The organism is Streptomyces sp. B6B3 (genome assembly GCF_039871525.1).
Lineage (GTDB): Bacteria > Actinomycetota > Actinomycetes > Streptomycetales > Streptomycetaceae > Streptomyces.
Window position 1 is genome coordinate 401336 of sequence record NZ_JBDPLU010000005.1, and the last position, 56788, is coordinate 458123.

The following is a 56788-nucleotide window of genomic DNA, read 5'->3' on the forward strand; positions in this document are numbered from 1 at the left end:
CGGCATCGAGTTCGACCCCGTGGAGCACGCGCTGCGGATCCAGGCCGTGGACTTCCTCCGCTTCACCCACCAGCTTCCGCTCCTGGCCAGGGAGCGCGGCATCCGGCTGCTGGAGGTCTCCCCCTCCGACGAGTCCCTCGAAAGCGTCTTCTCCTACCTGGTGGCTGCCTGATGAGCGCGCTCTACAACCACACCGTCGCCCGCCTCACCTACCGGGCCCTGCTGGGCCGCCGGCGCGCCCTGATCATGCTGCTGATGCCGGCGTTGCTGCTGGTCATCGCCTTCGCGGTGCGCGCCCAGACCGGCGCCGACGACCGCGCCGCCGTCGAGATCCTGGGCGGCTTCGCACTGGCCGCGATGGTGCCGCTGGTCGGCGTCGTCGCCGGCACCGGCGCCATCGCCCCGGAGATCGACGACGGCTCCATCGTCTACCTGCTCTCCAAGCCGCTGCCGCGCCGCACCATCATCCTCACCAAGCTGCTGATCGCGATCGGCGTCACCGTCGCCTTCACCTCGCTGCCGATCCTGGTGGCCGGAGTCATCCTGAACGGCAACGGCCAGCGCATCGCCCTGGCCTTCGCGGTGGCCGCGGCCGTCGCCGCCGTCGCCTACAGCGCGGTCTTCCTGCTGCTCGGCACGGTGTCGCGGAACGCGGTGGTCTTCGGCCTCATCTACGCGCTGGTCTGGGAGGCGCTGTTCGGCAACGTGGTGCCGGGCGCGCGGACGCTCAGCATCCAGCAGTGGTCGCTGTCGCTGGCCGAGCGGATCGCCCTGCCCGGCGCCGACATCAACTCCGACGTGGCGCTGCCGGCCGCGGTGATCCTGCTGGCCGCGGCGACCGTCGCGGGCACCTGGTACGCGATCCGCCGGCTGCGCGCCCTCACCCTCGCCAGCGGCGAGTGACCCCAGGGCCCGATGGTGCCGCCGGGAGTCCCGGCGGCACCATCGGGTCGTCGTCCTACGGACGGAGCCGCTTCAGGTCGGACGGTCTTCTTGCTCACCCCGAAGTAGTTCGTCAGCAGCTCGGTGGTGAGGTGCAGGCCGTCGGGCAGTAACCCCAGGGCCTTCACCTTGTCGAGGGCGTCGGTCACGCGTTCGTGTGGGCGGCAACTGAACCGGGGGCTCACGGAAGCACACCGGGGTGTTCCGGGAGTGTCGCAGGTTTGCCACGTCCGTCCGTGGTTTGACGGGGGCGGGGTCGCCATCTCATAGGGTTTGCGGCATGCAGGAAGCGATTCTGGACGTCGTCGAGGGCTTCGTCGCCACACCCTGGGTCTACCTGGCCCTGTTGCTCGTGACCAAGCTCGACGGCTTCTTCCCCGTGGTGCCGAGCGAGACACTCGTCATCACGCTCGGGGTCTTCGCCGCGGCGAACGCCGAGCCGAATCTCTTCCTGGTCATCCTCGTGGCCTCGGTCGGTGCCTTCGTCGGGGACCACATCTCGTACCTCATCGGCCGGCGGGCCGGCCCCCGGCTGATGGCGAAGGCGAAGCCGGGCAGCCGCACCCAGCGGGCGTACGACAACGTCGGCCGGATGCTGGAGAAGCGCGGCGGCCTGGTGCTGATCACCGCGCGGTACGTGCCGGGCGGGCGGACGGCCGCCACGCTCACCACCGGCGCCACCCGGTACCCGTTGCGCTCCTTCTCGCGCTACGCGGCGATCGCCGCGGTCAGCTGGGCGACCTACTCGGCGCTCATCGGCTACATCGGCGGCGCCGCCTTCGAACACAATCCGGTGCTCGGCCTGGTCATGGGCGTCGGCCTGGCGCTGGTCATCACCGCGCTGCACGAGGTCGTCAGGATCGTCCTCGAACGCCGGAAGGGCCGTCGCGCGGTGGCCGCCGGCTGACCCTCCTGGTCGAGCCTGGTCGAGCCTGGTCGAGCCTGGTCGAGCCCGGTCGAGCCCGGTCGAGCCCGGTCGAGCCCGGTCGGAGTCCGGTCGCCGACGGTCGCCACCCCGCGCCCCGTTGTGCACAGGCTGTGGATAACTCGTGGCGGTCGCCCGTGAAGCGCGCGCCGTCGCTACCCGGAGGCCGAAGGGCCGGGCCGCAGCGGGCGGTGGACGGAGATCCGGAAGGACAGGGTGACCCGCAGTCCCCGCCCCAGACGGGCGGTCAGGGCGGCGGGGTCGCCGACATGGTGGGCGCTGGGCCCCATCGCCACGAGCCGGGCGAGGTCGGGGGCGTCGAGATCCCGATCGTACTCGTGGACTTCCCTGGTGGCGGGCTCGAAATGCCGCGCCAGGGCGTCGCGCAGCCGCCGCTCCTTGGCGTCGTCGACCGACAGCAACGGCAGCGCCGCGCGCAGCTGCGCCAGATGCCGCGGGGTCGGGGTGACCACCAGGAGCGCTCCGTGGGGCGCGAGCACCCGGTGGAACTCGGGGGCGTTGCGCGGCGCGAAGACGTTGGTCAGCACGTCGACGGCCCCGCCGCGGACCGGCAGCGGCCGCCAGACGTCCCAGACCGCCGCCCCGAGGCGGGGGTGCGCCCGGGCGGCGCGGCGGGCGGCGAACTTCGAGGCGTCCAGACCGAGGCCGTGGGCTCCGGGAAGCGCGTCCAGCACGTGGCCCAGGTAGTAGCCGGTGCCGGCCCCGGCGTCCAGCACCACGCTCCCGTGGCCGGCCGGGGCGAGCCGCGCCACATGCCGGGCGAGCGCGGTGGCGAGCGGCGCGAAGTGGCCGGCGGCGAGCACGTCCGCGCGGGCGGTCACCATGGACGCGGTGTCGGCGCTGGGCACGCGCATCGCGCCGGTCAGCAGACTGACGTAGCCCTGCCGGGCGCGGTCGAAGGCGTGGCCCGCGGAGCAGCACAGCGCCGATCCGGCGAGCGTGACGGACCCGCCGCACACCGGGCAGGTCACGACGGAGGCCAGCCGGTGCCACGGTCCTGACTCGGCGGGGGCGGGGTGCGGGGGCATCGGCATGTTTCGTTCCTCGGCGGCGCGGGGCCGCGCGGCCGTCAGTTCTGGTCCTGGCCGGCCAGCAGGCGCTCCAGCACCAGGGCGATGCCGTCCTCCTCGTTGCCCGCGGTGACCTCGTCGGCCACGGCGAGCACCTCCGGATGGGCGCTGCCCATCGCCACGCCGTGCCGGGCCCAGCGCAGCATCGGGAGATCGTTGGGCATGTCCCCGAAGGCGATGGTCTGTTCCGCGGTCACGCCCAGCCGGCGGGCGGCCATCGACAGTCCGGTGGCCTTGGTCAGGCCGAGCGGCAGCAGCTCGACCAGCAGTCGTCCGGCGACCACGATCTGCGCGGCCTGGCCCACCAGTTCGCGGGCGGCCACGGCCAACTCGTCGTCCGTCATCGCCGGGTGGTACAGATACATCTTGATCACCGGCTCGGACCACAGGGCCGCGCGGTCGGTCGCGTGCAGCGGGCGCTTCGGCGACGTGTTGCCGGTGGAGCGCCACTCCTCGGACGCCTGCGACCAGAAGACGTCGTCCATCACCACGTCGCCGTCCAGGCCGTCGCGGTTCACGGCGATGCCCATCGCGCCGAGACTGCCCTCCAACAGCTCGACCGCGCGTCTGGCCAGCGCGCGGTCGAGGGTGACGGTGGTCAACAGCCGGTGCTCACCCGCGTGGTAGAGCTGGGCGCCCTGCCCGCAGATGGCCAGGCCGTGGTAGTCGAGGTCGTCGAGTATGTGCCGGGTCCAGGCCACGCTGCGTCCCGTCGCCACGATATGGGCCGCGCCCGCGGCGGTGGCGGCGACGAGCGCGGCGCGGGTCCGGGGGGACACCGCCCCGTCGTGCCGCAGCAGGGTGCCGTCGAGGTCGGTGGCGACCAGCCGGTAGGGGAACGTCGCGGGGGTGCGCTCCGCCGCGGCCTCCGCCGGCTGCTCCCGACCCGCCGCCCGGGAGGAGGCGGACGGCGAGGTCACGCGGTCACCGGCGTCAGCACCTCGCGTCCGCCGAGGTACGGGCGCAGCGCCTCGGGCACCCGCACCGAGCCGTCGGCGAGCTGGTGGTTCTCCAGGAGCGCGACGATGGTGCGCGGCACCGCGCACAGCGTGCCGTTGAGCGTGGCCAGCGGCCGGGTGCGGGAGCCGCCGCCGTCGCCGCGCTCGCGGACCCGGATGTTCAGCCGGCGGGCCTGGAACTCCGTGCAGTTGGAGGTGGAGGTCAGCTCCCGGTACTTGCCCTGGGTCGGGATCCACGCCTCGCAGTCGTACTTGCGGGAGGCCGAGGAGCCGAGGTCGCCGCTGGCCACGTCGATGACCCGGAAGGGCAGTTCGAGCGCGGTCAGCCACTCCTTCTCCCAGACCAGCAGCCGCTCCAGCTCCGCCTCCGCCTCCTCGGGCGCGACGTAGGAGAACATCTCGACCTTGTCGAACTGGTGCACCCGGAAGATGCCGCGGGTGTCCTTGCCGTAGGACCCGGCCTCGCGCCGGAAGCACGGGGAGAGGCCGGCGTAGCGCAGCGGGAGCTGGTCGGCCTCGATGATCTCGTCCATGTGGTACGCGGCCAGCGGCACCTCCGAGGTGCCGACCAGGTAGACGTCGTCCTTCTCCAGGTAGTAGACGTCCGTCGCCGCCTGGCCGAGGAAGCCGGTGCCCTCCATGGCGCGCGGCTTGACCAGCGCCGGGGTCAGCATGGGGGTGAATCCGGCCGCGGTGGCCCGCGCGACGGCGGCGTTGACCAGGGCCAGCTCCAGCAGCGCGCCGACGCCGGTAAGGTAGTAGAAGCGGGATCCCGACACCTTGGCGCCGCGCTCGGTGTCGATGGCTCCGAGCGTGTGGCCGAGTGTCAGGTGGTCCTGGGGCTCGAAGCCCTCGGCCGCGAAGTCCCGGATGGCGCCGTGCGTCTCACGCACCGTGAAGTCGTCCTCGCCGCCGACCGGGACGTCGGGGTGCACCAGGTTGCCGAGCTGGAGCAGCAGGCGCTGGGCCTCGGCCGCGGCCTCGTCGCGTTCGGCGTCGGCCGCCTTCACGCCGGTGGACAGCTCGCCCGCCCGCTCCAGCAGCGTCGCCTTCTCCGCGCCCTCCGCCCTCGGGATCCGCTTGCCGAGCAGCTTCTGCTCGGCCCGCAGCTCGTCGAAGCGGGCGCCGGAGGACCGGCGCCGCTCGTCGGCGGAGAGCAGCGCGTCGACGAGGTCGACGTCCTCACCACGGGCGCGCTGCGAGGCGCGCACTCGGTCGGGGTCCTCACGAAGCAGGCGAAGGTCAATCACGGGCCCTAGGCTACCGAAAAGTCCGGCCGCCTAATTTGCCTGTTTTGGGCGGAAAGAGCGGATCGATGAGGGTCCGCTATCCACAGGTCAACGACCTCGCCCCCGCGTTTTCCACAGGTAGGTGGGCGGGCCTGTGGAAAACATTCCCGAGCGCAGGTCGGCCGGGGTGTAGGACGCAGAATTCCCCGCTGAAACCGCGTCTACACTCCCTTCCGAGCGAATCCGGGGGTAACTCCGAGAGAAATGGCTCACACTCTTGGGTGAGATCGCCGAATTGAGGTGACGTCAACCAGCTCGTCCGGCTGGGGCGGTCCTGGGTGATGCGTACGCATTTGTCGATATTGACCGACTTGCCAATGTCGACTCATCCACAGCCCGCGCCCGGCGCCTGTGGATAACTTTCCGTCAGCTCGCACACCTTCAGTGCGGGCGGCCGTCCAGGCAGCGGGTGAGCCAGTCCCCCGCGGTCAGGAAGTCGGAGTCCGCCGTGCCCGCCCGGACCGTCGCCCGCACCTGGTCGGCGCGCGGATACGAGCCGAGGTACCGGACGTCCGAGCACAGCCGCTTCAGACCCATCAGCGCCTCGCCCACCCTGCGGTCCGCGATATGCCCCTCGCAGTCCACCGAGAAGCTGTACTGCCCGATGCCCGCGCCCGTGGGGCGGGACTCGATGCGCACCAGGTTCACCCCGCAGGTCGCGTACTCCTGGAGCACCTCCAGCAGCGCGCCCGGGTGGTCCGCGCGCAGCCACAGCACCACCGACGTCTTGTCCGCGCCGGTCGAGGCGGCCGGCCGGGCCGGCCGGCCGACCAGCACGAAGCGGGTGGCGGCGTCCTCCGCGTCGTGGATGTCGGTGACCAGCGGCTCCAACTCGTACGTCGAGGCCGCGAACTCGCCCGCGAAGGCCCCGTCGAAACGGCCCTCCTGCACCAGCCGCGCGCCGTCCGCGTTGGACGCGGCGGACTCCCACTGCGCCTCCGGCAGGTTCCGCTCCAGCCAGACCCGGACCTGGGGCTGCGCCACCGGATGCCCGGTGACCGTCTTGATGCCGTCCATCCTGGTGCCCGGGCGGACCAGCAGCGCGAAGGCGATGGGCAGCAGCACCTCGCGATAGATCATCAGCGGCTCGCCGGACGCCAACTCGTCCACGGTGGCCGAGACGCCGCCCTCCACCGAGTTCTCGATCGGCACCAGCGCGCCCGCCGCCTCCCCCGACCGCACGGCGTCCAGGGCCGCCGGCACCGAGATCATCGGTACCAGCTCGCGCGTGGCCGCCTCCGGCAGGGTGCGAAGCGCGGCCTCCGTGAACGTGCCCTCGGGGCCCAGATAGGTGAAGCGGCTGGCAGACGTCATGGATCCAACGGTATCCCCGCCGGGCCCCGAGCGCGCCGCGGTCTCAGCTGCCGAACGCTGGGTGACGGGCCGCCGCGAACCGTGACGGGCGGGGCTCAGCCGCCCTCGAACAGCCGCTGCCCCACGTACTCCCCCTCGGCCGCGCCGCCCGGCACGGCGAAGAGCCCGCTGGCCTCGTGCCGCACGAAGGCGGACAGCGCGTCCCCCCGGTCCAGCTTCCGCTGCACCGGCACGAAGGCGCGCAGCGGGTCGGCCTGCCAGCACACGAACAGCAGGCCGGCGTCCGGGGCGCCGTCGGCGCGGACGCCGTCGTGGTAGGAGAAGGGACGCCGCAGCATGGCCGCGCCGCCGTTGGTCTCCGGGGCGGTCACCCGCACGTGGGCGTCGGCCGGGATGACCGGCGCGCCGCTCGCGTCGGTGGCGTCGAGGTCGACGGCAGTGGCCTCACCGCCGCCGGTGAGCGGCGCGCCGTCGGCCTTCCGGCGGCCGATGACCCGCTCCTGGGCGGCCAGCGGCTGGCGCTCCCAGTCGTCGAGCAGCATCCGGATGCGGCGCACCACCACGTAGGAGCCGCCGGCCATCCAGCCGGGATCCGCGGCGGGGGAGTCGGGCACGAACACCCGCTCGTCGAAGTCGGCGTCGCCGGGCCGGGGGTTGTTGGTGCCGTCCAGCTGGCCCATGAGGTTGCGCGTGGTCATCGGGCGCTTGGTGGCGCCCGGGGTGCGGTTGAAGCCGGTCATCTGCCAGCGCGGCCTGGCGGCGCCGGTGTCCTCGGCCACCCGCTGGAGCGTGCGCAGGGCGTGGAACGCGACCAGGGCGTCGTCGGCGCCGATCTGCACCCACAGGTCGCCGTCCGAACGCTCCGGATCGAGGGCGTCGGCGGTGAACCGGGGCAGCGGTTCGAGCGCGGCCGGCCGGCGGGCGGCGAGCCCGGTGGCGTCGAAGAAGGAGTACCCGAAGCCGATGGTGACGGTGAGCCCGGAGGGCCCGGCATCCAGCGCGACGCCCGTGTGGTCGCCCTCGGGCACCCGCCCGGCCATCAGCGCGGCGGCCGCCTCGGACCAGCGGCGCAGCAGCGCGGCGGCCCGGTCGCGGTCGGCGCCCCGCGGGGTGAGGTCGAACGCGGCGAGGTGGCCGTGCGCCTGCTGCGCGGTGGTGATGCCGGGCTGGTGGCTGCCGTGGAACGCGCGGGCCGTGGAGCCGACGCTGCTCAGCGGCGTCGGGGCGGCCTCGTGGGTGGCGCCGCCGAGGTTGGCGTGGGCGACCGCGCCGCCGGCACCGCCGGCGGCGAGCCCGGCCGCCCCGGCGCCGGCGCTGGTGAGCAGCCGGCGGCGGGAGACGGGATGGTGCTCGTTCATGGTGAATCGCTCGCGTGTTTCGTGGTGCGGCCGGATGCCGGCGTCAACGGATCGGGACGGTGGTGGTCTCGGTCACCTGGTCGATGTCCGAGGTGCGGATGGTGAGGGCCAGCTCCCAGTCTCCGGGGCGGGGCAGCTGGATGTCGGTGACGGCCCAGTGGTCGTCGGACAGCGGCTGGGCGGTGTGGCTGAGCGGGCCGATGCTCTCGGCGGGCAGGGTCAGCGCGACGCCGATCTCCACGGCGGTGGCGGACCGCCCCTCGGGGTCGAGCAGGGTGATGTGCAGGGTGTTCGCGCCGGTGCTCGCCGGACTGAGCTGGACCTCGGCGACGCCCTGGCCCGAGGAGCCCCCGGTGTCGTAGGGCACCTCCGCGGTGAACGGGCCCGTCTCGCCGGCGGCGTCGTCCGCGCCGGGCTGGCCCGGCTGCTCGGCGACGGCGTCCTCCAGGGCGGCGGCCTCGGTGCGGGCCGGCGTGGTGGTGGTGAGGACGGTGGTGACGCCCAGCACGACGGCGGCGACGGCGGCCTCGGCGAGCACGGAACGGCGCAGCGCGCGGCGGGTCGGGTCCGCGTCCCGAGCCCTGCGCTGCCGGGCCTGCCGCACGGCGTCCCGCTGCCGCGCCAACTGCGCGGCCCGCGCCGGACTCACCGCCGCATCCCTCACCGAGGCGACCCCGCCCGCCGCCTCGTCCGCCGCCTCGCCCGCCGCGGCGGACGAGGACGCCGGACCGGCGGCGGGCGCCGAACCGGTCGCGGTCAGCGCCGCCGTGGCGGCGGCCGGTGCCGGTGTCGCCGCGCCCTCACCCGGTGCGGCGTCCGCCAGGCGGGCCGTGAAGCGGCGGGAGAAGGACGCCACGCCGAGCAGCGCGGCGACGAGGGCGACCTTCAGCAGGAGCAGCCGCCCGAAGTCCGTGTCGGTGAGGCCGGAGACGGTGCGCACCTGACGCCAGGACTGGTAGACGCCGGTCGCGGCCAGCGTGACGACGCTGGCCAGCGCGAGCCCCGAGAACCGGCGCACCGCCGACGCGGGCACGGCGAGCGGCGCGTTGCGCAGCAGCACGAGCAGCATGGCGAGGCCGCCGATCCAGGCCGCGGCGGCCATCAGGTGCAGCGCGTCGGCCGGGACGGCCAGGGAGGTCTGTGGACCGGTGGAGGCGTGTTCGGCCATCGCCCAGGTGGCGGCGATGCCGGCCGCCACGATGGCGCCGCCGGTGCCGAGGCCGAAGCTCAGGTCGCGCACCCGCGCCTGGTCCTCCCCCGCGGCGCGAAGCCGCGCGTAGGGCCCGGTGAGCACCGCGACGAACGCGCCGGCCGCGGCGAGCAGCAGCAGCCGGGTGAGCAGGGAGGTGCCGGTCGTGGTCTCGACGACGTCGCGCAGCCCGGTCAGGTCGAGGGCGTCGGCGAGCCGCCCTGAGCCGGTGTACGGGGTGCGCAGCAGCAGCTGGCACAGCGTGGCCGCAGTGAGGGTGGTCCAGCCGGCGAGCAGCACCCGCTGCGCGGTGCGCAGCCCCGCGGCCGGCGGCCAGCAGCGCAGCACGAACGCGCCGCCGCCGGCGAGCACCAGGAACCCGGCGTAGGAGGCGTAGCGGGTGATGTCGTGGAGCAGGCCGACGAGGCCGTCGTCGCCGCTGACGTCGGGGACCTCGGCGCTGGTGGCGGAGGGCGCGCCGACGGAGAAGGTGAAGGCGCCGGAGATGGGGTGGCTGTCGGCGGAGACGACGTGCCAGGCGACGGTGTAGGTGCCTCGCGCGAGGCCGTCGCGGAGCGCGATCGCGTGGCGGACGGCGTCGCCGGTGCTGACGTCGGTGGGCTCGCCCGTGGTGACGGGCCGCCCCTCCGGGTCGAGCACGCGGATGGCGTCGTCGGCGAGGGCGACCTGCTCGGAGAAGCTGAGGGTGACGCGTTCTGGCGCGGTGGCCACCACCTCGCCGTCCGCCGGGCTGCTGCCGGTCAGCGTGGCGTGTGCGGCGGCGGATGGTGCGGCGATCAACAGGGAGGCGAGCGCGGCGGCCGCGGCCAGCAGCAGCGCGGCTGCCCGGGAGCGCGGGGGACGGGAGGCGGTGACGGGGGTCATGACGGGTGGTTCACTCCTCTCCGGTGTACGTGGGCGCTTCGACCGGCACGTCGAGGGTGAGGGGCTCGGCCTCCGCGAAGTGGAGTTCGAGGGAGATGGTGTCGCCCTCGGTCAGCTCGCGGTCGAGATCGAGCAGCATCAGGTGGTTACCGCCCCGGTTGAGGCGGAGCGTGCCGCCGGCCGGGACGGGGAGGGAGTCGACGGGCCGCATGGCGTTGTCGACGGTCTCGTGCATCTCGACGGTGCCGGCGGCGTCGCTGGTGACCGAGGTGAGGCGGTCGTCGGCGTCGCCGGTGTTCTCGATGGTGAGGAAGCCGGCGGCGACGTCCCGGGAGACGGGCTCCGGGACGTACGCGCCGCTGGTGTGGAGCTCGGGGGTGCCCTGGTCGTCGCCCGAGCAGCCGACGAGCCCGGCCACCAGCGTGCCGGCGGCGACGGCGGCGACGGCGACGAGGATCGCGGTCCTCGCCGGTCTCCGGCGGTTCACGGCAGCTCCCCGCGGAGCAGCTTCGGGATGTCCCGCTCGAACGTCTCCACGGTGACGCCCTCGGTGTAGATGACGTGCGCCTTGTCGTCGTCGGGCAGGAAGGCGACCACCTGGGTGCCGTGGGTGGAGATGATGTCGCCGTTCTCGTCCTCGTAGGACGGCTCGATGCTGACGCCGAGGGAGCGGGCCGCGGCCTGGATGTCCTCGAAGTCGCCGGTCAGGCCGGTGAAGTCGGGGTCCTGCATGCGGAGCCACTCGCCGAGCGACTCGGGGGTGTCGCGTTCCGGGTCGGTGGTGACGAAGACGACGCGCAGGTCCCGGCGCTGCTCCTCGGAGAGGCCGGCGGCGGCGACCGCGATGTTGCTCATGGTGAGCGGGCAGATGTCGGGGCAGTGGGTGTAGCCGAAGTAGAGCAGGGTGGCGTGCCCGTCCGTCTCGGCGGCGAGGTCGTACGGCTCGCCGTTGGTGTCGGTGAGCACGAGGTCCGGCTTGTCGAAGGGCTGGTCGAGGACCGTGCCCGTGGACGGGTCGTGACCGCCGGAGACCTCGGCGGCGGGGTCTCCGCCGTCGTCGGCCGACGTCTCGCCGCCGCAGGCGGCGAGGGTCAGGGCGGTGGCGGCGGCGAGCGCCGCGGCGGTGATGCTGCGCAGGTGCATGAACGTTCCTGGTAGTGGTCGCGCTGGGGCCCGCACGGGCGGACGGCGTTGGTCCGCCCGCCCGTGCGGGCGGGCCCGAGGTCGGTGGGGGATCGAGGGCCGGGGTGGCCGGCCCGGTGGCGTTACGCGTCGGTCGAGGCGCGGCGCCGGCCGGCGAGCACGCCGAAGACGACCCCGGCGGCGCCCACCGCGATGCCCACGCCGCCGAGCACCCGGGCGGTGGTGTCCGCGGCGTCGCTGTCGTCGGCCGCCTCCTCGGTGGTGTCCCCGGCCTGCTCCGCGGAGCCCTCGTCGGCGTCCGCGTCCTCGGTGTCCTCGGTGGCTGCCTCCGACTCGGATCCGGCCGCCCCGGCCGCCTCCTCGTCCGCGGCCGCCGTGAGCTCCAGCACGGGGGAGGGGTGCTCCGGCTCCTCCTCGCCCTCCACGGGCTCCTCGATCCAGCGCACGACCTCGTCGTTGTCGTACGTCTGGATGGCGTCGAACACCAGCCGGTCGGCGTCCTCCGGAAGCGGGCCGACGGAGAGCGGGAACTGCTGGAACTGGCCGGGCTGGATCTCGCCGCCGGTCCAGGTGATGACGCTCGGCGCCTCGGTGATCTCGCTGCCGTGCACCTCCATCGGCTCCTCGAGTTCGGCGGTCTCGACGCTGACCTCCCAGCCGGGGACCGGTTCGGGCATGACGGAGGACACCGGGTGCTCGGGGTCGAGGTGGAGCTCCAGGCGGATGGTGGAGGCGTTGTCCCGCTCGTTCGGGACCTTGACGTTGAGGACGCTGTAGGAGCCCTGCTCGGCCTCTCCGGGGTCGATGGAGACGTGGGCCGCGGCGGGGCCGGCCAGCAGCAGGACGGAGCCGGTCGCGGTGGCGGCGACGACGGCGGCGGACAGGGCGATACGCGGACGGTTCATGGGACCACTCCACTGAGGTTCGACGAACGTGATGGTTCGTGACGGAATGTGGTGTACGAGATGCGCGACCGCCGCGTACCCCTTCCCCAGGAGCGCGTCAGGCCGCGAGAACGAGCTGCACGTGCGACCGCGGCGGTCCGCGGCGGATCACGGCGTGCGGCAGCACGGTGCCGCGGGTGGCCGGTGTCGGGTGATGCCCGGGTGGGCGCGGCGGGCCCGGGACGGTGTACGGGCGCGGGCCGCGCAGCAGCGCGCGGAGCAGCCGCCGCAGGTACGGCAGGAAGGGCAGGGTGGCCAGCGCCACCCTGGCCTCCACCGACCACCGGGCGGAGAGCCGGACGAGCCGCCACAGCGCGGCCTCGCCGCGGCGCAGCAGCCAGCCGGCGGCGAGCGCGGCCAGCAGGTGCCCGAGCAGCATCGGCCACGAGGCCAGGGACGCAACGGCGTCGGCGAGACCGCCGCCGGCGGGGTGGGCCGCGGCGCCGGCGGTACCGGCGCCACCGCCCGGGCCGCCGGTCGGGTCGAGGCCGGCGGCGGCGACAACGCGGGTCGCCTCGGCCTCGGTCAGGCCGGCCGCGTGGTCGTTGCAGAGCAGCCGGCTGGCCAGCTCCAGCACCGTGCCGTGCTGCCCGTGGCCCGCCGGGCCGCCGGCCATGGCGCCGCCGACGGTGGCGGTGTCATGGCCGGAGGAGTGCTGGCCGAGGCAGTACAGGAGGTGGAGGGCCAGCTGTCCGACGGCGAGGACGGCGGCCAGGGCCGGGGCGGAGCGGCGTTCCCTGCCGGCCAGCGGCGCGGCGACGGCGAAGACGGCGAACCAGCCGAGGGCCAGGGCCCACAGCGCGATGCCGGGGCCCCCGGTGGTGAGGTGGCCGGCGGCGGCAAGGGTGGCGCACGCCGCGGCGAACACCGCGGCGCGCAGCAGTCTGAGGCCGGCTCCGGCAGTCATGGCGGCGCCATCATCTCACCGCACCCCCACCGACCGACCCACCGGGGGACGAGATCGAACCTGCGTTCTCGTGTTCACCCTGGTCGGCGAGTGTCCATATCGATGCCTTCACGCGCCCACATCCGCCGAACGAGGGGTGTTCGGTCAATCGCACGCTTACGCTTCACGCCCCTTGGCAATACCTACACATATGTCGAGCCGCGGCCAGGAGGCTGGAGCATGAGCATCTGGTGGTCTCTCCAACTTCGGCGCGAAGCAGCCAGCGTCCCGCTCGCCCGCCGGCTGCTGGTCGGTGCGATGGAGGCGGCGGGGGTGGACGGGGACGTCTCGCACGAGTTGTCGGTCGCGCTCTCCGAGGCGTGCTCGAACGCGGTGCGGCACGGCGGCGGACGCACCGGCGTCTACCGGGTGACGGCGTCCATCGACGGCGACGTGTGCCGGATCGAGGTGGCGGACGGCGGCCCCGGCTTCTCCGGCGGCGTCGCGGAGCTGCTGGCGCGCTCGGAGCCGCTCGAGCTGGCGTCCGGCGGGCGCGGGCTGCATCTGATCGAGGCGCTCTGCGACCGGGTGCGGTTCGGCAACGAGCCGGGCAGCGGGGCGGTGGTCACCTTCGACCGGGCGCTGAAGTGGCGCGAGGGGTCCCTGCTGAAGGCGGGGTGACCGGGGGTTCCCAGGCCCTCGGGACCCGGGCGGTGCCGCCGGAGTCCGCCGGGTCTGTTCCGAACCGGTGGGTGGGGGTTACAGTCATCGGTGATACGGGACATTCAGCATGTTCTTCTATCTTCTGTTGTGTTCCTCTACGGCCCTTCTAGGTGAGTAGGCGGCAGTCATGGGTCAGATCGGACCGAAAGAACTCCTTGTCCTCCTCGTCGTCGTGCTCCTCGTCTTCGGCGCGAAGCGGATGCCGGACATCGCCCGTTCGCTGGGCAAGTCCGCGCGCATCCTGAAGAGCGAGACGCGGGCCATGAAGGCGGAGAACGCGGCCGCGTCGGCGCCGCAGTCGGGTCCCGAGCCGGCGTCGAAGACGATCCAGGCGGCGCCGGGCGACGTGGCCACCGCGCGTTCCGTGGACGAGCCGAAGGTCTCGCCCCAGGCCTCCACCGCGCAGACCTCGCCCCAGACCTCCTGAGGCCCGCGGCCGGCGGCCCGGCCGCCGGCCCGCCCGCGTTACCCGCCCGTGTGTTCCCCGCCCCCGTCGAGGCGGATCCGGACCCGGCTCGTTTCGTCAGCCTTCATCAGCCTTCATCAGCTTTCGTCCGCGCGATCCGTCAGCGCTTGGCGTGCCGCCCCCGGCCGGAGGCGTTGCCCTCGTCCGCCCGACCCTGCCCGGCGCCCGGCCCGGCGGACCCCTGGTCCTCGCCCCGGCCGGCCTCCCGCTGCCCCGCCCTGCGGGCGCGCAGGTACTCGACGACGATCGGCACCACCGACAGCAGCACGATCCCGACCAGGATCAACTCGATGTTCTCGTGGACGAAGTCGACCTGCCCGAGCGCCGCGCCGAGCAACGTCACGCCCGCGCCCCACAGCACGCCGCCGAGCACGTTGAAGATCACGAACGTGCGGTAGTTCATGTGGCTGACGCCGGCGATGATCGGCGTGAACGTCCGCACGATCGGCACGAACCGCGCCAGCACCAGGGACTTCGCCCCGTGCTTCTCGAAGAAGGCGTGCGCCTTCTCGACGTTCTCCTGCTTGAACAGCCGCGAGTCGGGCCGCCGGAAGAGCGAGGGGCCGACCTTGCGACCGAAGAGGTACCCGACCTGGTCCCCGAGCACGGCCGCCACCACGACCAGCGTGCACACCAACCACAGCGGCGTGTGCAGGTACTTGTCGCTGGAGACCAGCAGCCCGGTGGTGAACAGCAGGGAGTCACCCGGCAGGAAGAAGCCGATCAACAGGCCCGACTCGGCGAAGACGATGACCAGGATGCCGATCAGGCCGAAGGACTCGATGAGATGTTCCGGATCCAACCAGCTGGGACCGAGAGCAAGAGAATCCATGAAGCGTGAATCCATGAAGCGGGAACCCGTCAGCCGCGGCCCGTGACCCGCTGTCCGGGCGGTACGACCAGGCTACCAACCCCGTGGCACCCCGGCCGCACGACGCCCGTCCCCCCTGGTCACACGGGAGTTGACGCTCCCCACGCCACCCGGAGGAGACCGAAGGGCCCTCCCGCCTGCCCGCCACGTGGGACGCCGCGAGAGGAGTGCCGGTGCGGTGGAGCCCCGCCCCCCGCCCGCCTGCCACGCGGGCGGGGGGCGGGAGTCAGCGTCCGGAACGCCCGCACCACCGCCGGCTACGCGCTCGCCGGCTGCGGCACCATCAGCCGTACCAGCAGGTCGTCGAGGCTGATGAGGCCGGTCAGCTGACCGTCGGCGCCGCACCCCGTCGCCGGCTACGCGCTCGCCGGCTGCGGCACCATAAGCCGTACCAGCAGGTCGTCGAGGCTGATGAGGCCGGTCAACTGACCGTCGGCGCCGCGCACCACCGCGAGCGAGGCCCGCTGCTGGCGCAGCTGCTCGACCGCGTGTGCCACGGTGTCGTCCGCCGTCAGCTCGGGCACCGGCTGGGCCAGCTCACCGGCGGTGACCGCCTGGCCCCGGGAACGCGCCACGACCGCGTCGCGGGCGTGCACCGAGCCCACCACGCTCGGGCCCTCCCGCACCAGCAGCCGGGTGTGGTCGCTGGCCGCCGCGGCGGCCAGGATCGCCACCGCGTCCGCCACCGCCGGGACCTGCGCGATCCGCGCGGCCGGCACCTGGATGGCGCCCACCGGGGACTGCGGCTCGGTCAGCGAGCGGGTGATCAGCCCGTAGTCCTCCTCGCTGATCAGGCCGAGCCGCTGCGACTCGGCCACCAGATGAGTCAGCTGCTCCCGGTCGTGCACCGAGGCCAGATCCTCCCGCGGGACGACCCGGCACAGCCGCACCAGCCCGTTGGCCGTCTTGTTCAGCAGCCAGATCAGCGGGCGGACCGCCCGCACCATCGCCCGGAACGGCGGCGCCAGCAGCATCGCGGACTGCTCGGGGTGGGAGATCGACCAGGACTTCGGCGCCATCTCGCCCAGCACCATGTGCAGGAACACCACCAGGCTCAGCGCGAGCAGGAACGCGACGCCGTGCGACAGGCCGAGCGGCAGCCCGGCCCGCTCCAGCCACGGGTCGATCTGGTGCGCTATGGCGGGCTCGGAGATGCTGCCGAGCCCCAGCGTGCAGGCCGTGATGCCGAGCTGCGCGCCGGCCAGCATCAGCGAGAGCTCGTGCGTGCCGGCCAGCGCGGCCCGGGCGCCGCGGCGCCCCTCGGCCTGCGCCTGCTCCAGGCGGTGCCGCTTGGCGGCGACCAGGGCGAACTCGGCGGCGACGAAGAAACCGCTGGCGACGAGCAGCCCGAAGGTGATGAGGATCGCGGTGGTCACGCTCACGAGGGTTGCCCCTCCCGCTGCCACGCCTTCCGCCGCATCGAGGCGGCCGCCGCGTCCGAGGACCGCCGGGCGCCCGAGGCACGCGGGAGGCCGCCGGCGCCGGGACCACCCGGCGCGTGCCCGTCACCCGAGCCCTGCCCCTGCCGTCCCGAGCCCGGCCGTTCCGACGGTGCCTCGGGCTCACCGCCGGCCAGCCGCTCCAGGCGGATGCGGGCCGGCACGCGCCGGTCCAGCGCCACCACCTCGATGGCCGCCCGGCCGCCGTCGGTCAGCTCCACCAGGATCCGCTCGCCGACCTCGGGGAAATGCCCGCAGTGGTCGATGACCAGGCCGGCGACGGTCTCGAAGTCCTCGTTCTCCGGCAACGGGACGCCCGTCGCCTCCGAGGCCTCGTCGACCCGGCGGCTGGCGTCCACCAGCCAGCCCGCACCGTCCACCACCGCCGGCAGGACGATCCGGTCGCTCTCGTCCGCGATCTCGCCCACCAACTCCTCGGCGATGTCCTCCAGGGTGACGATTCCGGCCAGGCCGCCGTACTCGTCGAGCACCACCGCGAACTCCTCGTCGGCGACGCGCAGCTGCTCCACCGCACCGGGCAGCGGCAGCGTGTCGGGCAGCAGCACCGCCTGGCGGGCCAACGCGCCCGCCGTCAGCCGGCTCAGCCGCTCGGGCGTCACCCGCATCAGCTCGCGCACCCCGACCACGCCGACGATGTCGTCGATCCGGTCGCCGATCACCAGGTAGTGGGAGTGACCGTGCTCGCCGATCAGGCCCACCACGTCGGCCGCCGGCGAGGCGGCGCGCACCGACAGCACGTCCACCCGGGGCACCATGACCTCGGCCAGCGTCCGCTCGGAGAACTCCAGCGCGTGGTCGAGCAGCGCGGCCGTCGCGTGCGGGAGCTGCCCGTGCTCGTGCGACTCGTCGATCAGGTGACCCAGCTCCTCCAGCGTCGCCCCGTGGTGCAGCTCCTCCACCGGCTGGATGCCGACGCGGCGCAGCAGCCGGTTGGCCGCGGTGTCGAAGACCCGGATCAGCGGGCCGGCCACCTTCAGGTAGCCGAGGGTGGACGAGGACAGGCTCTTGGCCAGCGATTCCGGGACGGCCAGAGCCAGGTTCTTCGGGCCCAGCTCGCCGAGCACCATCTGGATGCCCGTGGCCAGGGCGAACGCGGCGACCAGCGCCACGCCGTGCACCACGGCCTCGGGGACGCCGAGCGCCTCGAACGCCGGGTCGAGGAGTCGGGCCAGGGACGGCTCGGCCAGGAAGCCGACGACCAGGCCGGTGACGGTGATGCCGAGCTGGGCGCCCGAGAGCATGAAGGACAGGCGCTCCTGCACCTTCATGGCCCGGGCGGCCCGCCGGTCACCGGCGGCGGCCTGGGTGGAGAGCGCCAGCCGGTCGGCGGCGACGAAGGCAAACTCCTGGGCGACGAAGTAGCCGGTGCCGGCGGTGAGCACGAGCACGGCCAGCAGCCCAAGAAGAGCGGCACTCACTGGACACCACCTCGCCATGTGCCGCGGGCTGCCAAATGCTGGCGAGGTGGTCCGGGACTATGCCCGGGGGAGTCCGACGATCGGGCGGACACGAGCTCTCCCTTCAGAGAAATCGACTTCTGCAACGCCTGTGCGCGCGTCCGTGTTCCCAGGCTGTACCCGGAAATGCCCTCTTGACACCTGGTTCTTCCCGCGCTGTGCAAGCCCGTGAGGAGCCCCGGTCCCCCTGGGCCCCAGGGCCTGTGGCCCCGAGGGCGCGTCGCCTCGCATGCCCGCCGGGGCGGCGCTCCCCGGCATGCGCCCGCGGCCCGCGCGCCGGGCGCGCGAGGCGCTCCGGCGGGCGGGCCGCGGTGTCGTCGTGGATACGGGTGTCGTCGGTGTCGTCGGTGCCGTCGCTAGTCGTCGGTGTCGTCCGGGACGCCGGTGTCGTCGTGGATACGGTGGTCGGACGTCTCATCCGCGGAGCTCGGCCATCCACGCCTCGACGTCGGAGGAGCGGCGCGGCAGGGCGGCGGAGAGGTTGCGGTTGCCGTCCTCGGTGACCAGCAGGTCGTCCTCGATCCGCACGCCGATGCCGCGGTACTCCTCGGGCACCGACAGGTCGTCGGGCTGGAAGTAGAGGCCGGGCTCGACGGTCAGGCACATGCCGGGCTCCAGCGTGCCCTCCGCGTAGCTCTCGCGACGCGCCGCGGAGCAGTCGTGCACGTCCATGCCGAGCATGTGGCCGGTGCCGTGCAGGGTCCAGCGGCGCTGCAGGCCGAGCTCCAGCACCCGCTCGACCGGCCCCTCCACCAGGCCCCACTCGACGAGCTTCTCGGTGAGCACCCGCTGAGCGGCCTCGTGGAAGTCGCGGAACTTCGCGCCGGGGCGCACCGCGGCGATGCCCGCCTCCTGGGCCTCGTAGACGGCGTCGTAGATCCGGCGCTGCAGCTCGGTGAACCGGCCGTCGACGGGCAGCGTCCTGGTGACGTCGGCGGTGTAGAGCTCGGTGGTCTCCACGCCCGCGTCCAGCAGCAACAGATCGCCCGGCCGGACCGGGCCGTCGTTGCGCACCCAGTGCAGCGTGGTGGCGTGCGGTCCCGCGGCGCAGATCGAGCCGTATCCGACGTCGTTGCCCTCGACCCGGGCGCGCAGGAAGAAGGTGCCCTCGATGTACCGCTCGGAGGTGGCCTGGGCCCGGTCCAGCACCCGCACCACGTCCTCGAAGCCGCGGACCGTGGAGTCGCAGGCGCGGGTCATCTCGGCGATCTCGAAGTCGTCCTTGACCAGTCGCATCTCGGAGAGGAAGGTGCGCAGCTCGGCGTCCCGCTCCGCGGTGACCTTGTCGGTCAGCGCCGCCTCGATCTCGGCGTCGTGCGAGCGGACGACCCGGACCGGCCCCGTGGCCTCGCGCAGCGTGTCGGCTACGGTGCGGACGTCCTTGACGGGGATGCCGTAGAGCCGCTCGGCCTCGGTGAGGCTGTTCCGCCGGCCGACCCACAGCTCGCCCTGCCCGCTGAGCCAGAACTCGCCGTTCTCCCGGTTCGAGCGGGGCAGCAGGTAGAGGGTGGACGCGTGACCCGAGGCGCCGGTCGGCTCCATCACGAGTACGCCGTCCTCGGTCTGGTTGCCCGTGAGGTAGGCGTACTCGACGCCGGAGCGGAACGGGTAGTCGGTGTCGTTGGACCGGGTCTTCAGCCGTCCGGCCGGGATGACCAGGCGCTCGCCGGGGAAGCGCGCCGAGAGCGCGGCGCGGCGGCGCGCCGTGTGCTCCGCCTGCGGGACGGGCTCGAGATCCCGCCGCTCGGTGTCGGCCCAGCCCTGCTTCATGTTGGCGGCGAGCTCCTCCGACACCCGCGGGGTGACGGCGTTCTTCCGCTCCTCGGTCGGCTTCTCGCCGGACTCCGGCGCCTCGGACTGCTGGGCCTCGGACTCCTGGGACGCGGATTCGGGCTGGGTCTGCTCCGTGGCCACCTGGTGCCTCCTCGCATGCTGGTCGGCCCGGTGGGGACCGGATTCCATCGTAGGCATGACCGAACGCCGCTGGGCAGGGCTGGTGTCCGGGGGTGGCGGGGGTCGTGGGGGTGCCGCTGGGCAGGGCTGTGTCCGGAGGTCAGGAGCGGGGGCGCTGGGCAGGGCTGGTGTCCGGGGGTGGCGGGGGTCGTGGGGGTGCCGCTGGGCAGGCCCGTGTCCGGAGGTCAGAAGCGGGCGGCGAGGAGCACGACCTCCTCGGCGGGTTCGAGGTCGGACGGCAGCACGGTGCGGACGATGTGGTCGGCGAGGGCGTCGGGGTCGGCGCGAACGGCGGGCGGCGCGCGATGGGCGGCGGCCTCCAGCCGGGCGAAGGCGCCGTCCAACGGTTCGCCGGTGCCGCGGAGCAGCCCGACGGTGTAGAGCAGGACCGTTTCTCCCTGGGCGATGTCGAGTTGCACGCTGGGCGCCTCCCAGCAGGCGAGCATGCCGAGCGGGGCGGAGAGCGCGGTCTCGGCGAACTCCACCCGCGTCGCGCCGACCACCAGCGGCGGTGGATGCCCGGCCGAGGCGATCACCAGTCGCCGCGTCCCGCCGCGACCGGAGGCGGGCGGGCCCGGGGTGGGGGTGAGGCCCTGGGTGGGAGGCTCCGCGTAGCCGAAGAGCGCGGTGGCGGTGCGCTCCGGTTCGGTCAGCCGGAGCAGCAGTTCCAGGTCGGACAGCACCGCGACCGGGTCCTCGCCCTCCATCACGGCGTAGGCGCGCAGCCCGGAGCGGAGGCTGCCGGTGGCCGCCAGCGTGGCGGGACCCGAGCCGTTGGTCGAGCCGATGGCCAGGCCGAGCGCGCCCTCGGGCAGGGCCAGCGCGTCGAAGAAGTCGCCGCCGCGGCCCGGTCCGTGGCGGTGCCGGACGGCGAGCCGGACGCCGGGCAGCGCGGGGAGGCGGCGCGGCAGCAGTTCCTCGCGGACGGCGCGCACGGTGGTGCGGGCGCGGGCCAGCTCCAGCCGGTTCGCGACGTGCTGTGCGGCCCGCCGCAGGTAGCGGCCGAGCAGCCGGCGCTGACGGGCGTCCGGGGCGGCGGGGCGGTCGTAGAACCAGACGGCGACGCCGAGCTGGCCGCCGGCCGGTCGCGGGCCGCGCGGCACCCGGACGGCCACCGGCACGGCGTAGCTGGCGGCGCAGCCGAGCTGGGCGGCGACCTCGCGGTGCCGGGGGTGGAGCGCCTCGTCGTGGGCGATGTCGCGGTGCGTGAGCTCGACCTCCGGCCGGCCGGGCGCGGCCGGTTGCGGGTCGAGCAGCCGGGTGTGCGGCGCGGAGTCGGGCGGGACGGTCTCCAGATGGCCCAGTTCGGCGTGGCTGAGGCCGTGGCCGATCAGTCGTTCCGGGCCGAGGCCGTCGGAGGGGCGCAGGAAGAACATTCCGCGCCGCGCGCCGAGAAGATCCGCGCCGGCGCGCAGGAGCTCACGTAGCGCTTCGGTGAGGGTGCCGGTGCCACCGAGGCGGTCGGTGAGCTCGTGCAGCGTGGTGAGCTCGGAGATCCAGCAGGCGAGGCGGTCGTGGCCGGCCGCCGGGAGGGCGCCACCGGGGTTGTTCGAACGCTCCCCGCGCGTTGGATCGCTCGGGGCGCTGTGGGAGGGCACGAAATTTTGAGGTACGCCGGTGAGCGCCGGGCTGATTCCGGCCACTTTCGGCAGCCGGCCCGTGCTCATCCGCCGGGACCCTGGTCGAGGCGCGTTTCTCGCAACAGCATCGGGAACCCCATGTCATGCGCGTGACGTCCTGATTCACCTGCCAGACCGGATGATGCCCAGACGGTGAGGGTCGGGCCGCAGCGACAGGCCGGGGCATGCGAGGATGGCGAAAACTTGGCCGAAAACGGCCAGAGGACCAGGAGGATCACGATCGACTGAGGTGCCCACTCGGCGGCTGATGCCGGAAGGTTCGGAGGGCTGGATACGTATCGCTGGGGTACATGTCCGTCGGTACATGTCCGTCGGTAACTATCCGTCGGTACATATCGGAACGGAAGACTGAGCTCTGGCGTCCTAACCTTCGGGGGTGGCCCGCTTGTGCCCGCCAGCCCTCACCGACCGTCCATCCGACCCGGCGCCGCTCGCCGGCGTCGCGATGCGCGAGCCGCCGCATACGGTGATCTAGGTTCCACGTGGTGTGAATGGTCCGGCGTTGGCTAGCCGGCACTCAGGCGCGAGGGAAAGGAACGAGCGCTGATGCGCGAGATCCTCGGAAAGCTCGGTAAGCGAGGCACGGATCATACGGAGGGTGACGGCTGGGAGCTGCGCGACGCTGCGCTGCGCTGCGCCTGGCAGTGGGGGTGGCCGGTGGTCCCGGGCGTCGAGGCGCGCCCGGACGGCGGCTGTGGCTGTCCGCGGGGGGACTGCTCCGTGCCCGGCGCCCACCCCTTCGACCCACAGCTGTTGGCCGCGACCACCGACGTGCGCATGGTGGGCTGGTGGTGGACGGTGCGTCCGCGGGCCCCGATCGTGCTGGCCACGGGCGGGCGGGCGCCGTGCGCGCTGAGCCTGCCCGCGCCGGCCGGTGTGTGGGCGCTGGAGGAGCTCGACCGGCGGGGCGTGCGCCCCGGCCCCGTGGTGGCGACGCCGACGCGCTTCGCGCTTCTGGTGCAGCCGTACGAGTTCGCCGAGCTCGGCGAACTGCTCGGGTCACGCGAATGGGTGCCGAGCACGTTGCGCTTCCACGGCTCCGGCGGCTACCTGCCGCTGCCGCCCTCCCGGACGGGCGCCGGGCGGGTGCGCTGGGCTCGCCCACCGGAGCGCCGCGCGGGGAGGGTGGCGCTGCCGCGGGCCGCGTGGCTGCTCGACGTGCTGGTCGAGGCGGGCATCGCCGCCAGCGCGCTGAGCGAGCAGCAGTGAACCCGATCGCTGGCGACGGGGGATGCACCAGCGACCGGGCTCATCTCCGAAGGTAACAACTCATCCGCGATTCGCAAATCCCGCACCGCCCGAGGAGGGCCAAACGGGACCCGTCAGGGGGGCGGTTGTGACCGGAATCACTCGCTTCGCTTAAGACCAAGCTCCCTTAATTCAATGTGATCTGACGATTAGTAAGCCCGCTGCGTGCGCGCCGTTCCTCGCCCGAGAGCGGCCCGGTCGCCGCCAGTGCCTCGCCCAACCGTGCCTCGAACGCGGCGGCCGGCTCCTCGCACGCCTCGGCGCCCATCTCGGTCGGCAGGTCCCACACCGGCACGGTCAGGCCGTGTGCTCGGAAGGAGCCGACCAGTCGGGTGCCCTCGCCGAGCGACGTGGCCCCGGCGGCGTGCAGCCGGGCCAGCGCGTCGAGCAGCGCCTCCTCGGCGTGCGGCATGACCCAACGGAGATGGTTCTTCTCCGGCGTCCGGCACCAGTAGGCGGCGGACACGCCGGTCAGCCGGGCGGTCGGCACGGCGGCGGCGTTGGCGCGCTCCAGCGACGCGGCGACCTCACCGCTCGCCTGTTCGGCGTCATCCAGCCAGAACTCGAAGCCCTCGCGCACCTCGGGCTCGAAGGGCGCGTCGGGATCCAGCAGGTCCTGGAGCCGCGGCCCTTCGGGCTCCGGGCGCTCGGCCGACACCGGGCTGCCCGGCTTGGCCTCCAGGGCCCGGGTCAGCACGTCGGCGAGGTCCCGGCTGAGGTCGCCGGTGGGCGTGTCGTTCTGCACGCCGAGCAGCACCGCGCCGTCGTCGCGGCGCAGCGCCGGCCAGGCCATCGGGAGCACGGTGCCGAGGGTGAGCGACGGCACGTCGGCGGGCAGCCCGCCACGCAGGGTCAGCGGCACGGTGGCGGCGGGCACCAGCTCGCGCAGCGCGACCCAGTCGCACTCGCCGGTCAGTCCCTCGAAGGGGCGACGCACCAGCTCGGTCGCCGCCTGGGCCGCGGCCCGGCCGTGACAGGCCTTGTAGCGACGGCCGGAGCCGCAGGGGCAGGGCTCCCGGGCGCCGACGACGGGCACCTGGCCGTCCTCGCCGATCCTGGCGGCGGCCGGGGCGCTGGTCTGGGTACGGGGGCGGCGCTTTTTGGCCATGCGTGCGGGTCTCCTGCTGAGGCAAGCTGCGGTGGGTTGCGTGTCGCCGTGAGCGTAGGCCCTCGCCACTCGCTCGTGCCAGACGCCCCAGCCCGCCCGCGCCGACCGCTGCTGTCACCCCATCCGGACCGGCGGTTGGGGGCACCCGCTACACGCAGACGGGAAGACCATCTGGGCCGAGCAGCCGCTGCCGGAGGCCCTCACCCCCTGACTCCCCCGGGGGGACCCCAGTCCTGCCCGGCGCGTCGTGGTGCCCGCCCCGTCGTGGTGCTCGGGCGGCAGGCCCGTCGGGACAAGCCCGGTCGCGGCGGCGCCGCCTCACGGCCGCTGCCGCCGCTCCCCCCCGCGCTGTGCTTCCCGGCCGTCGGGGCCGGTATCGAACTGTCGTGTCCTCAGGGACGGCCGACGGGCGGCAGCACCGCCCAGACGGTGACGGCCCCCGAGGCGTCCGCCTCCCGCACGCCCCAGTCCTGGGCGAGTGAGGTGATGATCGTCAGCCCTCGGCCCCCCCGGGCCGTGACGGAGGGCGAGGACGGGCGGGGCAATGTCGGCCCGCCACCGTCCGTAACCGCGATGGTGACCGCACCATCCGCGTCGCGGCTCCATGCCGCGTTGACCAGATGGCCGCCTTGCAGCGGCCGGGCGTGTCGATACGCATTACTCAATAGTTCGGAAAGGATCAGTACTGCATCATCAATGATCGATTCTGCAGCACCGATACCGCGCAACTCGGACCGCAGTCGTCGTCTCGCCGATCCGACCCCCGATGGGCCGTGGGGCACCGACATGGACGACGACGTCGGCACCTGCTGTGTGACCACCAACGCCACCCCCGAGACCTCCTTTGCCCCACGCCATGGTTTCGATGCCCTGAGTGCCAGGGGTGGAAACCGGACGTGCGAGATCTGTTGACGCAGTCGTAATGATCCGATACGAGTCGAACGCGCGGGTGTACGCCGGGTGAGATTTCACCCGTTCAGGTGGTCGAGTTGCTCACGCACCGTGCGCGGTCGGTTGGTGATCACCGCGTCCACGCCAAGACGCGCGCACAGCTCCACGTCCTCCGGGCGATCGACCGTCCACACATGCACCTCGTGTCCGGCACGGTGTGCCCGCGCCACGTACTCGGGGTCGCGGCGCAGGATGCGGATGCTCGGGCCCGCGATCCCGGTGCCCGCCGGCAGCCGTCCCGAGCGGTGCCGAGGCAGCAGGAACTGCATCAGGTAGACGGTCGGCAGATGCGGCGCGGCCAGCCGGACGCGGTGCAACGAACGCGCCGAGAAGCTCATGATCCGCACCGGCCCTGGCACCGGGTGCCGCGCCAGCAGCGCGAGCAGCCGCTCCTCGACCTGGCCGGCCCAGCGGCTCGGATGCTTCGTCTCGATCGCCAGGCCGACCGGCCGGTCCGCCTCGGCGACCAGCCGCAGCAGCCGTTCCAGGGTGAGCACGCTGACCGGTTCGGGACCCGGGCCGCCCGGTTCGGGCCCGCCGGCATCGCTCGCGCTGTCCGGCGTCTCCGTGCGGCCCGCCGGCGTCTTCCAGGAGCCGAAGTCCAACTCCGCCAACTCGGCCAGCTCCAACGAGGCGACCGCGCCGTGCCCGTTCGAGGTGCGGTTCACCCGGCGGTCGTGCACACACACCAGATGCCCGTCGGCGGTCATCCGGACGTCGCACTCCAGGGCGTCGGCTCCGTCGGCGATGGCCTTACGGTAGGCGGCGAGGCTGTGTTCCGGGGCGTCCTCCGAGGCCCCGCGGTGGGCGACCACGGGGATACGGCGCGGGCCCGGGTCGCTTATCGCGTCACGCATCGCGTCATGGTGCCGTACCGCGCGCCGGGGACGTTCTTATGTCCGTCTGACAGACCATGGGAAACACTGAATCGCGTATCCGTCGTACGTCCACTCCTGGAAGTTCGTCGCAACCCACGCTACCTGTCGCAATCCATCGCGATCCAAGGAGAAAGCCGTGAGCACCGAGTATGAGGGCGGCAGCAAGTCAGGCGAGCTGGGTGAGCCTGGCGGCGGCGGGGCCCCGAGGCCGGAGCACGGCGCCGCGACCGGAGCGTCGCCCGCGCCGGGCCCTGTTCCTCCGGCTGGCCCCGCTCCCGCGGCGCCGGCCGCGCCTCCCCCGGCCGCACCTCCCCCGGCGGCGTCGACCGCGGGGCCACCGCCCGCCGCACCCCCGGGAACTCCCGCCCCGCCGGCGCCCGCCGCCGGCCCCGAGCCCACCACCGTGATGTCGCCGGCCGCCGCCGTACCGCCGCCAGCGGCCGCCGCTCCGCCGCCCGCCGCTGTTCCGCCGGCGCCCGGCACGGGCGGCATGCCGCCGACCGCCGACTCGCCCTGGGGTGTCGTTCCCTCGCCGCCCGCCCCGCCCAAGCGCCGCGGCGGTCTGCTGGCCGGCGTCCTCGCCGCGACGCTGATCGCCGGCGGCATCGGCGGCGGCGTGGGCTACCTGGTGGCCGACGAGGACGACTCCACCTCGACCACCCTGGAGGCGGACTCCGGCGACGGCAGCGAGACGGCCGCCCGCCCGCCCGAGTCGGTCGCCGGGATAGCGGAGTCGGCACTCCCCAGCGTCGTCACCATCGAGGCGGGCGAGTCCATGGAGGCCACCTCGGGCACCGGCTTCGTATACGACGAGGAAGGCCACATCCTCACCAACAACCACGTCGTGGCCTCGGCCGCGGACGGCGGCCCGCTGACGGTCACCTTCTCCGACGGCGAGAGCTACGACGCGGAGGTCGTCGGCAACGCCGCCGGGTACGACGTGGCGGTCATCAAGCTGGTCGACGGATCGGACCGCGAGCTGGATCCGTTGCCCATGGGCGACTCGGACGCCATCGCGGTCGGCGACGCCACGATCGCCATCGGCGCGCCGTTCGGCCTGGACGGCACGGTCACCACCGGCATCGTCAGCGCCCTGGACCGGCCCGTCGCCTCCAGCGACGGCACCAGCGCCGACGTCTCGTACATGAACGCGGTGCAGACCGATGCCTCGATCAACCCGGGCAACTCCGGCGGTCCGCTGCTGAACGCGGACGGCGAGGTCATCGGCATCAACTCCGCGATCCAGCCGACCTCCAGCACCGGCCAGTCGGGCAGCGTCGGCCTCGGCTTCGCCATCCCGATCAACCAGGCCGAGCAGGTCGCCCAGGACCTGATGGAGAGCGGCGAGCCGGTCTACCCGATCATCGGCGCGGTGGTGAACACCGACCCGATGAGCGAGGGCGGCGCGATCGTCGAGGCCACCGACGACGGCAGCGAGCCAGTGACCCCCGGCGGCCCCGCCGACGAGGCCGGCCTGCAGCCCGGCGACGTCATCACCCGCTTCGGCGACCGGGTGATCGACAGCGGCCCGACGCTGATCAGCGAGATCTGGTCGCTGCAGCCGGGCGAGACGGTGGAGGTCACCTACGAGCGCGGCGGCGAGGAGATGACCACGCAGATCACGCTCGGCGAACGCGTCGGCGACGACGTCTGACCCGACGGTCCCGGACTCGGAACGGGCGGTGTGCCACCGCGGCACACCGCCCGTTCCCGTGTCGCACGAGGCGATCGCCCCCGCGCGGGCCGCATGCTGGTCTTCGGACCGCGAGCGAGAGGGGCCCGAGTGACGGACCAGACGTGGCAGCCCGCACCGGCCGTGCGCGGAACCCAACGCCTGCTCGCCGTCCGCGAGCTGGCGCCACCCGCCGACGTCGCCGCCACACTCGGCCTGGCGGCCGGGGAACACGCGGTGGTCCGGCGCCGGGTGACCTACCAGGGCGACCGGCCGGTGGAGCTGACCGACTCCTACTACCCGGCGACCGTCGCACGGGACACCGCGCTAGCCGAGCCCCGAGCCCTCCCCGGCGACACCGCCTCGCTCCTGGCGACGCTCGGCTACCCCGTCCACGAACACGTCGAGGACGTCTCCGCCGGCCTGCCCGCCCCGGAGGCCCGCGGCGCCCTCCACCTCCCCGCCGGCGACCCGGTCCTACTGCTGACCCGCACCAGCCTGACGGCGACGCTGCTCCCCGTCGAGGTGAGCCAGACCATCATCCCCAGCGGCCGCCACCTCCGTTACCGCACCAGCGCCAACGGGTCCGACCGAAACCCTTGAACCCGTTAGGCTGACCCCGTGCCGCCGCGGCGCGGCGGCACGGGGAGGTGTGCCCGAGCGGCCGAAGGGAACGGTCTTGAAAACCGTCGTGAGGTAACCCCTCACCGTGGGTTCAAATCCCACCGCCTCCGCAGCCTGTCAGCCGCAACGGCCCCTGACCTGTGACGACGGTCGGGGGCCGTGGTCTGGGCCCACGGGCCTCGTCGGGTACCGTCTCGACGGGGTTCCCGCTGGGGGAGAGCCCGGGAGCTTCGTGTGCGGGCGCCCCGGTTCCCGCGTTGAGAGTAGGTCTGGTCCATGGCATGTCGTATCAGTGAGCTCGTGCTCGAGTGTCGCGACCCCGAGGCGTTGGCGCGGTTCTGGTGCGAGGTCCTGGACTTCGTCGTGCTCGACCGCGAGGAGGACGGCAGCCTGGAGATCGGGCCGCGCGAGGGGTTCGGCGGGCCTCAGCCGACGATCGTCCTCAGCCGCAGGGACGAGCCGGAGCGGGCGAAGCCCCGGCTGCACATCGACGTCAACGCCACCGACCGCGACCAGGCCGCCGAGCTCGAACGCCTCCTGGCGCTCGGGGCGCGCCCGGCCGACGTCGGGCAGACCGGGGAGGAGCCCTGGCACGTTCTGGCCGACCCCGAGGGCAACGAGTTCTGCCTGCTCAGGTCCCGCATCGACCCGCTCTGACGGCTCCCGGCGGCGTTTCACGCGGTGCCGGTCGTCGGTTCGGGCCAGGTGATGCGCTCGGGTGGGATCTCGTCGGCGAGGTGCTGGATGTCGGTCTCGGTCAGCACGGCCTGTTCGAGGAGTTGGCGGGCGACGAGGCGGGCCACGGCGATCGCGCCCGTGGGGCTGAAGTGGGTGTTGTCCTCGGTGGTGCCCGTCCAGTTGAAGTACCGCTTGGTCTCCTCGGCGCCGAGCTGCTGCCACAGGGCGAGGGACAGGGCCTGGATGTCGAGCAGCGCGACGCCCTCCGCCTCGGCGAGGGCGCGCATCGCCGCCGGGTACTCGCCGTGGGTGGGCTGGGCGGTGCCGGCGTCGTCGAAGCGGCGGCGTTCGACGGGGGTGGCGAGCACGGGGAGCGCGCCGCGCTCGCGGGCGCCGTCGAGGTACTGGCGCAGGTGGTCCTGGTACGTCGTCCACGGCTCGGTGTAGCGCGTGGGGTCCTCGATCTTCTCGTCGTTGTGGGCGAACTGGACGACGAGGAGGTCGCCGGGGCCGATGGCGTCCAGGATGGGCGTCAGCCAGCCCTCGTCGATGAAGCTCTTGGAACTGCGGCCGTTGAGCGCGCGGTTGTCGACGGTCAGGCCCGGGCGGAGGAAGAAGGGGAGCGCCATGCCCCAGCCGGTCTCGGGGGCGGCGTCGGCGTACTTCTGGGCGGCGGTGGAGTCCCCCGCGAGGTAGACGGTGCCGCCGTCCCGGGCCCGGGCGAGCGCGGCGGGGGCCATGGCCACGGCCAGGGGGAGGGCGGCGAGGGCGGCGACCACGTTGCGTCGCGGGGTGTGTGTCATGTCGGCTGACCTCTCTCGGGTGCGCCGCCCGTGCAAGCGCTTACTGTTGCCCCTCCCGCATCATCGTGTTCCTGGCGAGTAAGGGGAAGAGGGCGTCCGTGGCGTGTCAGGCTGGGAGCGTGACGGCCCGGGGCTCGGGTGTCGGAAGGGCGGTGCGATCGTGTCTCGAATCCTGGTGACCGGTTCCGCGGACGGCCTCGGGCGTCTCGCGGCCGACGCGCTGGTGGCCGCGGGCCACGACGTGGTGGTGCACGCCCGGAACCGGGAGCGTGCGGCGGGGCTCGACGCGCTGGTCGAGCGTGGGGCGGACGTCGTCGTGGGCGACTTCACGGAGCGGGACGCCGTACGGCGCATCGCCGCGGAGCTGAACGACGCGAAGCCGCTCGACGCGGTCATCCACAACGCTGGCGTGTGGAGCGGGCCGGCGGTCATGCCCGTCAACATCATCGCCCCGTACCTGCTCACGGCCCTGCTGCGCGGCCCGCGCCGGCTGGTGTACCTGAGCAGCGGCTCGCATTTCGGCGGGCGTCCCTCACTGGACGGGATCGACTGGCGGGGCGAGAGCGTGGGCTCGTACTCGGACAGCAAGCTGTTCGTCACGACGCTCGTGGCCGCGATGGCCCGCCTGCGGCCCGGCGTGCTGAGCAACGCCGTGGACCCGGGCTGGGTGCCGACGAAGATGGGCGGCCCCAACGCGCCGGACGACCTCGAGCTCGGCCACCGGACGCAGGAGTGGCTCGCGTCGAGCGACGAACCCGAGGCCCTGACCAGCGGCGGGTACTGGTTCCACCGGGAGCGGCAGCAGCCGCACCGCGCCGTTCACGACGAGGCGTTCCAGGACCGACTGCTGCGGGCGCTGGCCGAGGAGACGGGCACCGCGCTCTGAAACGGTGCGGGCGGCGGCCCCTCGGTCGGCGGCCAGGTCGGGCCGGCTTCCGGGCTAGTAGCTGGAGAGTCGTGGTTGGGAGCGGTTCTCGGTGGCGACCAGGGCGTCGAGGAGGAGGCCCTGCATCCGGTCCCGGTCGTCGCGGGCGGCGGGGGCGTCCCACAGGTTGGTGGTCTCGTCCGGGTCCCGGGCCAGGTCGTAGAGCTCGCCCGTCCTCGGCCTGTCGGTCGCGGGGGCGCCGTGGTGGACGACGATCTTCCAGGGGCCCTGGCGGAGCATGGTGGTGTGGACCGGGGGGTCGTACGGCCAGCAGCTGTCGCGGTACTCGCTGAGCACCCAGTCGCGGAGGCCGTCCTGTCGTCCGGTGGTGGCGAGTTCGGTGATGTCCTGCCCCTGGCAGCCGCCGAGCTCGGCGGCGCCGGCGGCGCGGAGCAGCGTCGGAGCGAGGTCGATCCAGGAGACGAGCTGCTCCCGGCGCGCGCCGGCCGGCAGTCGGCCGGGCCAGCGCACGACCAGCGGCACGCGGGTCGCGACGTCGAACATCATCGGCCCCTTGAGCAGCATCTGGTGGTCGCCCAGCATCTCGCCGTGGTCGCTGGTGAAGACGACGATGGTGTCGTCGGCGAGGCCCTGGGCGTCGAGCGCGTCCAGGATCCGTCCCACCTCGTCGTCGACGAGCGTCACCATCGCGTAGTACTGCGCCCTGATGTCCTGGATCTCCTCGGGCGTGTGGTCCAGGAAGCCGGGGGCGTGTCCGGCGTACGACTTCCTGGACGCCTCGGTGAAGATCTCGGGCTTGGTGGACAGGTCGGAGGTGATCGGGGCCGGGAGCGAGTCGGCGTCGTAGAGGTCGCGGTACTCCTTGGGGGCGCCGAAACCGTGGTGCGGGTCGAAGAAGTTCACGACGAAGCAGAAGGGCTTCGACGTGTCCCGGGAGGACGTCAGGTAGTCGATCGCCTCGTCGCCGACCCAGCGGCTGTAGTGGGCCTCGGTCGGCAGCGTGTCGAACGCTGCGGAGCCGCCGCTCATGGCGTGGGCGTGGAGTTCCGGGAACTTCTGCTGCAGCCAGCGGTGGTAGGCGTTCTCGGAGGAGCCCCGGTAGGGGTCGTGGGCCCAGCGGAAGACCCGGAAGCCGTCGGCGATCCGTGGTTCGGTCCGCCCGTGTTGGCAGGCGCCGAGATGGAACTTGCCGACGAGCGCGCAGTCGTAGCCGGCGTCGGCGAGGTTCCTGGTGAACAGCTCGGCGTCGCGGGGGATGTCCACGCCGTTGGCGTGGAGCCCGTGCCGGTGTGGGTACTGACCGGTCATCAGGCTGGCCCGCGACGGCGCGCACACCGGCGAGGGCACGTAGCAGTTGTCGAACAGCACGCCCTCGGACGCCAGTCGGTCGAGGTTCGGCGTCCTGATGTCCGGGTTCCCCTGCGCGCCCAGGGCGTTGAAACGCTGCTGGTCGGTGGATATCAGCAGGATGTTCGGTGCTGGATGGGTCGTCATGAGTTCGCCGCTCTTCGTCTCGTGTCGTGCCGTGGGATCAGGGATCGCGATCAGTTCTTCACCGCTCCCGCGACGCCCTCGATGAAGTAGCGCTGGAGCAGCGCGAAAACGACCAGCACGGGGAGGAGCGAGAGCATGGTCGCCGCCGCCATGCCCGACCAGTCGGTCGAGTTCGTGCCCTGGAACGCGAGCATGCCGACGGCGAGGGTGCGTTGGCTCGGCTCGCTGAAGGTGAAGACCAGCGGGAGGAAGAAGCTGTTCCAGGAGCCCAGGAACGTCATGACCGAGACCGTGGCGGTGATCGGGCCGGAGATCGGCATGATGACCTGGAAGAACGTCCGCAGGAAGCCCGCTCCGTCGACGGTGGCCGCCTCCTCGAGTTCGCGTGGCAGCCGGGAGAAGTAGCCCATGTAGAGCAGCGTTCCCGCCACCTGGCCGGCGCCCGAGAGTGCCAGGACCAGGCCGGTCCTGGTGTTCAGCAGCCCCATCAGGTCGCTGGTCTCCACGATGGGGATGATGAAGAGGCCGGTCGGCGCGAAGAGCGTGCTGACCATGACGGTGAGCACGAGCTTCCGGCCGGGGAAGTCCTTGCGGGCGAGCACGTATCCGGCGGTGGCGGAGCGCAGGACGACGAGGAACACGGAGCCGACCGTCACGACGACGGAGTTCACCATGTACCGCGAGAAGTCGGCCTCGTCCCAGGCGCGGGCGTAGTTCCCGAACTCCCACCGGTCGGGCAGCAGGCCGAGACCGCCGGTGAAGATGGACAGCGTGTCCTTGACCGAGGCCGACGCGATCCACAGCAGCGGGTAAATCCACACCAGGCAGATCGCGGCGAGCAGGACGACCTGCGTCCAGACGAGCACGGTTTTCCGGCGACGGGCGTTCATGGCTGCCTCCCGCGGTGCGTGAGGAGTCGGGCCGCCGTCAGGAGTTGGGGGCATGCGTTTCCGGCGACGGGCGTTCATGGCTGGGGCGTTCACGGCTGCCTCCCGCGGTGCCTGAGGAGCCGGACCACCAGGAGTTGGACCGTGACGAGCACCAGCGTCGCCAGTCCGAACAGCACGCCGACGGCCGACGCGTAGCCGAGACGCGGCGACGGGGAGGCGAACGCGAGCTGGTAGATGTACACCTCGGTGACCAGGGTGGAGTTGAAGGGGCCGCCTCCGGTCATGGTCTGCACGAGGTCGAAGACCTGCATGGTCTCGACGGCCGTCAGCAGGACGATGATGACCAGGAACGGCATCAGCTGCGGCAGCGTGACCGACCGGAGGGTCCGCCACCAGCCGGCGCCGTCCACCTGCGCCGCCTCGTACAGCTCACGCGGCACCGTCTGGAGCGCGGCCAGCCAGTAGATCAGCGTGATGCCCAGCCACTTCCAGGTGTGCACCAACATGACCGTGGGAAGCGCGTTGGACGAACTCCCCAGGAAGTCGATCGGCTGGTCGACGAGGCCGGTCGAGACCAGGAACTCGTTGACCGGCCCGCCGCCGGGGTCGAAGACCAGGCTGGTGACGATGCCGATGATCGCCGCCGTCGTCACGACGGGCAGGAAGAGCGCCGTGCGGAAGAGCCTCGCGAACGGCAGCCGCGGGTTGTTCAGCAGCAGCGCGAGGCCGAGCGCCGCGAGGACCCGGATCGGCACCGTGACGGCGATGATCACCAGCGTGATGCGGAGCGACTTCCAGAACAGCGGGTCCGAGAGCGCTTCCTCGAAGTTCGCGAGGCCGACGAACTCCTGGCGCTGCCCCAGGCCGTTCCAGTCGAGCGTGGCGTAGGCGAGGCTCGACAGCATGGGCCACACGGTGTACGTGCCGAACAGCAGGAGCGTCGGAACGAGGAAGACGTAGACCCAGCGGTTCGCCCATATCCGTTGGGCGGCGCGGGACAAGAAACGCGGTATCCGAGGGGTGGCGAGAGACGTCATCGCGGGTACCGCTCCGTCCCGTAGTCCTGACCGGGCTCGAAGTCGTGGAAGACCCAGTCGTCGGCGGCGACGGCCAGGCCCTCGCCGTTGACCTGCCGGATGGCCCGTTCCCGTTCGGCTTCGAGCGCTCCGTTGAACGTGCGCAGCGCCGCCCGCGCGTCGTCGACGTCGCCGCCGAGGTACCCCTGGACGATCTCGCCGAGGGTGGGTCTGACGTCCTGCATCGCCGATATCACCGAACCGACCGCGGGATTCCTGCCGACGGGCGTTGGCGCCAGCCGGATGCCGCGGAAGAGCTCCACCGCGCGTCGGTAGGTGGGGTGCACGTCCGCCTCGGCCACCACGGCGTCGTTCAACGGCGGCTGGTCCTGGCACTCCGCCACCGCCCTGGCGTACTCCGTACTCGCCAACTCGCCGATCAGCCGGGAGACGAGTTCGGGCTGCCGGCACTGCCCGGAGAGCCAGAACTGCCCCCCGGCGGGGCCCTTGTAGAGGGTCGCGCCGCCCTCGGGCGACGGAACGTCCGCCACGCCCATCCGGTCGGCGAAGGGCCCGAACTGTTCGAGGACGACGCCGACGTTCCAGGGGCCGTCGAAGAAGAATCCCCCCACGCCCGTAGCCCACCGGGCGCGCGAGGTCTGGGCGTCCAGCGAGGTCGAGGCGGGGTGCACGACGCCGTCGGCGACGAGCGAGCCGAGGAACTCCAGGGCGTCGACGAACGGGTCGCTGTCGAACACGTAGTCACCGGTCCGCGGGTCGGCCAGGCCGGGCGGCGGAGGGCTGGCGCTGGTGTGGGACATCACCGCGCCGGCCGCCTGCGCCAGCTCGATGAGATGCGTCTCCAGCCGGTCGACGAACGTCAGGCCCTGGATCCAGCCGTACTCGTCGCCGTCCCCGTTGGCGGTGATGCGCCGCGCCACGGCGCGGAACTCGTCCCAGGTCGCCGGGCCGTGCCGCGGATCGCCGCCGGCTCGTTCGACCAGTTCGCGGTTGAACCAGGTGAGGGTGGCGTGCTGTCGGAAGGTGAAGAGCGGGAAGGAGTACAACGCGCCGTCGAAGAGGTGCAGCCCCTCCACCAGCGTCGAGTCGTCGATCCGTGCGCGCTGCTCGTCGGTGAGGCGCAGCGGGGTGATCCACCCCTGCTCGTACAGTGCCTGTTCGGCGAGTCCGAGGTCGGCGACGGTGTGGATGTCGGGCATCTGCCCGGTGCGGTGGGCGAGTTGGAGGGCCTGGCCGAGGTCGGCCGGGTTGTAGACCGTCGCCTCCACGGCGACACCCTCGTGCGCGTCCTCGAAGGCTCCGCCGACCTCCTCGTTCACCTCACGCAACGGCTCGAAATGGTGCCACCACCGGAAGTGACCCGGCTCCGCGCGTCTGCTCGACGAGCGGGTGCATCCGGTCGCGACTGCCCCGCCGCCCACCGTCAGCGACCCGGCCACGGCGAGGAACCGGCGACGGCCGTACGAAGTCATGTGTTCCGTCCCTCTCTCCCGCCCCGCCCGGAGGACGCTTGGTTCCGGTGAGGCACCCGTGGCACTCTGGCCCGTTTCTGCTAGGTGAACGGGGAGGGCGCTCGGTTCCGGTGAGGAGCCCCGCGGCGCCCTGGCCCGTTCCTGCTAGGCGAACGTTCGCCTACCATGGATCAGACGTAGTCTGCGTGTCAACGGATCTGTCCGATCCGACTGACCAAGGCAGGTCCCGGGAAGGCGCATGGCGAAGGTCTCGATCAAGGACGTGGCGGCGCGCGCCGGCGTCTCGTTCCAGACCGTGGGCAAGGTGTTGAACGGCAAGGGCGCCGTCTCCGCGGAGACCCGGCAGCGGATCCTGCGCGCCGCGGAGGAGCTCGGCTACGTCCGCAACACGTTGGCGCGCGGCCTGCGGTCCAGGCGCACCCTCATGCTCGGCGTGCTGACCGTGCAGTTCGCCCATCAGGCCCCCGGCGAGTACCTCGTCGGTATCCAGCGGGAGGCCCGGCGGCACGACCTCTCGGTCCTCGTCACCAGCGCGGCCAACGACGCCGAGGACGCCGAGCACAACTACCGGACCCTCGTCGAGCAGCGCGTGGACGGGCTGATCGTGAACGCGCCGAGTCTGGAGGCCGACCGGCGCTTCGCCGAGCTGCTGGCGGGCGGCCCGCCGACGGTCACGCTCCACGAGCTCTGGGGCAACCCGACCTCCCGCGTCACGGGCTCGGGCCAGACCGGCAGCCTCCCGGTGGATCATCTCGTGCGGCTCGGCCACCGGCGGGTGGCGATGATCGGTGGCATCCCGGAGGGTCGGCTGACCATTCTCCGGCGGGAGGCCTACCGGCGGGTCCTGGCCGAGCGCGGCGTCGAGCTCGACGCCGCGCTGGAGGACTACGGCGGCTGGCACGTCGCCGGCGGCGCGGCGGCCATGGCCCGGATACTCGACCGTCGCCCGGAGACGACCGCGGTCTATGTGCAGAACGATCAGATGGCGATCGGCGCCCTCCGCACGCTGCACGACCGCGGCGTCTCCGTCCCGCGCGACTTCTCGCTGATCGGCTGCGACGATCTGCCGTTGTCCGCGTACACGGTGCCCTCCCTCAGCACCGTCCGGATCCCGTTCGTCGAGATCGGTGAGGCCGCCGTGCGCACGGTCCTGGCCCACATCGACGACCCGGACCTGGCACCCGGGGGGACGATGCTGCCGGTCGACCTCGTCATCCGGGAGTCGACCGGTCCGGCGCCCGCCACCCGCCGGCCCCGGCGTGAAACGGACGCGTGACCGGGGTGATTCTTCGGTGATCTCGCGGCGGGAGAGTTGCGCCTCCCGCGTCAGGCGCGATACGAGGGGTACAAGGGGCTGCCATGACCGATGTCAAGGAGCCGGAGAAGGAGCCGGGGGCCGGGAGTGGGCCCGACGAGGGGTACCACCGGGGTCTCGGCAGTCGCCAGGTGCAGATGATCGCGATCGGCGGCGCGATCGGCGTTGGCCTGTTCATGGGCGCGGGCGCGAACATCGCCGAGGCCGGGCCGAGCCTGGTGCTGATGTACGCCCTGGCGGGCTGCGTCATCTTCCTGATCATGCGGGCGCTGGGGGAGCTGCTGCTCTACCGCCCGGTGTCGGGCAGTTTCTCGGAGTACGCCAGAGAGTTCCTGGGCCCGTTCTACGGGTACGCCACCGGCTGGACCTACTGGCTGCTGTGGGTGGTCACCGGCATGGCGGAGCTGACCGCGGCGGCCATCTACGTCACCTACTGGTTCCCGGAGATTCCGCAGTGGGTGAGCGCGCTGGTGTTCCTGGTGATGCTCTTCGGCGTGAACCTGATCTCGGTGAAGGTCTTCGGCGAGATCGAGTTCTGGTTCTCGATGATCAAGGTCACCGCGATCATCGGGATGATCGTCATCGGGCTCGGCGTCCTCACCCTGGGCGTCTCCGACGCCGGCGACGAGGCCGCCGTGTCCAATCTCTGGGCCCACGAGGGCTTCTTCCCCACCGGCGTCGGCTCCAGCCTGATGACGCTGCAGGGCGTCATGTTCGCGTACCTCGCCGTCGAGCTGGTGGGCGTCACCGCCGGGGAGAGCGCGGATCCGGAGAAGTCGCTGCCGAAGGCGATCAACACGCTGCCCTGGCGCATCGCCCTCTTCTACGTCGGCTCGCTGACGGTCATCCTCTGCGTGGTCCGGTGGACCGAGTTCGACGAGGGCGTCAGCCCGTTCGTCGCGGCGTTCGCGAAGATCGGCCTGCCCTTCGGCGCGGCGATCGTCAACTTCGTCGTCCTCACCGCGGCCCTGTCCTCCTGCAACTCCGGCATGTACTCCACCGGACGCATGCTGCGTGACCTGGCCGGGAACCGGGAGGCGCCCGCGCGGCTGGGGCGGCTCAACGGCCGCCAGTCGCCGGCCAGCGCCATCACCCTGTCCGTGGCGTTCATGGGCATCGGCGTGGTGCTGAACTATCTCGTGCCGGAGAAGGCGTTCGTCTACGTCACCTCCGTCGCCACCGCCTGCGGCATCTGGACGTGGGCCATGATCCTCGTCAGCCACATGCGCTACCGGCGCGCGGTGGTGGCCGGGCGCCTGCCCGCCTCGTCCTTCCCGGCGCCGGCCGGTGCGCTGGGGAGCGCCGTCGCGTTGGCGTTTCTGCTCCTCGTCGTCGTGGTGATGCTGCTCCACGACGACGCCCGGGTCTCGCTCTACGTGGGCGCGGCCTGGGCCGTCCTGCTGGTCGCCGGCTGGCGCGCCCGCAGGCCCGCGGTCCAGCCGGCGGGCACCGGAGAGGTGGCGCCGGAGTACACCACGGGCTGACCGGGCGGAGCCGCCATGTCCGCTCGGCTGTTCTCTCCCTGTTCCTCGGGGGCGTCGTGGAGGCTGAGCCGGTCTGGATCACGGACCGGGCGGGAGTGCGTTGCCTGATCCGCCGGGTGTCGGGGGTGGCGTATAGCCTGTCCGGTATGACTGGACCCGCGAGTGTTGCCCCCGGCTGGTACCCGGATCCGCAGGGCGTGCCCGGTGCGCAGCGGTGGTGGGACGGCAGCCAGTGGACCGCGCAGACCGCCCAGGCGGGCGCCGAGCAGCAGGCTGCGCAGGCGGCGCCGACCGGGGGTGGCGGCACGTTGTTCACCGAGCCGGTGCTGGTGGTGAACCAGAAGACGAAGATCATCGAGCTGACCAACGAGTACGCCGTCTTCGACCAGAACGGCGGCCAGCTCGGCACCGTCGTGCAGGTCGGGCAGAGCGCCGTGCGGAAGGCGGTGCGGTTCCTCTCCAGCCTGGACCAGTACCTCACCCACCGGCTGGAGATCCGGGACCAGGCGGGTCAGCCGCGGCTGGTGCTGACCCGGCCCGCGAAGTTCGTCAAGTCGCGGGTCATCGTGGCCCTGCCGGACGGCCAGGAGCTGGGCCAGATCGTGCAGCAGAACGCCATCGGAAAGATCAACTTCAGCATCGAGTCCGGCGGGCAGCGGATCGGCGCCCTGAGGGCCGAGAACTGGCGGGCGTGGGACTTCGCGATCACGGACCACACCGACACTGAGATAGCCAGGATCACCAAGACCTGGGAGGGCCTGGCGAGGACCATGTTCACCACGGCCGACAACTACGTGCTGCGGATCCACCGCCAGCTGGCGGACCCGCTGCTGAGCCTGGTCGTGGCGACCGCCCTGACCGTGGACACCGCGCTCAAGCAGGACGCCCGCGGCCTCGGCTGACCCCGGCCGGCAGTCACCAGTCACCAGTCACCAGCCGACCGTCAACGCGGCTCGTCCTCCGGGTCGCGCAGGGACTGGTGCCGGTAGTCGCACGGGAGTACGCCGTAGGCGTCGCGGAAGGTCCGGGTGAAGACCGGGGCGGGCGAACGCCAGGGCGGGCTCCGCCAGGTCGTGGCGGGCGCGTTCGAGGCGCTGCTAGCGGATGTACGCGGGCACGCTGTCCCCGTACCGGTTGAAGAGGCGCTGCACCTGGCGGCTGGAGACGTGATGGCCCGTCTGCCTCTGGCGCAGCGCTGTGTTTTGAGGGAGATTTTGCTCCGGGACTGCTCGCCGGTCAGGGAGGGGCTGCTGTGGGACAGGGCGACATGAGGGCTCAGGAGCGACTGTCGGTTCTGGTGTACGGCCACTTGTTCTCCCGGCTGCTGGTCGCCGGGCTGCGGCTCGGCCTGATCGAGCGGATCGGCGACGCCGAGCGCCCGGCCGCGGAGTTGGCGGCGGAGTGCGGCGCCGATCCCCAGGCCATGCTGCGGCTGCTGCGCGCGCTGGCGGCGGTCGGCGTGCTGTCCGAGACGGAGCCGGGGCGCTTCTCGGTGGGGGAGGTGGGCACGCTGCTGCGCGGCGACGGGCCCGAGGCCTTCGCCTCCTACGTCCGCCTGTTCAACCCGCCGATCGCCCAGGCCTGGGACCGGCTGGAGGACAGCGTGCGCACGGGGAAGCCTGTCTTCTCCGAGGTGTTCGGCAAGGAGTTCTTCGACTGGCTGCGGGACGACGCGGAGCTGTCGGCGGTCTTCAACGGCGCGATGAGCCACGGCACGCGGGCCGCGGCGGCTGTGCTGCCCGCGCACTACGACTTCTCCCGGTTCCGCACGGTGGTCGACGTCGGCGGCGGCGACGGCACGCTGCTGGCCGCGATCCTGCGCGCGCACCCGGCCGTGCGGGGCGTGCTGTTCGACTCGGCCGAGGGCCTGGCCCAGGCGGACGCCACGTTACGCCGGGCCGGCGTCGCCGACCGCTGCGAGCCGCGCACCGGCGACTTCTTCGCCGGGGTGCCGGACGGCGGCGACGTGTACCTGCTCAAGAGCGTGCTGCACGACTGGGACGACGAACGCTCCGCCACCATCCTGCGCCACTGCCGCGCGGCCATGGCCGACGGCGGCCGGGTGCTGATCGTCGAGTCGCTGCTCCCCCCGGTCGTGGCGTCCCCGGACAGCTCGGGCGCCTCGCCGCTCCCCTACCTGAGCGACCTGAGCATGCTGGTCGGCTTCGGCGGCCGAGAACGCACCCGCGAGGACTTCGACACCCTCTGCACCACCGCCGACCTGACCCTCACCGCCGTCACCCCGCTCCCACCCCCGCACCCCTACACCCTGCTCGAGGCCGCCCCGGCGTAGCCGCACGCCGTCCGCAGGAACGAATCCGTCGCGCCCCGGTCTGTCGCCACGACCGGGGCGCCTCTCGTATGTGACGCTCCCGCAACCAACAGCATGGTGCTGGTGTCCCGCGCGACGAGGCCGTGATCGGCGTGATCGGCGCGATCGGCGTGATCGGCAGGGAATCGCGGCCGCGTCGGGAGCGCTTCTCACACCAGACTCCGCACACGAGACTCCGCACACCAGACCCCAGGGACGGATCATGAAAGCCATCATCTACCGCGACAACGGTGGCCCCGACGTTCTCCAGCTCGTCGACCGTGAGCTGCCCGCGCCCGGCCCTGGCGAGGTTCGCGTCCGGGTCGCCGTGTCCGGGGTCAACCCGACCGACTGGAAGACCCGCTCCGGGAACCGCCCCCAGCAGTTCCCCGAGGTCACGCCGCATCTCGACGGCGCCGGCACGATCGACGCCGTCGGGGAGGGGGTCGACGGGAGCCGGGTGGGCCAGCGGGTCTGGCTGTTCATGGCCGCCGCCGGGCGGCCCACCGGCACCGCCGCCGAGTTCACCGTCGTGCCCGCCGAACAGGCCGTGCCGCTGCCCGACGAGGTCGCGTTCGACGTCGGCGCCGCGCTCGGCGTCCCCGCGCTCACGGCGCACCGGGCGCTCACCGTCGCCGAGGACGGGCCGCGCCGGCTGGGGCCCGGGGCGCTCGATGGCCGGGTGGTGCTCGCCGCGGGCGGCGCCGGGGCGGTCGGGCACGCGGTGATCCAGCTCGCCCGATGGGCCGGCGCCACCGTCATCAGTACGATCAGCGGCCCGGAGAAGGCCCGGCTGGCCACCGCCGCCGGGGCCCACCACGTGGTCAACTACCGCGAGGGCGCCCCGGCCGCCGCAATCCGCGCCATCGCCCCGGACGGCGTCGACATCGTCGCCGAGGTGGCGCTGGGCGCCAACCTCGCGCTGGACCTGGCCGTGCTGCGGACCCGCGGCACGATCTCGACCTACGCCAACGACGGTGGCAAGCCCGTCGAACTGGACGTGACGCAGAACATGATGCTGAACACCCGCTTCCAGTTCCTGGTGCTCTACACGGTCGGTCGGGACGCGCTCGCCGCGGCCGTCGAGGACGTCGCCGCCGCGGTCCGCGACGGCGCCCTGCCGGTCGGCGAGGACCACGGCCTGCCGCTGGTCCGCTTTCCGCTCGACCGCACCGCCGACGCACACCGGGCGGTGGAGAGCGGCGCCGTCGGCAAGGTCGTGGTGGACGTCACGCCGTGACGGGGCTCGGCCAACCGCGCCGTCCCTCCGCCTGAGCACCTGCGGTCGCGCACCCGGTCGGTCTCGACGGCGACCCCGTGGTGGAGCGGGATGCCGAGATCGGCGGCGGCGCACGCGGCGGCCGTTCAGCGGCCCCGTGGGAGCGCTGGCTCAACTCCCCGCGGCATACCTCACGAACCGGGCCCAGCCGTCGCGTCCGACGACGACGTGCGGCTGGGCCGCGTCCTTGGAGTCGCGGACGTGGATGGCCTGGACCGCGCGTACGCGGCGCGCGTGTGGTCGGCGACGATGCGCGCGGGCCAGGCTGTGCGGGGATGAGCTCCGCCGCCCCTCAGCTCCCCGTTTCCACGGGGACGTTCGCTCAGCACCTCTCCTCCACCCGGCGCGGCGCAGCGGGTCGCCCGGCGGAGCGCCGCCGAGTGGCTGCGCGCCTGGCAGGTGCCGCCCGACGTCGTGGAACGCGTGGAGTTGGTGGTCGCGGAGCTTGCCGCGAACGCCGTGTTCCACGGTCAGGTGGGTGGGCGGGACTTCCGGCTGGCGTCGTCCTCCACGCCACCCCCCTGGGGTGGTCCGCGTCGAGGTCACCGACGGGCGCGGCGACCACCTGCCCGGCCCGTTGGCTCCCCGGTCGCGAACTCCTCCGCCGAGAGGGGGCGTGGCCTACTCCTCGTCGCGGCCCTCGCCGACCGCTGGGGTACTCGCCCCTGCCCGCCGGACGGCAAAACCGTCTGGGCCGAGCTGGCCCAAAAGCGCTGCTTGTGACCGTCCTTGTGCGTAGTGTTGTGCAAGATATGGCCGAGGGGCGATGGATTGGTGTGGGGCGGGTGACGCATGTGCTGAAACCGCGCGCTCCTGATCACCGACAACGAGGAACGGAGAGGGAGAAGCGATGATCGGCATGAAGGAGGCGGTGCAGCGGGGCCTGCTCCGGTCGTTCGTCTGGCGCGGGAGAGCGTCGCGCGCCGAGTACTGGTGGTTCGTACTCTTCATGATGTTGTGTTCCTGGGGGGCGGACGCCTCGGCGGCGGTGTCCGACACCACGCCCCTCGTCCCCCTCCTCGCCGGTGTCTTCTGCCTCGCACTCGGCATCCCCTTTGTGGCGGTCAGCGTGCGCCGGGTGCACGACATCGACCGGAACGGCGCCTGGGCGCTCGTCACGTTGCTCCCGCTGGTGGGCCTCGTCTTCTTATGCAAGCGAGGTGACCCGATGCCGAACAGGTACGGTCCGCCGCCCACGTCTGATCTGCTCGTCAGCACGTCTCAGTGACGCGACCGGCCGGCGGCGTAGGCGTGCGGGGCCCGGTGGTACCGGTGGCCGGTGGGGGCGGTCCAGGTGACCTCTCCCGTCGTGGTGTCCCGTCGAACCGACCATCGCCCCTGGTGTTTGAGGCGATGGTGGCGCCGGCACAGGGTCATCAGGTTGTCCGGTTCGGTGGGACCACCCGCCTCGGGCCGGTCATGGTCGAAGGGCCGGATGTGGTCGATGTCGCATCGGTGGGCCGGCATGGAGCAACTCGGGAACTGGCAGACCGTGTCCCGGGCCAGGACGTGGCGCTCGACCTCGGCGGTGGGGCGGTAACTGGTCGGGTCGGTCTTCACCAGCCGGCCCGTGGTGGGCTCGGTCAGCAGCCGGCGCCATACCGATCCCGGCTCGGTGGCCAGCGCCCGCGCCTGGCCCGCGGTGATGGGCCCGTATCCCTTGAGCTCCGCCGGGTCGTCACTGGCCCCGATCAGCGTGTCGTAGGGCACCGTCACCTGTACCACCGCTGACGTGCGGCCCGCCGGTGCTGTCCCGTCGAACGGGACAGCGCTCCCCGTGACCAGGGCCACCAGGGCGTCGGCGCGCCGCTGGTCCACCGACCGGGGGTCGTCCTCCACCTTGATCGCTTCGGCGTGCACGTCCACGGCCACGTCCAACCGGGCGGCGTCCTCGGCCGGCAACAGCACCCGCCACCACGCCATGCCGTCCTCCACCGGCGTACGCACCACCCGCCGCTCCTCCCGGGCTCGCTCGTGCCGCTCCGCGGCGCCGTCGGGATCGGCCTTGAGCACCGCGCGGTGCAACGCCTTGCGGGTGGCGGCCACGGACTGCTGGGGCATCAGCGGCGTCACCAGGGACTCGACGCGACGGGCCGCCTCGTCGGAGCAGTGCGCGCTGATCTCGCACACCGCCCGGGCTTGCTGGTAGTTGATGCGGCCATCCTCCAAAAGACCCAGCGTGCCGCTGAGAACGCCCGAGAGGCGCGCGGCGTCGGCCAGCCGCGCGGCGGCGGAGACCGCCGACAGCCGCAACGCGCAGGCCACTTCCTCCACCGTGGCGTCCCAGTCGGCCGCCGCGTCGGAACGATCCGGGCCGAAGGCCGGCACCGGATCGGCGTCGAGCGCGGCCAGCATCCGCACCTGCAGGGCCTGGATCCACTCGAGGTGCCGCTCCAGCGCCCGCAACGCGTCGATCCGCCCCGCCGGAGAGAGGTCCTCGGCCCGCAACATCGGCAACAACCCGGCGGTGTCCGCCCCCACCGGAACCGTGGCCACATACCGAGCCCACTCGTCCGCGTCACCAGCATCGCCAAGTCCTCCGCCGGCGCATGTGTCCGCCGGCGCACCCGTTCTGGTGCGCCGGCGGACCTCGGCAACCCCTGCCATGACCCGCCCCCTCACTCCCATACTCGCGGCACTCACATTCTCTCGAACTGAACGTGAAAACCCCAGCTCAAACATCGAACATCACCCGAAAGAGTCGCGTCGCCGAGTACCTGCCACGGGCGCGCGGGGATGGTCCGCAGCGGTCCGGGTGGCCACGGACGTGCGGGGATGAGCTCCGCCGCCCCTCAGCTCCCCGTCTCCGCGACGACGTTCGCTCAGCACCTCTCCTCCACCCGGCGCGGCGCAGCGCCTCGCCCGGCAGCTCGCCGCCGAGTGGCTGCGCGCCTGGCAGGTGCCGCCCGACGTCGTGGAACGCGTGGAGTTGGTGGTCGCGGAGCTTGCCGCGAACGCCGTGTTCCACGGTCAGGTGGGTGGGCGGGGGCATCCGGCTGGCGTCGTCCTCCACGCTCCCCCTGGGGTGGTCCGCCGTCGCGGTCACTCATGGACGCGGTGACCTGGTGCCCGCCCCGCAGCACCTCGCTCGCTGACCCGACGGCCGAGTCCGGACGGGACCTGCTCCTCGTCACCGCCCTCGCCGACAGTTGGAGCACTCCCCCTTGCCCGCCCGACGACCAAGACCGCCTGGGCGAGGTCACTGTTCCAGCCGAAAGCGCGGTCAGTGACAGTCATTGCGCGTAGTGTGGCGGAAGGCAACGTCAGGGGCGACGGATCGGCGGGGGATCGGTGACGGAGGACTCTCGGGAGTACGTGCTGCGGCTGCCCAACGGCGGGCCGGAGGCGCGGGGGCGGCTTCTGGAGGAGATGGGGACGAACGGCAGCCAGAAGTTCGTCGTGGCGGCCGGGTCGCCCGCCCGGCCCGAGGCCGTGCCCTCCTTGTCGGTGAGGGGTGCGTCCGCCTTCGCGCTGCGGCAGCAGCTCGCCGATGCGGGCGTGATGCGACCGTCGGTCACCCATCCCGGCTGGTTTGAGGTGGTCGAGGACGTGGAGTGCAACTCACCCTCGCAAGCCGCCGCGATCCTGCTGGGGCGCAACTCGAACGGCTGGCAGGACTGGAAGAGCGCCGACGGGCATCCGCTCGCCGACTACGCCGATCTGCCCGGCTGGGGCCCGGCCCGGGCGTGGTTGGTCCGTGGGGGGAACGTCTCCGGCCTGGATCTCTTCCCGCGGCTGTGGCGGCCCCAGGGTCTGGTGACGCTCGCCGCCCGGCACTTACGGCAGGGCAGTGGCATCGAGGAGGGGATGAGCAAGGACCGGCTGCGGACGGCGGTGGAGGAGGACTACGCCTCGACCGCGAGCTACAGCCAGAAGCAGGCGCTGGTCGAGGAGCTGCACGCGTTCCTCTCCCGGATGCGGCCGGGGGACACGGTCTGTGCCCTGTCCGGCGGGAGGCTACACGTCGGGGAGATCACCGGGTCCGCCGAGCAGATCGCCTCCGACGACGGGCGGTCCAACCTGCGCCGCCCGGTGGAGTGGGCGGACGCCGAGCACCCTTACGAGGACCTGCCCGAGGAACTGCGGCAGAAGCTGTCCGCACAGCGCGAGGTCGTTGACCTCACCGCTGCGAAGGACCTCATCGACGGGCTGGGCGTCAGCGACGAGGAGTTGATCGAGGAGGCCGAGGCGGCCGACCGAGACCCGAGCGTGGAGATTCCCGCGATCACCGCCCGGCGGGAGCTGGAGCTGCCCGAGCCGGACGACGCGCTGGCGGACGAACTGCTGGTGCACGAGGCGGAGTGGCTGCACGAGGTGCGCGACCTGTTGTGGGACGAGCGGCAGCTCGTGCTCTACGGGCCGCCGGGCACCGGGAAGACGTATCTCGCGCTGAAGCTGGCCGAGTTCCTCGGTGGCGGGCCCGAGCAGGTGAAGCTCGTTCAGTTCCACCCGTCGTACGCCTACGAGGACTTCTTCGAGGGGTTCCGCCCGCAGGAGGATCCGGAGACCCGGCAGGTCGCGTTCCGGCTGACGGCCGGGCCGCTGCGGGAGCTGGCCGACCTGGCCTCCCGCGAGGGCAACCGGCACGTCCCGCACTTCCTCATCATCGACGAGATCAACCGCGCCAACCTGGCGAAGGTCTTCGGCGAGCTCTACTTCCTCCTCGAATACCGGAACCAGACGGTGCGGCTGACGTACTCGGGCGACGACTTCTCCCTCCCGCGCAACCTGTTCGTCATCGGCACCATGAACACCGCCGACCGCTCGATCGCCCTCGTGGACGCGGCGATGCGGCGGCGGTTCGCGTTCGTGGAGCTGTCGCCGCGCACCGAGCCCACGCGCGGGTTGCTCCGGCGGTGGCTGATGAGGAACGGGAAGGACGACGAGCCCGCGAGGCTGCTGGACGCGCTCAACCAGCGGATCGACGACCCCGACTTCCGGATCGGCCCGTCGTACCTGATGAAGCCGGGCGTGTACCGGGACGGTGGACTGGAGCGCACCTGGCGGACGAAGATCCTGCCGCTGCTGGAGGAGCACCACTACGGAGAGGGCGTCGACGTCGAGAAACGGTACGGGGTCGCGGCCCTGCGGAGGGCGTTGGCCGACGAGCCGAGCACGTGAACGGCCCGGTCGAGCTCCGCGAGTACGGCGAACCGGTCAGCCGGGCCCTGCCCGACGCGGTGGGCCGGGCGCTGGCCGCAGCCGGCGTCGTCGAGTCGGCGACACCAGATCCGTACCTCCCCGGCAACTGGCGGCTCAGGGCCGGCAGCAAGGTGGGCGCCGTGACCGTCACGGCGGCCGGGGCGGAGCCCGTGACCGTTCGGATCGCGCCGAAGGTGACCATCGGCCGGCTGTTCTTCCTGCTCGGCTACAGCCTCGACCCGCGCGGGTGGCGGGACGACGGACTGGTCGACGTGGCCGAGGAGCGCGGGCTGCTGCCCGCGCTGGCGCACGCGTATGAACGGCAGGTGGCGCGTGCCCTCGGCAGGGGCGTGCTCCAGGGATATCGGCACACGGAGGACGCCGCCCTCGTCGTCCGGGGTCGGATCCTGGAGGCCGAGCAGATCCGGCGCCGGTTCGGGGCGGCGCTGCCGGTGGAGATCGCCTACGACGAGTTCACCACCGACATCGCGGAGAATCGGCTGCTCCGCGCCGCGACCGAGCGGCTGTTGCGGGTGCCGGGTGTACCGCGGGACGTGCGGGCGCGCCTGCTGCACCAGCGGGCCAGGCTCGCCGATGTCATGCCCCTCGTGCGGGGACAACGCCGGCCCGACTGGCGGCCCTCCCGGCTGAACGCCCGCTACCAGCCGGCGTTACGGCTGGCGGAGATGATCCTGGCCGGCGCGTCCGTGGAGCATCGGGTCGGCGGCAGGGCGCGGGTCGAGGGGTTCCTCTTCGATATGAACAAGGTCTTCGAGGACTTCGTCTGCGTCGCGCTGCGCGAGGCGCTGCGGCAGTTCGGCGGGCGCTGCGCGCTTCAGGCACGAGGCGTGTACCTGGACGAGGCCGACACCGTCCGAATGAGGCCCGACCTCGTCTGGAACGGTGAGGAGGGTGGGCCGATCGCCGTCGCCGACGCCAAGTACAAGGCCGAGAAGAGGGGCGCCTTCCCGGACGCGGACCTGTACCAGATGCTCGCCTACTGCGCCGCGCTCGGGCTCGGCGAGGGACACCTCGTCTACGCCCGGGGGAGTGCCACGCGCACCAGCCACCGGGTGCGGGGCGCGGACATCGTCCTGCACCAGCACGCCCTCGCCCTCGACCGGCCGCCCGACGCGCTGCTCGCCCAGCTGCGCACGCTCGCCGGATGGATGGCACGAGGCGTGACCGGGTGAGCCCGGACTCGAATCAACGAACAACGCCAACGACAAACGAGGACGGAGAAGCGGTGATCGGTTTCAAGGAGGCGGTGCAGCGGTGCCTGCTCCGGTCGTTCGTCTGGCGCGGGAGAGCGTCGCGCGCCGAGTACTGGTGGTTCGTCCTCTTCCTCATGCTGTGTTCCGTGGGAGCGGCCTTCCTGGCGACCGCGTCCCACTCCGTGCCCATCATCTCCCTCCTCGCCACGGTTCTCTATGTCGGAGCGATCTTCCCCGTCGTGGCGGTGAGCGTGCGCCGGCTGCACGACACGGACCGGAACGGCGCCTGGGTGCTCGTCGGAATGCTCCCGCTGCTGGGCCTCGTCGTCCTCGTCTTCTTCTGCCAGCAGGGTGACCCGATGCCCAACAGGTACGGCCCGCCGCCCTCGGTCGACCCCCTTGTCAGCCCCGCCTACTGATCGCCGCGGGAAACCGTTCACCAACCGACGTGAGGAGCCGACAGGTGCCGCGACTGGCCTTCGCCAACACGTTCTGGGAGAGCTACGACGCACTTGAGAAGCCGGTCAAGGCCGGGGTGCGCAAGGCGATGGAGAAGTTCCAGCGGTTGTCCGTCGCCGAGTTGCACGCCGACAAGGGGCTGCACCTGGAGATGGTGGTGAACGCCCGAGATCCGCGGATGCGGACCATCCGCGTCAACGACTTCTGGCGCGGCGTCGTCCTCGCTCCGGACGACGGCAGTGACGTCTTCCTGCTGCTCAACGTCGTGCCGCACGACGACGCCTACGGCTGGGCGGCCAAGCGCCTCTACACCGTGAACACCGCGACCCGCGCCCTTGAGGTGCGCGACGTGGCGGCGATCGAGCAACTGACGCCGACGTTGGAAAGGGCGGCGGCTCAGGCGCCGACGTTGCTCTTCACCGCTCACTCGGACACCGTGCTGCGCGGCCTCGGCATCGACGACCAGGTGCTGCGGGCGGTGCGGACCGTCGTCGACAAGCCGCAGCTCGAGGCGTTCGGGTCGCTGCTGCCGGAGGACCAGTTCGAGGTGCTCCAGTTTCTCGCGGAGGGGTTCAGCCCGGAGGAGGTGTACCGGGACGTGGTCGGGCTCCGGCGCCCGGCCGCCGCCCGCGGCGACGACGCGGCGGGCGCCGAGAACCTGGCCGCGGCGATCGCCAACAGCGCCAGCCGGATCACGCTGGTCAGCGGGCCCGAGGAACTGGCCGAGATCCTGGCGAAGCCGTTCGCCGCCTGGCGGGTCTTCCTGCACCCCTCGCAGCGCCGGGTCGCCTACCGCGTCTCGTACAGCGGCCCCGCGCAGATCACCGGCGGACCGGGAACGGGTAAGACCGTCGCCGCGCTGCACCGGGTCAAACACCTGCTGTCCCGCTCGCCAGACAGCCGGGTGCTGCTCACCACCTTCACCAACGCGCTGGCCGGCAGCCTGCGGGACAACCTGGCGCTGCTCCTGGACGACGACGAACAGCTGCTGGCGCGGGTGGACGTGACGACCGTCAACGCCTACGCGTACCGCATCGTCACGGAGCTCGGAGGGCGTGCTCCGAGGCCCGTCGGGGACCGGGACGAGCGGCAGGTGTGGCGGCGCGTGATACGCCGGCTCGACCTGCCGTGGACCGAACAGTTCCTGGCGCAGGAGTACCGCCACGTGGTGCTGGCGCAGGACATCCGGTCGGCCGAGGCGTACCTGCGGGTCGTGCGGCGCGGCAGGGGCAGCCGGCTTCCCGAGGCGAAGCGGCCCGAGGTGTGGAGCGCGATCGAGGCGTTCACGGCGGAGCTGAGCGCCGGCGGTGTGGTGACCCACCTCCAGGTGTGCGACCGGGCGGCACGGCTCCTCACCGAGGCCGGCTCGGCGACGGATCGCTACGATCACGTGGTCGTTGACGAGGCACAGGACCTGCACCCGGCCCAGTGGCGGGTGCTCAGGGCCGCCGTGTCGCCTGGCCCGGACGACCTGTTCATCACGGGCGATCCGCACCAGCGGATCTACGACTCCCGTGTGTCGCTCGGCTCGTTGGGCATCGCGGTGCTGGGCCGGAGCAGCCGGCTGCGCGTCAACTACCGCAGCACGGAGGAGATCCTGGTCTGGTCCACCGGCATCCTCGCCGACGCGGCCGTCGAGGACCTCGGTGGAGCGGGCCGCGACAACCTCTCCGGGTACCGGTCGCTGTTGCACGGCAGGCGCCCGCGGACGAGCGGGTACGACGCCGAGGCGGCCGAGGTGGCGGCGCTGGTGGAGCTCGTCCGGGAGCGGCTTGCCCAGGGCATCAGGGCCAGCGAGATCGCTGTCTGTGCGCGCTTCAACGTGCTGCTCGACGCGGTGCGCGACAAGTTGACGGCGGCCGGGATCCCCACCGCGCGGATCAGGGACAACCCCGCGCCGGGCGACGACGGGGTACGGCTGGCGACCATGCATGCCATGAAGGGGCTGGAGTTTCGCTGCGTGGCGGTGGTGGGGGCGACGGCGAGCGCGGTGCCGTTCACCCGCGAAGTGACCCCGGCCGAGGTGGACCGGCTGCAACACGACGCCGACCTGCTGCGCGAGCGCTGCCTGCTGTTCGTCGCCTGTACCCGGGCCAGGGAGGATCTCTCCGTCTCCTGGAGCGGAGCGCCCAGCCCGTTCCTGCCGCGACTCACGCCCGACGGAACTCGTTAGGAAACGGGGAAGGGGTTACTTCCGAGCGATCTGAGTGATGTGCTGGTGCGGATGATGCTTATGCGTGATCGCTCTCCCTCTCGATAAGTGAAATACTTCACTTTGTTCCTGCTGTTCGAATGGGATGACTTTCCGGTCAAGCGGCGGTTGCTTTCCTTGGCCGTGGCGTACCACTATCTGTCGTGAAACTGTTCCCTGCCGAATCGTCCGGCCGGTGGCCGTGCCGATTGCTCGTGTCTTCATACAGGTCAGATGTCGTGAGTCGCCGATTCTCGAACGCGCTTCATCATGCGCTCTGAGGGCGGCTCGATTTCTTGATCTTCCCGCCATCTCTGTCAGTGGTCGCTGTTAGAAAAAATCAACAGGCGAGCCGCATCGGAGGACTCGCCGGCAGCTGAAGGGGCAGGCAGATGTCGCAGGGGAAGCGTGGGGTTCCGGAGGGTTCTGTCTACGTCAGGCCGCATTATCGGCGCCGGCCGAAGCCCGCAGGGAAGAAGCTCGGCGGCTGGACGATCGCCGGGATCGTCGCCGGCGTGTGGCTGTGGGGACAGGTTGTCGGCTTCGGGTCTTCCGAGTCGGACGCGGAGCAGCCGGCCGGGTCGGAGAAGTCCGTGTCCGAGCCGGCGGCACGGTGAGCACCGTCTCTCGGCCGCGCCTGCGGAAGCCGCGCGGCAGGCATGAGCGCGTCGCCGCCACCGCCGTCGCGCTCGCGGCGGCGGTGCTGGTGGCCCAGATGGCCGTCGCGGCCTGGCACGTGGTGCTGGGCGCCTGGCCGGCGTTGGTCGTCGTGGTCGTGGGTGGTCTTCTCTACGGGGTGCGGCGCGCGTTCCGCTTCGCGCGGGCGGAGCGGACGCGGGCCGCCATGCTCGCCCGGCTACGCATCCCGCTCGCCGAGATCGACGCCATGGACGACGGGCAGTTCGAGCACGCTCTGCGTGACCTGCTTATCCGGGACGGCTGGACGGCCCGTCACGTCGGCAGGAAGGGAGACCAGGTCGCGGACGTCATCGGGGACCACCCTCGGCGCGGCAGGATCGTCATCCAGGCCAAGCACACGCAGGTGGGCGCCAAGGTGGGCTGTTCCGTCATGTACCAGGTCAACGGGACGGCGGGCCCGGTCCACAGGGCTGATGTGGGGGTGGTGGTCACCAATGGCGGCGTCACCAGCGATGCCATGCGCTGGGGCGACCGCCATCGGGTTCTCTGGACGGACCGGGATCGGCTGCGCTCCTGGGCCGAACGCGGCGTCCCTCTCCACGATCTGCTGCGACTACCTGAGCGTCCCTCGCGACGTCCCCGGCGCCTGGCCGGAGGCTGACGGGTCGGACGCGGCTCAGGCCGGCACGCGGAAGTCAGGGTGGTCGAGGTGGTCCATCACGGCCTGGTGGGCCCGCCAGCCGTCGGGAAACTTGGGCGGGACGTCGAGGTGGACGGGCTGGGAGGAGGGGTGGCGGTCGAGGAGCGTCCGGATGCCGGCCCGGGCGACCACGACGCACATGTGTCGGTGCCGGGAGAGGAGGACGCACAGCCGGCCGGTCTCCAGATGGAAGGCGCTGGCGTCGGCCCGGCCGGACAGGGGATGCCAGACCAGCGTGACATCGAACTCGCGGCCCTGCAGCTTGTTGGCGGTGTCGACCGTGACGCCGCTCAGTTCCGGGGCGAGATGGGCGCGGACGGCCTCGGCCTGGTCGTTGTGGGCGACGCCGATGGCGATGCGCGCCGGGACGAGGTCGCGGCCGTCCGGGGCCTGGTCGCAGCGGGTTCTGGTACCGCGGCCGAGGAGGCGGCGGGCGAGAGCGGCCAACGCTGCGGCGACGTCGCCGTCGGTGCGGAGTGTGTGGCGTGCGGGCAGCTCCAGATAGCCCCAGCCGGAGGCGGCGGCCTGCTCCAGGACGCGGTCCAGCGGGCCGGAGCGCAGCGCCGGGGCGGTGAGCTCGGCGCCTCGGTCGCTGTCCGTCGTGCCGGAGGTGAAGGCGGTGAACGGGTAGAAGGCCCGCTCGATGAGGGGCGCGGCGGTGGCGGGCAGCCGCCAGGAGACGGGAAGTTGACGGGTGGGCATGTCGGCGTTGTGGGCGAGGGAGACGTCCACGGCGTTGCGCAGCGGGTCCCAGGTCAGGCCGGTCCAGCGTTCGGTCTCGACGGTGGCGAACGGGTCCAGCTGACCGGGGTCGCCGACAAAGAGCGCCCGGTCGAAGAGCCCGGCGCAGCGCAGCAACGCGTCGGAGCGCATCTGGTACGCCTCGTCGACGATGGCCCAGGCCCACGGCTGATCCTGAGGCGCCCTGACGTGGCTCCACTTGGCGGCGGTGGCGACGATGATCCGCGGCAGCGCGTCGATGTCCCCGAGCTCGTCGAGCCTCCGCGCGCCGGTGACGTTGTCGAGCCGGGCGACGCGCTCCGGCAGGGTGCGGTCGCCGCCCAGCAGCCGGCCGATGCGCAAAGGGTCCCCGCTCCGCGGGAACGTGGCGAGGCGTTCGGCGAGGTCGTCGACCTGCTCGTTGGTCTGGGCGACGATCATGACGCGCCCGATGCGGGCCGCGAGATGGTGGGCGGCCCGGACCACGAGGGTGGACTTGCCGGCGCCGGGCGGCGAGTCCACGACGACGCCGCGTTCGGTGATGTCCAGATCGTCGAGCACTCGGGCGACGGCCGCGTCGGCGAGGGCGCCTGGCGCGGGGGTGGTGGCGGAGGCGGGAGTCACGTTGGTGGTCACGGCCGGCGGCCTCCTCATTCCCACGCCTCGTCGGCGTCGTCCTCGGTCGGGGTGTAGGGCACGGGTGGCCCGCCGTGGGTCCAGGGCGTGTTCTCCTCCTCGGGGAAGGAGGGGGGACTGTAACGGGTGTCGAGAGCGGTGTAGCACAGCAGTTCGCCCGGTTCCGGAATGCATCCGGGCGGTGCGGGTGGTTTCCGCTTACGAGCGAGGCCGCCGGTCAGCTCCAGGTCCACCTCGGCTCCGCCGCCGGGCAGTTCGCGGATGGCGAGGACCGTGGCCGGCTGGTCCTTGCGGGTCGGGCTTCTCACCTCCTCGCCGGACCGGATACGCGACGGCGGGGCGTCCGTGCGGAGGGTGACGAGCGGGCGGAAGAGTGCCTGCTTCGGACCGGGCACCATGCGCTCGGGGTCGGTGGCGGTGACCTCGCCGCTGAACGCGTCGCCCGAGAGTTCGTGTTCCGCCATCACCAGCGGGTCGTCGTAGGCGCGGTCGATGGCGTAGCGGGTGGCGGCGTCTTCCAGCCGAGCCAGTCGACGTGCCGCGCCGACCGCGTGGTCGCGGCGGGCCTGGGGGAGGCCACTCTCGGCGAGGTAGGCGGTGTAGTCAGTGAAGCGCGTGCGGTCCAGATCCCAGCGTCGGGCCACCGAGGCCCCGGGCGGCAGCGCGTTCAGCAGGTCCACGCCCCGCCACATCAGCTCCCAGGTCGGCTCCAGTTGGGACGGAGCAGGTCCGCGATCTGGCGGCGCAACGCCGTCTGGCGCGGCTGCGACGGCGCGCCGTCGCGCGCGGTCAGGAGCTCTTCCAGGGTGCGGTCGAAGGTGGGGTCGGTGGTGGGCCCGGCCGGGGGCCAACGCGCCGGGTCCTCGGCGAGCCGGGCGGCGTCGTGGCCGTCCTTGCCGGGTGGCGGATCGATCCAGCCGAGGAGGGCGGCGAGATTGCCGTCCTCGACGCCGCTCTGTCCCGTGGCCCAGTGGGCGCCCAGGGCCTCGGTGACGCTGAGCAGGACGCTGCTCCCGGGGAACTCGGCCCGGTCGGCGAACCAGGTCAGCCACTTGCCGAGGAGCGGCACGGACGGATGGACGGCGTGCGGGCCCTCGGTGCCGCGGAACCGCGTCGAGCGTCCCAGCAGCCGCAGGAAGGCGATGCCTCCGACGTTCGGCACGAGGAGCTGCGGGGCGTCGGTGAAGCGCCGCAGCGTTGCCTTGACTCCGTCCCGCCGTCCGGCGTACTCCTCGCTGTCGTGAGTGAAGGACGTCAGGTAGGGCAGGACCAGGGCCGCCAGGTCGGCGGCGAACCGCAGGCGTTCTGCGCGGTCGCGCGGCTGCGCGACGACCAGCAACTCGGGCTCGTCGCGCTCGGTGCCGGCGAGCGCGGCGAGGGGGGCGCATGCCTCTCCCGCGAGCCCGACGGGGATGAGGACGAACGGGCGGGCCGCCAGATGGTTGTGCCGCACGGTGGTCAGCGGCTCGGCCCGCCCGGTGGCGGCCGCCCGCAGCGTGGCGTAGGTGGTCAGCACGCTCACGACGCCTCCGGGAGGTGACGCGCGCGGAGTTGTGCCGCGGCGCGGAGTCGCTCGACGACCTCCCGCTGGTCCGCGGCAGGTTCGGCCAGGCTGTCGGCCGCGCGCAGAGCGGTGGTGGTGTTGTCCAGCCCTGGGAGGTCGTCGCGAACGGACGTGCCGAGCCTTTCGGGCTGCCCGGCGGCGAACGCGGCGTCGCGGCAGTGTCGGGAGATCTCGCAGAAGTGCAGGCAGGTGGGCCGGTAGAGGTAGTCCAGGGACGTCAGGGTCCGGGTCAGGCGGTCGGTGGGGACGTGGGGCCGCTGGTCATCGTCGGTGGAGAGATCGAAGGTGGCGTCGGCGGGTAGCGCGGCGGCGTGCTCGCCGGCTCGGCCGAGCCGGTCGATCTGGTAGGTGACGGCGTCGAGCTGCTGGCGCAGGTCGATCAGCCGGCCGTAGGGACGGTTGCCGAAGTCCTTCGGGCAGACCAGCAGGAAGCGGTCCGCGACCTGCTCGGGCGCGGCGCCGAGCGCAGCGAACATGCGTCGCAGCGCGAGCACATAAACGGCCGCCTCCTTGGCCGCCTCGGCCACCTTCCGGGGGTCGGCCTGGCCGTCGATGGCGGAGAAGGACTTGATCACCACGATGTGGAACCGGTCGCCGACGCGGTGGGTGAGAGCGTCCGGTTCGAGGTAGGCGGTCTGTCCGCCGATGTCGAGCGTCAGCAGCGGATGGTCGAGGATTACCCGGCTGTCCTTCTCGACGATCAAGCTTCTGAGGAGAGTCCTGGTCTGGCGGGCGCGGATCCCCGGAGCGGTGTCCTGATCCCCTTCGACGTCGGTGAGGTCCGCGACGCGCGCCTCCTCCACCGGAGCGTCGAGTTCGGCGCGGAGCAGGGTGATCAGCTCGGCGTATCCGTTGGCCTTGACCAGCTGCGCGAAGGCGTGGGCGCGGGTAAGGGCGAAGGGCGACTGGGCATAGGCGTCGGGGTAGCCCAGGCGTCGGGCGAGCTTGGCCTTGTCGATCCCCGCCGCGTCGAGGACCGCTCGCCGGGAGCAGCCCGGGTTCGCCGTGAGCGCGGCGATCTTACGTGCGTTGTACGGCTGCGGCTCTGACGGACCGCGCAGGCCGGCCAGGCGGTTGCCCGCCGACGGCCTGTTGGGCGGTAAGGGCATGACGTTTCCTGAAAGTCTGCAAGGTCGGTACTGCGGGGACCGCGGGAAATGTGCCGAAGGCTACCGGTGCTCGGCCGGCGCCGCGGCGATTCCCAGCCGAGGAGCACCAAAAAGTTGCTGAACGTCCGGAAGTTGGTCCCGGGTCCGGACCGCTGCCTCACGTCGTTCCGCGGCGTCGGCGTCCGCGTGCACGCGGACCTCGCCCGCGGCGCGCTCCGCCACTCTTTCGGGGTCGGGTGGGTCCGAACCGTCGTCGGCCCCCGGAACGTTGACGGCGAAGCGGCGCAACAGCCGCCAGGCGTGCGCCCCGGGGTCGCGGCCGTCCGCGCGGACGCGCTGGATCTCCTCCGCGACGCGGATGGCGTGGGTGAGGAAGTCGACGCGTGGGCTGAGGGGACCGATGATCCTCCGCTCCAGGGGCCACGTGGACACGGCGAGCAGGCCGCGAGCGGGACCCAGACGGTCGTGAGTCAGGGCGGCGCAGACGTAGTACGGCCGGGCGTAGGGCTGGGCGTTGAAGGATCTCTCCTCGTCGCGGCGGAGCGAACCGAGCTTCGTGGTGACGATCGGGCCGGTGAGGAACGCCTCGTGCGCGGCCGAGATCAACTTCGGGCTGGCTGGCGCGCCGAGCAGCGTCAGCGCCTGGTGGGCCTGTTCCCTGACGGGGACGGACATCCCCGAGGGCGGGGCGGCTGAGGCGGTCGGGCGCGGCGGCTCCGGACCCCGTGTGGCAGCGACGTCCGCCTCGCCGGCCTCGCGGTCCAGGGCGTCCTCCCAGGCCGCGTTGAC

51 protein-coding genes, 1 tRNA gene and 2 pseudogenes (2 of these 54 cut by a window edge) are annotated in these 56788 nt (G+C 72.5%); 24 read left to right on the plus strand and 30 right to left on the minus strand.

Features of this window, described 5'->3' with window-relative positions; genetic code table 11:
• The 3 genes from ABGB06_RS14300 to ABGB06_RS14310 form a co-directional block, all read left to right on the plus strand.
• Positions 1-172, plus strand: partial view of an ABC transporter ATP-binding protein gene (locus ABGB06_RS14300; protein ID WP_347589008.1) — the final stretch only. Its footprint begins 746 nt before the window's first position; only the last 172 of its 918 coding nucleotides appear in the window; its start codon lies beyond the left edge, outside the window; its stop codon occupies positions 170-172.
• On the plus strand, positions 172-903 hold the full coding sequence (locus ABGB06_RS14305) for an ABC transporter permease subunit (protein WP_347589010.1): 732 nt from the start codon (positions 172-174) through the stop codon (positions 901-903). The genes ABGB06_RS14300 and ABGB06_RS14305 overlap by 1 nt, the downstream gene beginning before the upstream one ends.
• 319 nt (positions 904-1222) lie before the next feature.
• Positions 1223-1849 carry a DedA family protein gene (locus tag ABGB06_RS14310; RefSeq protein ID WP_347589012.1) on the plus strand — a complete coding sequence of 209 codons (627 nt, stop codon included), beginning with the start codon at positions 1223-1225 and terminating at the stop codon, positions 1847-1849.
• Between the two features lie 173 nt (positions 1850-2022).
• Here the strand turns inward: ABGB06_RS14310 and ABGB06_RS14315 are convergent, their stop codons facing one another.
• The 10 genes from ABGB06_RS14315 to ABGB06_RS14360 all read right to left on the minus strand — a co-directional run bounded on the left by ABGB06_RS14315 (position 2023) and on the right by ABGB06_RS14360 (position 12946).
• Complete coding sequence (locus ABGB06_RS14315; RefSeq protein ID WP_347589014.1) at positions 2023-2922, minus strand: putative RNA methyltransferase; 900 nt, start codon at positions 2920-2922, stop codon at positions 2023-2025.
• Positions 2923-2957: 35 nt separating this feature from the next.
• Positions 2958-3785, minus strand: coding sequence for an HAD family hydrolase (locus tag ABGB06_RS14320; protein WP_347589202.1), 828 nt, complete (start codon positions 3783-3785; stop codon positions 2958-2960).
• A gap of 89 nt (positions 3786-3874) precedes the next feature.
• Complete coding sequence (serS, locus tag ABGB06_RS14325) at positions 3875-5167, minus strand: serine--tRNA ligase (protein WP_347589016.1); 1293 nt, start codon at positions 5165-5167, stop codon at positions 3875-3877.
• A 420-nt stretch (positions 5168-5587) separates the two neighbouring features.
• On the minus strand, positions 5588-6520 hold the full coding sequence (gene pheA, locus ABGB06_RS14330; protein ID WP_347589018.1) for a prephenate dehydratase: 933 nt from the start codon (positions 6518-6520) through the stop codon (positions 5588-5590).
• A gap of 95 nt (positions 6521-6615) precedes the next feature.
• Entirely contained in the window at positions 6616-7878 is a 1263-nt protein-coding gene (gene efeB, locus ABGB06_RS14335; protein WP_347589020.1) for an iron uptake transporter deferrochelatase/peroxidase subunit, read from the minus strand.
• A 43-nt stretch (positions 7879-7921) separates the two neighbouring features.
• The gene (locus tag ABGB06_RS14340; protein WP_347589022.1) at positions 7922-9952 is read right to left on the minus strand and encodes a copper resistance protein CopC; all 2031 of its coding nucleotides are present in this window, start codon (positions 9950-9952) and stop codon (positions 7922-7924) included.
• Positions 9953-9962: 10 nt separating this feature from the next.
• Positions 9963-10439, minus strand: coding sequence for a copper chaperone PCu(A)C (locus ABGB06_RS14345; protein ID WP_347589024.1), 477 nt, complete (start codon positions 10437-10439; stop codon positions 9963-9965).
• Positions 10436-11095, minus strand: coding sequence for an SCO family protein (locus ABGB06_RS14350; protein WP_347589026.1), 660 nt, complete (start codon positions 11093-11095; stop codon positions 10436-10438). Before ABGB06_RS14350 ends, ABGB06_RS14345 begins: the two co-directional genes overlap by 4 nt.
• Positions 11096-11217: 122 nt before the next feature.
• The gene (locus ABGB06_RS14355) at positions 11218-12000 is read right to left on the minus strand and encodes a YcnI family protein (protein WP_347589028.1); all 783 of its coding nucleotides are present in this window, start codon (positions 11998-12000) and stop codon (positions 11218-11220) included.
• A 97-nt stretch (positions 12001-12097) separates the two neighbouring features.
• Complete coding sequence (locus ABGB06_RS14360) at positions 12098-12946, minus strand: hypothetical protein (protein WP_347589030.1); 849 nt, start codon at positions 12944-12946, stop codon at positions 12098-12100.
• A 219-nt stretch (positions 12947-13165) separates the two neighbouring features.
• On the opposite strand from ABGB06_RS14360, the gene ABGB06_RS14365 reads away from it, so the two are divergent.
• Positions 13166-13606 (plus strand): ATP-binding protein, encoded by a 441-nt coding sequence (locus ABGB06_RS14365; protein ID WP_347589032.1) that lies wholly within the window; start codon positions 13166-13168, stop codon positions 13604-13606.
• 169 nt (positions 13607-13775) lie between these two features.
• Complete coding sequence (gene tatA, locus ABGB06_RS14370; RefSeq protein WP_347589034.1) at positions 13776-14075, plus strand: Sec-independent protein translocase subunit TatA; 300 nt, start codon at positions 13776-13778, stop codon at positions 14073-14075.
• A gap of 139 nt (positions 14076-14214) precedes the next feature.
• Here the strand turns inward: tatA and ABGB06_RS14375 are convergent, their stop codons facing one another.
• The 5 genes from ABGB06_RS14375 to ABGB06_RS14395 form a co-directional block, all read right to left on the minus strand.
• Positions 14215-14946, minus strand: coding sequence for a VTT domain-containing protein (locus ABGB06_RS14375; protein WP_347589036.1), 732 nt, complete (start codon positions 14944-14946; stop codon positions 14215-14217).
• A 395-nt stretch (positions 14947-15341) separates the two neighbouring features.
• The gene (locus tag ABGB06_RS14380; RefSeq protein ID WP_347589038.1) at positions 15342-16367 is read right to left on the minus strand and encodes a hemolysin family protein; all 1026 of its coding nucleotides are present in this window, start codon (positions 16365-16367) and stop codon (positions 15342-15344) included.
• Positions 16364-17863: a hemolysin family protein gene (locus tag ABGB06_RS14385; RefSeq protein ID WP_347589040.1), complete on the minus strand. Its 1500-nt coding sequence runs from the start codon at positions 17861-17863 to the stop codon at positions 16364-16366. The genes ABGB06_RS14380 and ABGB06_RS14385 overlap by 4 nt, the downstream gene beginning before the upstream one ends.
• A 453-nt stretch (positions 17864-18316) precedes the next feature.
• Positions 18317-19816 carry an aminopeptidase P family protein gene (locus tag ABGB06_RS14390; RefSeq protein ID WP_347589042.1) on the minus strand — a complete coding sequence of 500 codons (1500 nt, stop codon included), beginning with the start codon at positions 19814-19816 and terminating at the stop codon, positions 18317-18319.
• 224 nt (positions 19817-20040) lie between these two features.
• Complete coding sequence (locus ABGB06_RS14395; protein ID WP_347589044.1) at positions 20041-21522, minus strand: GAF domain-containing SpoIIE family protein phosphatase; 1482 nt, start codon at positions 21520-21522, stop codon at positions 20041-20043.
• A 519-nt stretch (positions 21523-22041) separates the two neighbouring features.
• Here ABGB06_RS14395 and ABGB06_RS14400 point away from each other — a divergent pair.
• The gene (locus ABGB06_RS14400; protein WP_347589046.1) at positions 22042-22704 is read left to right on the plus strand and encodes a bifunctional DNA primase/polymerase; all 663 of its coding nucleotides are present in this window, start codon (positions 22042-22044) and stop codon (positions 22702-22704) included.
• A 166-nt stretch (positions 22705-22870) separates the two neighbouring features.
• On the opposite strand, the gene ABGB06_RS14405 is transcribed toward ABGB06_RS14400, so the two are convergent.
• From ABGB06_RS14405 to ABGB06_RS14415, 3 genes and pseudogenes are all read right to left on the minus strand, one after another.
• Positions 22871-23851 (minus strand): DUF5926 family protein, encoded by a 981-nt coding sequence (locus ABGB06_RS14405; RefSeq protein WP_347589048.1) that lies wholly within the window; start codon positions 23849-23851, stop codon positions 22871-22873.
• A 413-nt stretch (positions 23852-24264) separates the two neighbouring features.
• Positions 24265-24768 (minus strand): annotated as a pseudogene (locus ABGB06_RS14410) (ATP-binding protein); the annotation flags it as partial.
• 51 nt (positions 24769-24819) lie between these two features.
• On the minus strand, positions 24820-25659 hold the full coding sequence (locus ABGB06_RS14415) for a glycerophosphodiester phosphodiesterase (RefSeq protein WP_347589050.1): 840 nt from the start codon (positions 25657-25659) through the stop codon (positions 24820-24822).
• A 157-nt stretch (positions 25660-25816) separates the two neighbouring features.
• Between ABGB06_RS14415 and ABGB06_RS14420 the strand changes: the two genes are divergently transcribed.
• The 4 genes from ABGB06_RS14420 (at position 25817) to ABGB06_RS14435 (ending at position 28633) form a co-directional block, all read left to right on the plus strand.
• Positions 25817-27334, plus strand: coding sequence for a trypsin-like peptidase domain-containing protein (locus tag ABGB06_RS14420; RefSeq protein WP_347589052.1), 1518 nt, complete (start codon positions 25817-25819; stop codon positions 27332-27334).
• A 129-nt stretch (positions 27335-27463) separates the two neighbouring features.
• The gene (locus ABGB06_RS14425; RefSeq protein ID WP_347589054.1) at positions 27464-27955 is read left to right on the plus strand and encodes a UTRA domain-containing protein; all 492 of its coding nucleotides are present in this window, start codon (positions 27464-27466) and stop codon (positions 27953-27955) included.
• 43 nt (positions 27956-27998) lie between these two features.
• A tRNA-Ser gene (locus ABGB06_RS14430) sits at positions 27999-28086 on the plus strand.
• A gap of 166 nt (positions 28087-28252) precedes the next feature.
• On the plus strand, positions 28253-28633 hold the full coding sequence (locus ABGB06_RS14435) for a VOC family protein (RefSeq protein WP_347589056.1): 381 nt from the start codon (positions 28253-28255) through the stop codon (positions 28631-28633).
• Positions 28634-28650: 17 nt separating this feature from the next.
• Here the strand turns inward: ABGB06_RS14435 and ABGB06_RS14440 are convergent, their stop codons facing one another.
• A complete protein-coding gene (locus tag ABGB06_RS14440) occupies positions 28651-29457 on the minus strand; it encodes a rhamnogalacturonan acetylesterase (RefSeq protein ID WP_347589058.1) in 807 nt (268 codons plus the stop codon).
• Positions 29458-29617: 160 nt separating this feature from the next.
• Here ABGB06_RS14440 and ABGB06_RS14445 point away from each other — a divergent pair, with 160 nt between their 5' ends.
• The gene (locus ABGB06_RS14445) at positions 29618-30343 is read left to right on the plus strand and encodes an SDR family NAD(P)-dependent oxidoreductase (RefSeq protein ID WP_347589060.1); all 726 of its coding nucleotides are present in this window, start codon (positions 29618-29620) and stop codon (positions 30341-30343) included.
• 54 nt (positions 30344-30397) lie between these two features.
• Here ABGB06_RS14445 and ABGB06_RS14450 read toward each other — a convergent pair whose 3' ends face one another.
• The 4 genes from ABGB06_RS14450 to ABGB06_RS14465 all read right to left on the minus strand — a co-directional run bounded on the left by ABGB06_RS14450 (position 30398) and on the right by ABGB06_RS14465 (position 35236).
• Positions 30398-31837: a sulfatase-like hydrolase/transferase gene (locus tag ABGB06_RS14450; RefSeq protein ID WP_347589062.1), complete on the minus strand. Its 1440-nt coding sequence runs from the start codon at positions 31835-31837 to the stop codon at positions 30398-30400.
• Positions 31838-31887: 50 nt separating this feature from the next.
• Positions 31888-32727 carry a carbohydrate ABC transporter permease gene (locus ABGB06_RS14455; protein ID WP_347589064.1) on the minus strand — a complete coding sequence of 280 codons (840 nt, stop codon included), beginning with the start codon at positions 32725-32727 and terminating at the stop codon, positions 31888-31890.
• A gap of 89 nt (positions 32728-32816) precedes the next feature.
• Positions 32817-33764: a sugar ABC transporter permease gene (locus tag ABGB06_RS14460; protein WP_347589066.1), complete on the minus strand. Its 948-nt coding sequence runs from the start codon at positions 33762-33764 to the stop codon at positions 32817-32819.
• Positions 33761-35236 (minus strand): extracellular solute-binding protein, encoded by a 1476-nt coding sequence (locus ABGB06_RS14465; RefSeq protein WP_347589068.1) that lies wholly within the window; start codon positions 35234-35236, stop codon positions 33761-33763. Before ABGB06_RS14465 ends, ABGB06_RS14460 begins: the two co-directional genes overlap by 4 nt.
• A gap of 238 nt (positions 35237-35474) precedes the next feature.
• Here ABGB06_RS14465 and ABGB06_RS14470 point away from each other — a divergent pair, with 238 nt between their 5' ends.
• The 5 genes from ABGB06_RS14470 (at position 35475) to ABGB06_RS14490 (ending at position 41586) form a co-directional block, all read left to right on the plus strand.
• Complete coding sequence (locus tag ABGB06_RS14470; RefSeq protein WP_347589070.1) at positions 35475-36512, plus strand: LacI family DNA-binding transcriptional regulator; 1038 nt, start codon at positions 35475-35477, stop codon at positions 36510-36512.
• An 83-nt stretch (positions 36513-36595) separates the two neighbouring features.
• Positions 36596-38035, plus strand: a complete 1440-nt coding sequence (locus tag ABGB06_RS14475; protein WP_347589072.1) for an amino acid permease — start codon at positions 36596-36598, stop codon at positions 38033-38035.
• Between the two features lie 146 nt (positions 38036-38181).
• Complete coding sequence (locus ABGB06_RS14480) at positions 38182-38937, plus strand: phospholipid scramblase-related protein (RefSeq protein WP_347589074.1); 756 nt, start codon at positions 38182-38184, stop codon at positions 38935-38937.
• Positions 38938-39302: 365 nt separating this feature from the next.
• The gene (locus tag ABGB06_RS14485; RefSeq protein ID WP_347589076.1) at positions 39303-40328 is read left to right on the plus strand and encodes a methyltransferase; all 1026 of its coding nucleotides are present in this window, start codon (positions 39303-39305) and stop codon (positions 40326-40328) included.
• A gap of 241 nt (positions 40329-40569) precedes the next feature.
• Positions 40570-41586 carry an NADPH:quinone reductase gene (locus tag ABGB06_RS14490; protein ID WP_347589078.1) on the plus strand — a complete coding sequence of 339 codons (1017 nt, stop codon included), beginning with the start codon at positions 40570-40572 and terminating at the stop codon, positions 41584-41586.
• A gap of 150 nt (positions 41587-41736) precedes the next feature.
• Here ABGB06_RS14490 and ABGB06_RS14495 read toward each other — a convergent pair.
• Positions 41737-41838 (minus strand): annotated as a pseudogene (locus ABGB06_RS14495) (DUF397 domain-containing protein); the annotation flags it as partial.
• 201 nt (positions 41839-42039) lie between these two features.
• Between ABGB06_RS14495 and ABGB06_RS14500 the strand changes: the two are divergent.
• Entirely contained in the window at positions 42040-42348 is a 309-nt protein-coding gene (locus tag ABGB06_RS14500; RefSeq protein WP_347589080.1) for an ATP-binding protein, read from the plus strand.
• A gap of 127 nt (positions 42349-42475) precedes the next feature.
• Positions 42476-42853 (plus strand): DUF805 domain-containing protein, encoded by a 378-nt coding sequence (locus ABGB06_RS14505; RefSeq protein WP_347589082.1) that lies wholly within the window; start codon positions 42476-42478, stop codon positions 42851-42853.
• Here ABGB06_RS14505 and ABGB06_RS14510 read toward each other — a convergent pair.
• The gene (locus ABGB06_RS14510) at positions 42847-44121 is read right to left on the minus strand and encodes a DUF222 domain-containing protein (RefSeq protein WP_347589084.1); all 1275 of its coding nucleotides are present in this window, start codon (positions 44119-44121) and stop codon (positions 42847-42849) included. The two genes, ABGB06_RS14505 and ABGB06_RS14510, sit on opposite strands and share 7 nt — an antisense overlap.
• A 418-nt stretch (positions 44122-44539) precedes the next feature.
• Between ABGB06_RS14510 and ABGB06_RS14515 the strand changes: the two genes are divergently transcribed.
• The 6 genes from ABGB06_RS14515 to ABGB06_RS14540 all read left to right on the plus strand — a co-directional run bounded on the left by ABGB06_RS14515 (position 44540) and on the right by ABGB06_RS14540 (position 51931).
• Entirely contained in the window at positions 44540-44686 is a 147-nt protein-coding gene (locus ABGB06_RS14515) for a hypothetical protein (protein ID WP_347589086.1), read from the plus strand.
• A 230-nt stretch (positions 44687-44916) separates the two neighbouring features.
• Positions 44917-46746, plus strand: a complete 1830-nt coding sequence (locus ABGB06_RS14520; protein ID WP_347589088.1) for a DUF4357 domain-containing protein — start codon at positions 44917-44919, stop codon at positions 46744-46746.
• On the plus strand, positions 46743-47960 hold the full coding sequence (locus ABGB06_RS14525; RefSeq protein ID WP_347589090.1) for a restriction endonuclease: 1218 nt from the start codon (positions 46743-46745) through the stop codon (positions 47958-47960). The genes ABGB06_RS14520 and ABGB06_RS14525 overlap by 4 nt, the downstream gene beginning before the upstream one ends.
• A 53-nt stretch (positions 47961-48013) precedes the next feature.
• Positions 48014-48400, plus strand: a complete 387-nt coding sequence (locus ABGB06_RS14530; protein WP_347589092.1) for a DUF805 domain-containing protein — start codon at positions 48014-48016, stop codon at positions 48398-48400.
• A 44-nt stretch (positions 48401-48444) separates the two neighbouring features.
• Positions 48445-50613: a UvrD-helicase domain-containing protein gene (locus tag ABGB06_RS14535; protein ID WP_347589094.1), complete on the plus strand. Its 2169-nt coding sequence runs from the start codon at positions 48445-48447 to the stop codon at positions 50611-50613.
• A gap of 631 nt (positions 50614-51244) precedes the next feature.
• Complete coding sequence (locus ABGB06_RS14540; RefSeq protein ID WP_347589096.1) at positions 51245-51931, plus strand: restriction endonuclease; 687 nt, start codon at positions 51245-51247, stop codon at positions 51929-51931.
• A 15-nt stretch (positions 51932-51946) separates the two neighbouring features.
• Here ABGB06_RS14540 and ABGB06_RS14545 read toward each other — a convergent pair whose 3' ends face one another.
• The 5 genes in view from ABGB06_RS14545 to ABGB06_RS14565 are tightly spaced (at most 60 nt apart) and all read right to left on the minus strand, a layout consistent with a single transcriptional unit that may run on beyond the window.
• Positions 51947-53326, minus strand: coding sequence for a helicase (locus tag ABGB06_RS14545; RefSeq protein WP_347589098.1), 1380 nt, complete (start codon positions 53324-53326; stop codon positions 51947-51949).
• A gap of 14 nt (positions 53327-53340) precedes the next feature.
• Positions 53341-54006: a hypothetical protein gene (locus ABGB06_RS14550; protein ID WP_347589100.1), complete on the minus strand. Its 666-nt coding sequence runs from the start codon at positions 54004-54006 to the stop codon at positions 53341-53343.
• A gap of 11 nt (positions 54007-54017) precedes the next feature.
• Positions 54018-54848, minus strand: a complete 831-nt coding sequence (locus ABGB06_RS14555) for a hypothetical protein (RefSeq protein ID WP_347589102.1) — start codon at positions 54846-54848, stop codon at positions 54018-54020.
• A complete protein-coding gene (locus tag ABGB06_RS14560) occupies positions 54845-55999 on the minus strand; it encodes a hypothetical protein (RefSeq protein ID WP_347589104.1) in 1155 nt (384 codons plus the stop codon). The genes ABGB06_RS14555 and ABGB06_RS14560 overlap by 4 nt, the downstream gene beginning before the upstream one ends.
• 60 nt (positions 56000-56059) lie before the next feature.
• Positions 56060-56788, minus strand: the 3' portion of a protein-coding gene (locus tag ABGB06_RS14565) for a hypothetical protein (RefSeq protein ID WP_347589106.1). 120 nt of this gene lie beyond the right edge of the window; 729 of the gene's 849 nt are visible here — the last part of the coding sequence; the start codon falls outside the window, past its right edge; it ends in the stop codon at positions 56060-56062.

What these genes read in the sequence shown, in the direction of transcription:
- ABGB06_RS14305 (WP_347589010.1), top strand. Translation starts at nt 172, where the DNA reads ATGAGCGCGCTCTACAACCACACCGTCGCCCGCCTCACCTACCGGGCC.
- ABGB06_RS14310 (WP_347589012.1), top strand. Translation starts at nt 1,223, where the DNA reads ATGCAGGAAGCGATTCTGGACGTCGTCGAGGGCTTCGTCGCCACACCC.
- ABGB06_RS14315 (WP_347589014.1), bottom strand. Translation starts at nt 2,922, where the DNA reads ATGCCGATGCCCCCGCACCCCGCCCCCGCCGAGTCAGGACCGTGGCAC.
- pheA (WP_347589018.1), bottom strand. Translation starts at nt 6,520, where the DNA reads ATGACGTCTGCCAGCCGCTTCACCTATCTGGGCCCCGAGGGCACGTTC.
- efeB (WP_347589020.1), bottom strand. Translation starts at nt 7,878, where the DNA reads ATGAACGAGCACCATCCCGTCTCCCGCCGCCGGCTGCTCACCAGCGCC.
- ABGB06_RS14340 (WP_347589022.1), bottom strand. Translation starts at nt 9,952, where the DNA reads ATGACCCCCGTCACCGCCTCCCGTCCCCCGCGCTCCCGGGCAGCCGCG.
- ABGB06_RS14350 (WP_347589026.1), bottom strand. Translation starts at nt 11,095, where the DNA reads ATGCACCTGCGCAGCATCACCGCCGCGGCGCTCGCCGCCGCCACCGCC.
- ABGB06_RS14355 (WP_347589028.1), bottom strand. Translation starts at nt 12,000, where the DNA reads ATGAACCGTCCGCGTATCGCCCTGTCCGCCGCCGTCGTCGCCGCCACC.
- ABGB06_RS14360 (WP_347589030.1), bottom strand. Translation starts at nt 12,946, where the DNA reads ATGACTGCCGGAGCCGGCCTCAGACTGCTGCGCGCCGCGGTGTTCGCC.
- ABGB06_RS14365 (WP_347589032.1), top strand. Translation starts at nt 13,166, where the DNA reads ATGAGCATCTGGTGGTCTCTCCAACTTCGGCGCGAAGCAGCCAGCGTC.
- tatA (WP_347589034.1), top strand. Translation starts at nt 13,776, where the DNA reads ATGGGTCAGATCGGACCGAAAGAACTCCTTGTCCTCCTCGTCGTCGTG.
- ABGB06_RS14375 (WP_347589036.1), bottom strand. Translation starts at nt 14,946, where the DNA reads ATGGATTCTCTTGCTCTCGGTCCCAGCTGGTTGGATCCGGAACATCTC.
- ABGB06_RS14395 (WP_347589044.1), bottom strand. Translation starts at nt 21,522, where the DNA reads ATGAGCACGGGCCGGCTGCCGAAAGTGGCCGGAATCAGCCCGGCGCTC.
- ABGB06_RS14400 (WP_347589046.1), top strand. Translation starts at nt 22,042, where the DNA reads ATGCGCGAGATCCTCGGAAAGCTCGGTAAGCGAGGCACGGATCATACG.
- ABGB06_RS14405 (WP_347589048.1), bottom strand. Translation starts at nt 23,851, where the DNA reads ATGGCCAAAAAGCGCCGCCCCCGTACCCAGACCAGCGCCCCGGCCGCC.
- ABGB06_RS14415 (WP_347589050.1), bottom strand. Translation starts at nt 25,659, where the DNA reads ATGCGTGACGCGATAAGCGACCCGGGCCCGCGCCGTATCCCCGTGGTC.
- ABGB06_RS14435 (WP_347589056.1), top strand. Translation starts at nt 28,253, where the DNA reads ATGGCATGTCGTATCAGTGAGCTCGTGCTCGAGTGTCGCGACCCCGAG.
- ABGB06_RS14440 (WP_347589058.1), bottom strand. Translation starts at nt 29,457, where the DNA reads ATGACACACACCCCGCGACGCAACGTGGTCGCCGCCCTCGCCGCCCTC.
- ABGB06_RS14450 (WP_347589062.1), bottom strand. Translation starts at nt 31,837, where the DNA reads ATGACGACCCATCCAGCACCGAACATCCTGCTGATATCCACCGACCAG.
- ABGB06_RS14455 (WP_347589064.1), bottom strand. Translation starts at nt 32,727, where the DNA reads ATGAACGCCCGTCGCCGGAAAACCGTGCTCGTCTGGACGCAGGTCGTC.
- ABGB06_RS14460 (WP_347589066.1), bottom strand. Translation starts at nt 33,764, where the DNA reads ATGACGTCTCTCGCCACCCCTCGGATACCGCGTTTCTTGTCCCGCGCC.
- ABGB06_RS14465 (WP_347589068.1), bottom strand. Translation starts at nt 35,236, where the DNA reads ATGACTTCGTACGGCCGTCGCCGGTTCCTCGCCGTGGCCGGGTCGCTG.
- ABGB06_RS14470 (WP_347589070.1), top strand. Translation starts at nt 35,475, where the DNA reads ATGGCGAAGGTCTCGATCAAGGACGTGGCGGCGCGCGCCGGCGTCTCG.
- ABGB06_RS14475 (WP_347589072.1), top strand. Translation starts at nt 36,596, where the DNA reads ATGACCGATGTCAAGGAGCCGGAGAAGGAGCCGGGGGCCGGGAGTGGG.
- ABGB06_RS14480 (WP_347589074.1), top strand. Translation starts at nt 38,182, where the DNA reads ATGACTGGACCCGCGAGTGTTGCCCCCGGCTGGTACCCGGATCCGCAG.
- ABGB06_RS14485 (WP_347589076.1), top strand. Translation starts at nt 39,303, where the DNA reads ATGAGGGCTCAGGAGCGACTGTCGGTTCTGGTGTACGGCCACTTGTTC.
- ABGB06_RS14490 (WP_347589078.1), top strand. Translation starts at nt 40,570, where the DNA reads ATGAAAGCCATCATCTACCGCGACAACGGTGGCCCCGACGTTCTCCAG.
- ABGB06_RS14505 (WP_347589082.1), top strand. Translation starts at nt 42,476, where the DNA reads ATGATCGGCATGAAGGAGGCGGTGCAGCGGGGCCTGCTCCGGTCGTTC.
- ABGB06_RS14560 (WP_347589104.1), bottom strand. Translation starts at nt 55,999, where the DNA reads ATGCCCTTACCGCCCAACAGGCCGTCGGCGGGCAACCGCCTGGCCGGC.